Origin of the sequence: Embleya sp. NPDC059213, from assembly GCF_042754445.1 — a bacterium.
Taxonomy (GTDB): Bacteria; Actinomycetota; Actinomycetes; order Streptomycetales; family Streptomycetaceae; genus Embleya.
The window spans coordinates 1-42,652 of sequence record NZ_JBHZAV010000080.1; the positions used below are offsets into that span (position 1 = coordinate 1).

At 71.2% G+C, this 42,652-nt stretch carries 34 protein-coding genes and 1 pseudogene; 17 read left to right on the forward strand and 18 right to left on the reverse strand.

Going from position 1 to position 42,652, the window contains the following annotated elements; all coding sequences use genetic code 11:
- The first annotated feature begins 279 nt into the window (after positions 1 to 279).
- From ACFXMF_RS26750 to ACFXMF_RS26780, 7 genes are all read left to right on the forward strand, one after another.
- Positions 280 to 1,971 (forward strand): WxL protein peptidoglycan domain-containing protein, encoded by a 1,692-nt coding sequence (locus ACFXMF_RS26750; RefSeq protein WP_360321027.1) that lies wholly within the window; start codon positions 280 to 282, stop codon positions 1,969 to 1,971.
- Between the two features lie 32 nt (positions 1,972 to 2,003).
- Complete coding sequence (locus ACFXMF_RS26755) at positions 2,004 to 3,176, forward strand: hypothetical protein (protein WP_360321024.1); 1,173 nt, start codon at positions 2,004 to 2,006, stop codon at positions 3,174 to 3,176.
- Positions 3,173 to 3,949, forward strand: a complete 777-nt coding sequence (locus tag ACFXMF_RS26760) for a hypothetical protein (RefSeq protein WP_379991386.1) — start codon at positions 3,173 to 3,175, stop codon at positions 3,947 to 3,949. The genes ACFXMF_RS26755 and ACFXMF_RS26760 overlap by 4 nt, the downstream gene beginning before the upstream one ends.
- 49 nt (positions 3,950 to 3,998) lie before the next feature.
- A complete protein-coding gene (locus ACFXMF_RS26765) occupies positions 3,999 to 5,297 on the forward strand; it encodes a hypothetical protein (protein ID WP_360321018.1) in 1,299 nt (432 codons plus the stop codon).
- A gap of 175 nt (positions 5,298 to 5,472) precedes the next feature.
- The gene (locus ACFXMF_RS26770) at positions 5,473 to 6,312 is read left to right on the forward strand and encodes a hypothetical protein (RefSeq protein WP_360321015.1); all 840 of its coding nucleotides are present in this window, start codon (positions 5,473 to 5,475) and stop codon (positions 6,310 to 6,312) included.
- A 133-nt stretch (positions 6,313 to 6,445) separates the two neighbouring features.
- Positions 6,446 to 7,117, forward strand: a complete 672-nt coding sequence (locus ACFXMF_RS26775; protein WP_020556678.1) for a response regulator transcription factor — start codon at positions 6,446 to 6,448, stop codon at positions 7,115 to 7,117.
- 80 nt (positions 7,118 to 7,197) lie between these two features.
- Positions 7,198 to 8,463: an ATP-binding protein gene (locus ACFXMF_RS26780; protein WP_360321012.1), complete on the forward strand. Its 1,266-nt coding sequence runs from the start codon at positions 7,198 to 7,200 to the stop codon at positions 8,461 to 8,463.
- A gap of 17 nt (positions 8,464 to 8,480) precedes the next feature.
- Here the strand turns inward: ACFXMF_RS26780 and ACFXMF_RS26785 are convergent, their stop codons facing one another.
- Together ACFXMF_RS26785 and ACFXMF_RS26790 are read right to left on the reverse strand one after the other, a co-directional pair.
- Positions 8,481 to 9,062, reverse strand: a complete 582-nt coding sequence (locus ACFXMF_RS26785) for a GtrA family protein (RefSeq protein WP_379991387.1) — start codon at positions 9,060 to 9,062, stop codon at positions 8,481 to 8,483.
- Entirely contained in the window at positions 9,059 to 9,556 is a 498-nt protein-coding gene (locus ACFXMF_RS26790) for a GtrA family protein (RefSeq protein WP_360321006.1), read from the reverse strand. Before ACFXMF_RS26790 ends, ACFXMF_RS26785 begins: the two co-directional genes overlap by 4 nt.
- A 229-nt stretch (positions 9,557 to 9,785) precedes the next feature.
- On the opposite strand from ACFXMF_RS26790, the gene ACFXMF_RS26795 reads away from it, so the two are divergent.
- Positions 9,786 to 10,925 carry a 5-(carboxyamino)imidazole ribonucleotide synthase gene (locus ACFXMF_RS26795; RefSeq protein ID WP_360321003.1) on the forward strand — a complete coding sequence of 380 codons (1,140 nt, stop codon included), beginning with the start codon at positions 9,786 to 9,788 and terminating at the stop codon, positions 10,923 to 10,925.
- Positions 10,922 to 11,425: a 5-(carboxyamino)imidazole ribonucleotide mutase gene (purE, locus tag ACFXMF_RS26800; RefSeq protein ID WP_360321000.1), complete on the forward strand. Its 504-nt coding sequence runs from the start codon at positions 10,922 to 10,924 to the stop codon at positions 11,423 to 11,425. The genes ACFXMF_RS26795 and purE overlap by 4 nt, the downstream gene beginning before the upstream one ends.
- 48 nt (positions 11,426 to 11,473) lie before the next feature.
- Here purE and ACFXMF_RS26805 read toward each other — a convergent pair whose 3' ends face one another.
- Both ACFXMF_RS26805 and ACFXMF_RS26810 read right to left on the reverse strand, forming a co-directional pair.
- Complete coding sequence (locus ACFXMF_RS26805; protein ID WP_360320997.1) at positions 11,474 to 11,899, reverse strand: CoA-binding protein; 426 nt, start codon at positions 11,897 to 11,899, stop codon at positions 11,474 to 11,476.
- Between the two features lie 106 nt (positions 11,900 to 12,005).
- Positions 12,006 to 13,325 carry a UDP-glucose/GDP-mannose dehydrogenase family protein gene (locus ACFXMF_RS26810; protein WP_360320994.1) on the reverse strand — a complete coding sequence of 440 codons (1,320 nt, stop codon included), beginning with the start codon at positions 13,323 to 13,325 and terminating at the stop codon, positions 12,006 to 12,008.
- A 254-nt stretch (positions 13,326 to 13,579) separates the two neighbouring features.
- Between ACFXMF_RS26810 and ACFXMF_RS26815 the strand changes: the two genes are divergently transcribed.
- Positions 13,580 to 14,740 (forward strand): acyl-CoA dehydrogenase, encoded by a 1,161-nt coding sequence (locus ACFXMF_RS26815; protein ID WP_360320991.1) that lies wholly within the window; start codon positions 13,580 to 13,582, stop codon positions 14,738 to 14,740.
- Between the two features lie 102 nt (positions 14,741 to 14,842).
- Here ACFXMF_RS26815 and ACFXMF_RS26820 read toward each other — a convergent pair whose 3' ends face one another.
- Both ACFXMF_RS26820 and ACFXMF_RS26825 read right to left on the reverse strand, forming a co-directional pair.
- Complete coding sequence (locus tag ACFXMF_RS26820; protein ID WP_360320988.1) at positions 14,843 to 15,088, reverse strand: hypothetical protein; 246 nt, start codon at positions 15,086 to 15,088, stop codon at positions 14,843 to 14,845.
- The gene (locus ACFXMF_RS26825) at positions 15,085 to 15,375 is read right to left on the reverse strand and encodes a hypothetical protein (RefSeq protein WP_360320985.1); all 291 of its coding nucleotides are present in this window, start codon (positions 15,373 to 15,375) and stop codon (positions 15,085 to 15,087) included. Before ACFXMF_RS26825 ends, ACFXMF_RS26820 begins: the two co-directional genes overlap by 4 nt.
- A 333-nt stretch (positions 15,376 to 15,708) precedes the next feature.
- On the opposite strand from ACFXMF_RS26825, the gene ACFXMF_RS26830 reads away from it, so the two are divergent.
- Positions 15,709 to 16,161 carry a DUF6299 family protein gene (locus ACFXMF_RS26830; protein WP_379991678.1) on the forward strand — a complete coding sequence of 151 codons (453 nt, stop codon included), beginning with the start codon at positions 15,709 to 15,711 and terminating at the stop codon, positions 16,159 to 16,161.
- Positions 16,162 to 16,199: 38 nt separating this feature from the next.
- Here ACFXMF_RS26830 and ACFXMF_RS26835 read toward each other — a convergent pair whose 3' ends face one another.
- From ACFXMF_RS26835 to ACFXMF_RS26855, 5 genes are all read right to left on the reverse strand, one after another.
- Positions 16,200 to 17,705 (reverse strand): FtsW/RodA/SpoVE family cell cycle protein, encoded by a 1,506-nt coding sequence (locus ACFXMF_RS26835; protein ID WP_379991679.1) that lies wholly within the window; start codon positions 17,703 to 17,705, stop codon positions 16,200 to 16,202.
- A 71-nt stretch (positions 17,706 to 17,776) separates the two neighbouring features.
- Positions 17,777 to 20,635, reverse strand: coding sequence for a tetratricopeptide repeat protein (locus ACFXMF_RS26840; protein WP_379991680.1), 2,859 nt, complete (start codon positions 20,633 to 20,635; stop codon positions 17,777 to 17,779).
- A gap of 9 nt (positions 20,636 to 20,644) precedes the next feature.
- The gene (locus ACFXMF_RS26845) at positions 20,645 to 22,480 is read right to left on the reverse strand and encodes an HSP90 family protein (protein ID WP_360320973.1); all 1,836 of its coding nucleotides are present in this window, start codon (positions 22,478 to 22,480) and stop codon (positions 20,645 to 20,647) included.
- Between the two features lie 122 nt (positions 22,481 to 22,602).
- On the reverse strand, positions 22,603 to 23,982 hold the full coding sequence (locus ACFXMF_RS26850; RefSeq protein WP_379991681.1) for an LCP family protein: 1,380 nt from the start codon (positions 23,980 to 23,982) through the stop codon (positions 22,603 to 22,605).
- A 78-nt stretch (positions 23,983 to 24,060) separates the two neighbouring features.
- Positions 24,061 to 25,584, reverse strand: a complete 1,524-nt coding sequence (locus ACFXMF_RS26855; protein WP_360320967.1) for an LCP family protein — start codon at positions 25,582 to 25,584, stop codon at positions 24,061 to 24,063.
- A gap of 261 nt (positions 25,585 to 25,845) precedes the next feature.
- On the opposite strand from ACFXMF_RS26855, the gene ACFXMF_RS26860 reads away from it, so the two are divergent.
- The 3 genes from ACFXMF_RS26860 to ACFXMF_RS26870 all read left to right on the forward strand — a co-directional run bounded on the left by ACFXMF_RS26860 (position 25,846) and on the right by ACFXMF_RS26870 (position 29,292).
- Positions 25,846 to 26,919, forward strand: a complete 1,074-nt coding sequence (locus tag ACFXMF_RS26860; RefSeq protein ID WP_360320964.1) for a glycosyltransferase family 2 protein — start codon at positions 25,846 to 25,848, stop codon at positions 26,917 to 26,919.
- A gap of 224 nt (positions 26,920 to 27,143) precedes the next feature.
- Positions 27,144 to 28,676 carry a hypothetical protein gene (locus tag ACFXMF_RS26865; protein WP_360320961.1) on the forward strand — a complete coding sequence of 511 codons (1,533 nt, stop codon included), beginning with the start codon at positions 27,144 to 27,146 and terminating at the stop codon, positions 28,674 to 28,676.
- A 22-nt stretch (positions 28,677 to 28,698) separates the two neighbouring features.
- On the forward strand, positions 28,699 to 29,292 hold the full coding sequence (locus ACFXMF_RS26870) for an acyltransferase (RefSeq protein ID WP_360321042.1): 594 nt from the start codon (positions 28,699 to 28,701) through the stop codon (positions 29,290 to 29,292).
- A gap of 183 nt (positions 29,293 to 29,475) precedes the next feature.
- On the opposite strand, the gene ACFXMF_RS26875 is transcribed toward ACFXMF_RS26870, so the two are convergent.
- The 6 genes from ACFXMF_RS26875 to ACFXMF_RS26900 all read right to left on the reverse strand — a co-directional run bounded on the left by ACFXMF_RS26875 (position 29,476) and on the right by ACFXMF_RS26900 (position 38,295).
- Positions 29,476 to 29,976, reverse strand: coding sequence for a GNAT family N-acetyltransferase (locus tag ACFXMF_RS26875; RefSeq protein WP_379992078.1), 501 nt, complete (start codon positions 29,974 to 29,976; stop codon positions 29,476 to 29,478).
- Positions 29,977 to 30,219: 243 nt separating this feature from the next.
- Entirely contained in the window at positions 30,220 to 32,004 is a 1,785-nt protein-coding gene (locus tag ACFXMF_RS26880) for an LCP family protein (protein WP_379992079.1), read from the reverse strand.
- Between the two features lie 402 nt (positions 32,005 to 32,406).
- Entirely contained in the window at positions 32,407 to 33,909 is a 1,503-nt protein-coding gene (locus ACFXMF_RS26885) for an LCP family protein (protein WP_360320952.1), read from the reverse strand.
- A 154-nt stretch (positions 33,910 to 34,063) separates the two neighbouring features.
- Positions 34,064 to 35,815 carry an LCP family protein gene (locus tag ACFXMF_RS26890; protein WP_360320949.1) on the reverse strand — a complete coding sequence of 584 codons (1,752 nt, stop codon included), beginning with the start codon at positions 35,813 to 35,815 and terminating at the stop codon, positions 34,064 to 34,066.
- 258 nt (positions 35,816 to 36,073) lie between these two features.
- Complete coding sequence (locus tag ACFXMF_RS26895) at positions 36,074 to 37,453, reverse strand: LCP family protein (RefSeq protein ID WP_360320946.1); 1,380 nt, start codon at positions 37,451 to 37,453, stop codon at positions 36,074 to 36,076.
- 89 nt (positions 37,454 to 37,542) lie between these two features.
- Positions 37,543 to 38,295: a TIGR03089 family protein gene (locus tag ACFXMF_RS26900; protein WP_360320943.1), complete on the reverse strand. Its 753-nt coding sequence runs from the start codon at positions 38,293 to 38,295 to the stop codon at positions 37,543 to 37,545.
- A gap of 122 nt (positions 38,296 to 38,417) precedes the next feature.
- Here ACFXMF_RS26900 and ACFXMF_RS26905 point away from each other — a divergent pair, with 122 nt between their 5' ends.
- Complete coding sequence (locus ACFXMF_RS26905; RefSeq protein ID WP_379992444.1) at positions 38,418 to 39,560, forward strand: peptidoglycan recognition protein; 1,143 nt, start codon at positions 38,418 to 38,420, stop codon at positions 39,558 to 39,560.
- 22 nt (positions 39,561 to 39,582) lie between these two features.
- Here the strand turns inward: ACFXMF_RS26905 and ACFXMF_RS26910 are convergent, their stop codons facing one another.
- Positions 39,583 to 40,590 (reverse strand): glycosyltransferase, encoded by a 1,008-nt coding sequence (locus ACFXMF_RS26910; RefSeq protein WP_379992443.1) that lies wholly within the window; start codon positions 40,588 to 40,590, stop codon positions 39,583 to 39,585.
- 217 nt (positions 40,591 to 40,807) lie between these two features.
- Here ACFXMF_RS26910 and ACFXMF_RS26915 point away from each other — a divergent pair, with 217 nt between their 5' ends.
- Both ACFXMF_RS26915 and ACFXMF_RS26920 read left to right on the forward strand, forming a co-directional pair.
- A complete protein-coding gene (locus tag ACFXMF_RS26915; RefSeq protein WP_379992441.1) occupies positions 40,808 to 41,737 on the forward strand; it encodes a DNA-3-methyladenine glycosylase family protein in 930 nt (309 codons plus the stop codon).
- Positions 41,738 to 41,914: 177 nt separating this feature from the next.
- Positions 41,915 to 42,358 (forward strand): annotated as a pseudogene (locus ACFXMF_RS26920) (SRPBCC family protein); the annotation flags it as partial.
- Positions 42,359 to 42,652: the final 294 nt, after the last annotated feature.

A 42,652-nucleotide genomic window follows, 5' to 3' on the forward strand; every position in this document is an offset into this window, starting at 1 on the left:
GCCCCCCGCCTAACTCTTGGGGGCGCAACCCCCCCCAGGCCCTCCCCCGGGGGGGCCGGTGCCCCCCGCACACCCCCGCGGGGGCCAGGGTCCGCCGGAGCGGGCCGCTGCGGATCGACGCAGAGCGGAGGGTGGGGCGGGCAGCCGGCCCGTCCCGCCCACACCGCAGGCGGGTGATCCGCATCCGTTCCACCCAGACACACAGCGCGGGCCCTTCGGATCCGCTCCCGAAACCGGCCCTTTCGATCCGCAGCACACAGACCAGTTCTGGAGACACCGATGACGGGCACCCCGGCCCCCCCGAGCCGCCGGCAAGGCGGACGCAACCGATCCCTGGCCACCCTGTTCGCGGTGCTGGCCACGCTGTTCGCATCCTTGACGCTGGTCGCACCGACCCCCGCGTCGGCCGCGGGCAACGGCGAATGGTCGGTCGATCCGTTCGTGCCGGACGGCACCAGCCAGAACGCCCGTCGCTACTTCTTCCTCGAAGGCGCCGCCGGCACCACCGTTCCCGACGTGGTGACCGTGCACAACACGAGCCCGGCGCCGCTGACCATGAAGCTGTTCGGCGCGGACGCGTACAACACGCCGCGCGACGGCGGTTTCGCACTGCGCACCGTCACCGACAAACAGAAGGACGTCGGTACCTGGATCCAGGTGGCGCCGGAGAACCAGACGCTGACCCTGCAACCGGGGGAGAAGCGCCAGGTCCCGTTCAACATCGTCATCCCGCCGAACGCGACCCCCGGTGACCACCCCGGCGCCATCGTCGCGCTCAACACCGCGATCGAGGGCACTCAGCAGCAGGGCCAGATCAAGGTCAACATCCAGCGGCAGATCGGCGCCCGGGTCTACCTGCGGGTGCAGGGCGACGCGCTGCCCGCGATGGACATCCAAAAGGTCGAGGTCAAGCGGGACGCGGGCTTCCACGAGTTCTTCGGTTCGAGCAAGGCGAAGGTCACCTACCGGATCATCAACCGGGGCAACGTGATCCTGCGGCCCAAGTTCGAGCTCAAGGCCGAGGGCCTGTTCGGGCGCAAGCTGATGAGCAAGGTCGACGAGGGCACCGAGATCCTGCCGGGCTCGGCCGTGGAGAAGGTCGTCGAGTGGAAGGACGCCCCGCGACTCGACCACGTCACCGTCAAGGTGAACGGTGTCGTCGCGGACCAGAACATCAAGGACGACGCGAGCGCTTCGTACACGGCCGTGCCGTGGCCGAGCCTGCTCACCCTGGCCGCCCTCCTGCTGGTCGCCGGCATCGGTTGGGGCGTGTGGCGCAACGGACGCAAGGGCAAGGGCGGCGACCCGGCCAAGCCCGCCGGCCCGGTGGGTCCGACCGACGACACGACGGTGCTGCCGCCGGTCCCGGCCGCGCCCGCGCCGGCCGGCGCCGAGCACGCCCAGGCCGCCGGTGAATCCGCGCCCGTCGCGGAGCCGGCGCCGGCCGAACCCGCGAAGGCGGCGGTGTCGGCGGAGACTTCCGGTGCGGCTGCGGATGCCGAGGCGGCCGAGAAGGCCGAGGTCGAGACGCCGGCCGAGGACACGTCCAAGGACGCGGAGTCGGGGGACAAGGGCGAGCGGGCCGAGACGGCCGACAAGTCCGCCGAGACCGAGGAGAAGCCGGCCGAGGTGGCGGCGAGCGACGACAAGCAGGCCGACGCCGAGGCGACTCCCGTGGCGGATAAGCCCGTTGCGGAGACACCCGCCGACGCGAGCGCCGCACCGGAGACGGCGGCAACCGAACCGGCCGAGCCCGAAGCCGCATCCGCCACACCGGCCGCCGAGCAGCCGGCCGCCGCGGTCCCGGCCGCCGACGCCGAGCCCGAGCCCGACGCCGAGCCCGCGGTCCCGGCCGCCGCTCCCGCCAAGAAGGCCGCCAAGCGCCCGAAGGGCAAGCAGCCCCCGGCCCGCCCGCGCGCCGACGCGCCGGCCGCCGAGGACTCCGCCGATTCCGCGGGGGTCGGCCGTTGATCGTGGTCGACCGGGTTCGTCACGTGGTTCGGGTGGGCCGTGCCCGCGGTACCGCCCTCGCGCTGATCGCCGTGCTGCTCCTGGGGCTGGTCGCCCTGGGCGGCACGGCGCCCGCGCGTGCGGCGGACCCGGCGCCGGCCGGACCGAGCGCGTCGATCGACCCGGGCAAGGTCGCGGCCGGGGACAAGGTCTCGGTCGTCGGTGGCGACTGGACTCCCGGCTCGCTGGTCCAGGCGAGCATCTGCGGTGAGAACGGCCTGCGCGGCACGGTCAACTGCGCGGCGGCCAGTGCCGCGAGCGGGACCGTGGACGCCGCCGGCAATGTCACGATCACCCTGACCGCAGCCATCCCGCCGTCCCCGTGCCCGTGCGTGGTCCGGATCGCGGTGATCATGAACGGCCCGCCGAAGGACGCGAGCGTGCCGCTGGAGATCGACGGCGCGCCCTACGCTCCGCTGCCGGTGACCGTCAAGACACCCGGCCGACTGGTCTTCATCGACAGCGCCATGGTCGGCGAGGACTCGATCTTCACCTGGTTCGGCTCGCCGGTGCAGCGCCGGTTCCGGATCGAGGTCGGGAACATGGGCCAACAGCCCATCGTCAACCCGACCTTCCGGATCGGCTTCTACGAAGGTGTCTACGCCCCGACCTGGGAGAACTACGAGTCGCACGTCACCATCCCGCCGGGCAAGCGCACCACCATCTCGCTCCCGGTGGAACTGAACCCCCGTCAACACGGCACCTTCAGTTGGCGCGTGACGTACGACAACCAGATCGTGGACGAACAGGCCCTGGAGGTCGGCCGTCCGTGGGGCGTCTACATCTTCGGCGCGCTCCTGGTGATCGTGGTGCCGGTGGCGGCCTGGCGGTTGTTCCTGCGCATCGTCGAACTCATCGGCGAACAGCGGGCCCGCCGGGCCGGCGAGCGCGAGCGCGAAGTCGGCCTGGCCGAGCCGCCGTCCCGGTTGACCAGGGACGACAAGAACCGAAAGTCCGCCGAGGACAAGGCGGATGACGGCGAGTCGGATTCCCGGACCGCGAACAGACGCCCGCCGCAGTCCTCGGCCGCACCGGTGGACCTGAGCAAGCGCCCGGTGCGTTCGATGGTCGAGACGATGGTGATCGGCGGTCCGCTGTACGCGGGTTCCGAGCCCGGCGAGGACGACCACCCGCGTGCCGGCGAGTCCGGGGGAGGCGATCGATGACCACCCGACCCCGCCGGGGCCTCGGCGCGCTGATCGCCGGCACCGCTGTGATCGGCACCGTGCTCGCGTTCTATTACGGGCCGGGCGGCGGCGAGTTCGGCCCCTCGCACACCAACGTCACCGACCAGGCCGGCCCGAGCGGCGGCGGTACCTACCGGCCCGCGCCCACCACCGGTACCGGTGATCCCGGCTCCGCCGCGCCGAGCGACGGTTCGACCGTTTCGAACCCGCCCGGATCGGGTGGGAGCGCCGGCGACGGATCGGTGTCCGGCGCGGGAGAACTCGACTGGGACACCAGGATCGACCAACCTCGGCCCCCGGACCGGGTGGACGGCAACATCAACCCGGGTGTCCTGGCCGTCAGTACCCCGAACACCGGACAGAGCCGGCTGACCGTGGATCGCACCAGCGGCACCGCCAAGGGTGCGCTGAATCCGATGCTGGTCCAGGACTTTCGCGGGTCGCGCAACGGGTGGACCCTCACCGGCGCGATGTCCGACTTCCGGGCGGAGGACGGAACCCGGATCGAGGCGCACAACCTCGTCTGGGATCCGTACTGCACGCCGCACCCGGGACGCGGCCCGTATCCCAGCTCGGCCAGGCCCGGAAACCGGGCCGAGTCGAGCCGTACGGCGACCCTGTGCTCGACATCGTCGTCACCGAGCGTCACGGGGGGTGAATTCGATGTCGGCGCAGAGCTGACCCTGCGGCTGCCCGACCGGAACACCTCCGCCGAGAGCTACTCGGCGACCTTGACGCTCACGCTGAGCTGACCAACACGACGGGGTGAGTCCCGCCCCGACGAAGGGAGCGCACAACCTGATGAAGCGCCAAATCACGCGTACCGCGATGGCGGGGGCCGCAGCCCTGGCCATCGCCTCCGGCGGCATGCTCGGCCTCTCCGGAACTGCGGTCGCCGCCGAGGTGGTCGTGCCGGACACCTGCAAGCTGCCGATCCTCGCCGGCGGCAAGGACGTCACGAACGACCAGAAGATCGAACTCGTGATGCCCACGACCGCGATCAAGCCCGGCAACGTCGCGACGGTCGGCGTCAAGATGGGCCCGACCGGGCAGAAGGCACCGGCCAAGCTCAACAACGACTTCACCTTCTCGATGACCTTCGAGGTCGGCGGAGGCGGCGGCACCACCAAGGAGGTGAAGCTCGAAGGCGGTGGGAAGCTGGTCGCCGAGAAGGACGGCGACGTCGCCCTCCCGCAGTTCGACGGCAAGATCGCCATTCCGGCCGACCTCAAGAGCGACATCACGCTCAAGCCGAAGGAGTGGACGACAACCGTAAAGATCGCCGGTTCGCAGGTCACGGTGTGCAAGCCCACCGGGACGGCACCGGAGCTGGGCACGCTCAAGATCAGCGAGGACGGCGGCGGCGACCCGCCGGCCGGCGCCCCGAACGGCAAGGACGTCTCGGTCGACTACACCTGTGACATCTTCCTCGGCACCGAGAAGTTCGGGGATCCGCTGCCGCTGAAGACGACCATCAAGGTGATCGTGCCCAGCGTCGCCAAGCCGAACGAAAAGGTCGCGGTCCAGGCGAAGTTCAAGGACGACATCCTCGGCACGGCGCCCTCGATCACGCCGCCGGAAGGGGTCGAGGCCACCGTTGTCCCGACCCTGACCATCGACACCACGGGCGGTGACAAGAAGCCGTTCGACGTCACGCTGGCGGCCAAGAAGGTCAGCATCAAGCCGGGCGACCAGATCAAGGCGGCCGGTCCCCTCGCGGGCGAGTTCACCGTCGGCGCGGCGGGCGACTACGGGTTCACCCCGGGCGCGTTCAACCTCGGCCTGGAGATCCCGGGCGAGCAGGTGGTCAAGGTCAACCTCAAGTGCAAGGCCGACAAGACCGCCGTCTCGGCCACCCTCAAGGCGAAGGGCGACGGCGGCACGACCGGCGGCGTCACCCAGACCCCCACGGGCAATGTGGGCAGCGACGGTGGCAGCAGCACCACCAGCACCGGCGGAGCCACCGGCGACCTCGCGCACACCGGCGCCTCCGGCGGCGGCATGACCGCGTTCGCGATGGCGGCCGGCACCGCCGTGCTCGGTGCGATCGCGCTGATGTTGTTCGTGCCCTACCGTCGGCGGATCCGCAACCAGGTCTGACCTTCGGAGCACACCCGGCGGCAACTCGGCGCCGTAGCGGCCACGATGGCCGAACCGAGCTGATCCGAAATCGAAGGGTCCCCTTGCCGGTCCTCACCCGGCCGGGGGACCCTTCGGCTGTATCCCGCCACCCATGAGAAGGAACGCGACTCCGATGGTTGTCTGGGCTCCACGCATGGCGAGTGCCGCCCTCGCTCTGGGTTGCACGGTCGGTTCGGCGCTCGCGCTCGCCCCGCCCGCCGGCGCGGCGGAACCGTTGATCGTGCAGGTGCACTGCGTCATCCCGCTGGATCAGCCCGCCGTGGACGGTCCGCAGCAGATCTCGCTGGAGGCACCGAGCGATCCGGTCCGCCCCGGCGACAAGGTGAAGATCAAGGTCACCCTCGGCGGCAGCCCCGCGACCAGCCCACTGCCGTTCCCGGGCACCCCGTTGACCCCGTCGATCCAACTCGTCCTGTCCGGCGGCGCGAGCGGTGAACTCACGCTCCAGGGGCCCAGGATGCGCGTCGACATCCCGGGCACGCCCGCACAGATCGTGGTGCCGCCCTACGAGGGCGAGATCACCGTGCCGCTCGACGCCAGGGGCGACATCAGGATCGCGCCGGGCAAGATGGTCACCAGTACCGCGATCTTCGGCGACCAGATCACCACGTGTTTCCCGACCGCTCCCGCGCCGCCCGCCGCGACGCTCAAGGTCGATGCGGCGGGGAAGGCCCCGGAGGGGCCGCAGGGCACCGCGGCGAGCCCCGGCGCCGGACAACCCCCGGCATCGGGCGCGACGTCCGCAGAGACCGCGTCACAGCGCGCGGAGAGCCCGGCCGCGAGCCCGGGCGGGGTCGCCGAGGGAGCGGGCAAGCCGAGCGGGGTCGACATCGGGACGCTGAGCAGGGGCGAGGACGACGGGGACATCTCCGGCGGGACGATCGCGCTGATCGTGATCGGCGCGCTGATCCTGGTGATGGCCGCGGCCACGATGTTGTACTCGTGGCGTCGACACGAGGACGACGAGTGGTGAGCGCGCCGGTCCCGGTGCCCCGGTCGTTCGCAGTCCCTCGATCAGGGAAAAAATCCCGCCGATTCCCGGCCCCCGCAGCTCTGTCGGGCGGAGCTCGTCAACCTCGCGCCGATGGCTCAGTAACATCAAGGTCATGACCCGCGTACTGCTCGCCGAGGACGACGCATCCATCTCCGAACCGCTCGCGCGTGCGTTGCGCCGAGAGGGCTACGAGGTCGAGGTGCGCGAGGACGGTCCAAGCGCTCTCGAGTGCGCCGCGCAGAGCGGGGTGGACCTGCTCGTTCTCGACCTCGGTCTGCCCGGGATGGACGGCCTGGAGGTGTGCCGGCGGCTGCGTGCCGAGGGGCACGGCTTTCCGGTTCTGGTCCTGACCGCGCGCGCCGACGAAGTGGACACGGTGGTCGGCCTCGACGCCGGCGCCGACGACTACGTCACCAAGCCCTTCCGGCTCGCCGAACTGCTCGCGCGCGTGCGGGCGCTGCTTCGCCGCGGCGCCGCCGATGTCGGTCAGGGGGTGCACGGCGTGCGGATCGACGTCGACTCGCACCGCGCCTGGATCGGCGAGGAGGAGCTTCAGCTCACCGCCAAGGAGTTCGACCTGCTCCGGGTGCTGGTGCGCGACGCCGGCCGGGTGGTCACCCGCGACCAGCTCATGCGCGAAGTGTGGGACACCACGTGGTGGAGTTCCACCAAGACACTGGACATGCACATCTCGTGGCTGCGCAAGAAGCTCGGTGACGACGCGGGCAATCCCCGCTACATCACCACGGTGCGCGGTGTGGGCTTCCGCTTCGAGAAGAGCTGACCTCGGGCCGGGCCGACTTCGCGGGAGCCGATCTCGGAGCCGATCTCCGAGCCGACCTCGGAAAGCTGACGGGACCAACCTTGCGTCGCAGGCTCATCAACACCACGCTCGGCGTGGTCCTGGTCGTCGTGGCCGTACTCGGCGTGCCGCTGGCGTTCGTGGAGACCCACGCGATCGAGAACAGCGCGGGCGACAGCCTCAAGGCCGAGGCCGCGCGCATCCTGGAGGTCGTCGAGCTGCGCCTGGCCTCCGGCGAACGCTCGAACGCGGAACTGCTGCACCGGCAGATCGAACCGCATCGCTACGCGATCGTGCGGCTGCAGGGGGAGCCCCCACTGGTGATCGGCGACAAGCCGAGCGGCCGGGTCTTCGAGAAGGAGATGCCCGGCGAGATGGGCGACTCGGTCACCGTCGGCGAACCGCGCGAGCGGGTCACCGGCAAGATCCGCGAATCCCTTCTGCTGATCCTCGGCGTCGCGCTGCTCGCCGTCGCCGCGGCCGCCGCCCTCGCGGTGTGGCAGGCCCGCCGGCTCGCCCGCCCGCTGACCGACCTGGCCGAGACCGCCGAACGCCTCGGCTCGGGCGACCCGCGCCCCCGACACCGCCGGTACGGCGTGCCCGAGCTGGATCGGGTCGCCGAGGTGCTGGACCAGAGCGCCGAGCGGATCGCGCGGATGCTCACCGCCGAGCGCCGGCTCGCCGCGGACGCCTCCCACCAGCTCCGCACTCCGCTCACCGCGCTGTCCATGCGGCTGGAGGAGATCATCGCGACCGAGGACCCGGAGATCGTCAAGGAGGAGGCCGCGATCGCGCTGTCCCAGGTCGAGCGGCTCACCGACGTGGTGCAGCGGCTGTTGACCAGCAGTCGGCGCGGCAGCGGCGGGCGCGATCCGCGCAACATGTCCGCGGTCACCGTCCGGGTGGACGACGTGATCCAGCAGCAGATCGACGAATGGCGACCCAACTTCCGCGAGGCCGGACGCAGTATCCGAGTCGAGGGGGAGCGCGGGCTGACCGCCGTGGCCACCCCGGGCGCGCTGTCCCAGGTGCTTGCCACGCTGGTCGAGAACACCCTCATGCACGGTGCCGGCGGGGTGAACATCCGTACCCGGACGACCGGCACGTCGGTGGTGGTCGAGGTCGAGGACGAGGGCACCGGCGTGCCCGACGAGCTGGGTGCGCGGGTGTTCGAGCGGGCGGTCAGCGGCCACAACTCGACCGGCCTGGGCCTCGCGGTCGCCCGCGACCTGGCCGAGGCGGACGGCGGCCGACTGGAACTGCTCCAGCAGCGCCCGCCGGTGTTCGCGGTGTTCCTGGCGGCACATCCGGAGGAACCGCCCGGCTGAGCGGGCGGGGCGAGCGCTCAGGCCCGGGACGTTTCGCTTTCGTCCTCGACCAGGCGGGCGGCCTCGGTGTCCAGGTGGGCTGCGCCGGAGGCTATCGGCTCGTCGGGTTCGGCGTCCTCGCCGACCGGCGGTGCGACGACCCGGACCGGCTTGCGGTCGACCTCGTGGGTGCCGGTGAAGACCCAGGTGCGGTAGGACCAGAAGCGGAACAGCGTGCCCAGGGGCAGCCCGACGGCGTACTTGGCGACGTTGTCCGCGAGCAGCGAGGGGTGGCCGAGCCAGTAGTGCGAGATGGCCACGGTGCCCGCCTCGATCGCCATCCCGACCCCGCTGAACGCCATGAACAGCACGAACTCGCGTCGACTGTCCTCGGACGTCCGGTGTCGGAAGGCCCAATAGCGGTTGCCGAGATAGTTCACCATGATCGCGAGCGCGGTCGAGATCACCGACGAGCGCACCGAGGCCAGGCCCAGGTGGTTACGGCAGATGTTGAACACGATCACGTTGACGACCACGCCGAATCCGCCGACGGCGCCGAACTTCAGCGTCTCGTGCAGCAGGTGTCCGACTCGGTCGTACCAATTCCGGAGCGCCTTCACGACATGCCACCTTCGACGACCGGGAGGGTGCCGGGTCGTTTGTGCTTGAACACCCACGTACGGAATGCCCAGAAGCGGAACAGCGTGCCGAGAGCCATGCCGACGATGTTCGCCGAGATGTTGTCGGCGAGCTTGCTCTCGTAGCCCATCAGGTTGTGCGAGACGAACACGCTCGACGCCTGGATGCCCGCGGCGATGGCGCTGAACACGAAGAAGAGGGTGTACTCGCGACCGACGCCGGTGCGGTCCCGATGCCGGTAGGTCCAGTACCGGTTGCCGATGTAGGCCACGATGGTCGCCGGGATCGAGGAGACGATCTTCGCCGCGACCCCGCCCATGCCGAGCGAGAGGCCGAGGTTGAAGACGAGCACGTCCACCGCGTAGGCGAGTCCGCCCGCGACCAGGAACCGGGTGACCTCCGAACGCAGGCGCGCCATCCGGCCGGGCGGCGGTCCGACGGACGGGTCGGTGGGGGCGCCGACAGGCGAAGGCACGGACGCTCCTTGGGCACCACGGGGGCTACGGGCATGACCACTCACCCGACGAGGGTAGCCGTCGTGGCTGCTCGGCATCGGTGCACGGTCTCCCTCCTGTTGCAGACTCTTTACCGGAACATCTCCCGTCCCGTGTGGCACACGTCGTTTCGGCGGGCCCGGCTCGTCCGAAGCCTGCCCGCGATCCCCGCCGCCACGACCGCGTGTCTCGGGTCGGTACCCTTCCCCCGTGACGTTCCCAGTCGTCGGCATGGTCGGCGGCGGCCAGCTCGCCCGCATGACGCACCAGGCCGCAATCCCGCTCGGCGCCCGCTTTCGCGTGTTCGCCGCATCCCCGTCCGAATCCGCGGCCCAGGTCGTGGGCGACGTCGTGCTCGGCAGCGAGGACGATCTCGCCGACCTGCGCCGCTTCGCGCAGGGCTGTGACGTGGTCACCTTCGACCACGAACAGGTCCCCACCGCGCTGCTGGAGGCCCTGGAAGCCGACGGCGTCGCCGTGCGGCCGAGCCCGCGGGCCCTCGTGCACGCCCAGGACAAGGGCGTGATGCGGGCCAGGCTGGCCGAGATCGGCGTCCCGTGCCCGCGCAATCGGATCGTGACCGATCCGGCGGACGTGACGGCGTTCGCGGCCGAGGTCGGCGGCTGGCCGGTGGTGCTCAAGACCACCCGCGGCGGCTACGACGGCAAGGGCGTGTGGATCGTGCGCGGCGAGGCGGAGGCCGCCGTGCCGTTCGCGGCCGGGGTGCCGGTGCTCGCCGAGGAGAAGGTCGACTTCACCCGCGAACTGGCGGCCTGCGTGGTGCGCTCGCCGCACGGGCAGGCGGTGGCCTATCCGGTGGTCGAGTCGATCCAGGTGGACGGCGTGTGTCGCGAGGTGATCGCACCCGCGCCGAACCTGACCGAGGAGCTCGCGGTCCGCGCGCAGCGGATCGCGCTGTCGATCGCGGGCGAGCTGGATGTCACCGGGCACCTCGCGGTCGAACTGTTCGAGACGCCCGACGGCCGGATCCTGGTCAACGAGCTGGCCATGCGCCCGCACAACAGCGGGCACTGGAGCATCGACGGCGCGGTCACCTCGCAGTTCGAGAACCACCTGCGCGCGGTGCTCGACCTGCCGCTGGGCGACCCGCGCGCGCGGGCGCCGTGGACCGTGATGGTCAACGTGCTCGGCGGCGACTATCCCGACATGTACCGTCCGTACCTGCACGTGATGGCCCGCGACCCCGGGGTCAAGGTGCACATGTACGGCAAGGACGTGAAGCCCGGTCGCAAGGTCGGGCACGTGACCGTGTGCGGCGACGATCTGGACGACGTGCGCGAGCGCGCCCGGCACGCCGCCGACTATCTCCGAGGGGACATCACCGAATGAGCACGCAGCCCGTCGTCGGCATCGTCATGGGATCCGACTCGGACTGGCCGGTGATGGAACTCGCCGCGCAGGTCATGGACGAATTCGGGATCGCCTACGAGGCCGACGTGGTCTCCGCGCACCGGATGCCGCAGGAGATGATCGAGTACGGCACGAACGCGGCCGAACGTGGGCTCAAGGCGATCATCGCGGGCGCGGGTGGCGCCGCGCACCTGCCCGGGATGCTGGCCTCGGTCACCCCGCTGCCGGTGATCGGCGTACCGGTGCCGCTGAAGTACCTGGACGGCATGGACTCGTTGTTGTCGATCGTGCAGATGCCGGCCGGCGTGCCGGTGGCCACCGTCTCGATCGGCGGCGCGCGCAACGCCGGGCTGCTCGCGGTGCGGATGCTGGCGGCGCACGATCCGGTGCTGCTCGAACGCATGACCGCGTTCCAGGTCGAGCTGAAGGCGCAGGCGACCGAGAAGGGGCGCAAGCTGCGCGAGCGAATCGGTTCCTAGCGTGTCCGGGCGGGGCCCGATCGGGTGCTCGGGCCCCGGCCGCCGGGCTCAGGCCCGGCCCGCGCCCGTCATGGTGATGCGCTGGAGCTCCACCGCCGAACAGCGGTCCATCACCATGTCCAGGCCCGCGTCCCGGACCCGCTGGTAGGCCCGCTCGTCGATCACGTCCAACTGGAACCAGACCGCCATCGCGCCGATCTTCACCGCCTGGTCGGCGATCTCGCCTGCCTGGTCCGAGTTGACGAACACGTCGACCACGTCCACCGGGAACGGGATCTCGGCGAGCGTGGCGTAGCCCGGCTCGCCGTGCACGGTCTCGGCCTTGGGGTGCACGGGCACGACGCGCTTTCCCCACTGGCGGAGGAACGCGGCTACTCCATACGCGGCGCGGTGGGAGTTGGTGCTGAGGCCCACCACCGCCCAGGTGTTCGTGTCGAGGATCCGTCGGATGGTGGGCTCGTCGCCGTACGGCATGCTGATGACCTCGCAGTCTTGTCTCGCTGCTCGCGGTGCCCCCCGAGCGACGGACGGCGCGACGCCCGTCGGCCGGGTGAGTGTGCCCCCGGGGCGGGCCGGCTACTCAGGGGCGACCGAGTGCCCGGTACGTCCATCCTGCGCCGCGCCAGCGCACCGGGTCGAGGGCGTTGCGCCCGTCGAGTACGCGCCGTTCCGCGACGATCTCGCCCAGTACGGCCGGGTCCATCTCGCGAAACTCCGGCCACTCGGTCAGGTGCAGCACCACGTGCGCGCCGCGGGCCGCGTCGAAGGCGGTGTCCGCGTAGGTCAGGCCCGGGTACATCTTTCGCGCGTTGTCCATCGCCTTGGGGTCGTACACGGTCACCTCGCCGCCCTGGAGTTGCACCTGGGCGGCGACGTTGAGCGCGGGCGAGTCGCGGATGTCGTCCGAGTTCGGCTTGAAGGCGGCCCCGAAGACGGCGACCCGGCGGCCCAGGAAGCTGCCGTCGCACTGTTCGCGGGCCAGGTCGACCATCCGGAACCGGCGGCGCATGTTGATCGCGTCCACCTCGCGCAGGAAGGTGAGCGCCTGATCGGCGCCCAGTTCACCCGCTCGGGCCATGAACGCGCGGATGTCCTTGGGCAGGCAGCCACCGCCGAAGCCGAGGCCGGCCTTGAGGAAGCGGCCGTTGATCCGCGGGTCGAAGGCGAGCGCCTGGGACAACTGCTCGACGTCGGCGCCGGCCGCCTCGCAGACCTCGGCCATCGCGTTGATGAACGAGATCTTGGTGGCCAGGAACGAGTTGGCGGCGGTCTTGACCAGCTCGGAGGTGGCGAAGTCGGTCACCACGAGCGGGACACCCTCGGCGAGCAGGGTCGCGTAGACCTCGCGCAGGGCGTCCTCGGCCCGCTGCGAGCGCACGCCGATCACCAGCCGGTCCGGGTGCAGGGTGTCCTGGACGGCGAAGCCCTCGCGCAGGAACTCGGGATTCCAGGCCAGCTCGGCCTCGGCGCCCACCGGTGCCAGCTCGGCGATCCGGGTGGTCAGCCGTTCGGCGGTGCCGACCGGGACGGTGGACTTGCCGACGACCAGGCACGGGCGGCGCAGCAGCGGGGCGAGCGCGTCCACGGCCGCGTCCACGTAGGACACGTCGGCGGCGAACTCGCCCTTGCGCTGCGGCGTGTTCACGCACACGAAGTGCACGTCGCCGAACTCGGCCAGCTCGGCGATGTCGGTGGTGAAGCGAAGCCGTCCCGATGCCACGTGCGGGGCCATCAGCTCTTCGAGTTCGGGCTCCCAGAACGGCGTCCGGCCGCTCGCGAGGGTGGCCACCTTGTCGGGATCCACGTCCATCCCGAGGACCTCGAAGCCCAGCTCGGCCATGCACGCCGCGTGCGTGGCGCCCAGGTAGCCGGTACCGATGACCGTGATGCGGGGTGCCACGTACGTCACCTGACTTCTTCGTCGTAGGGCGGGATACAGCCGGATACGGCCTCATGGATCGTATCCGGCCCCGTTGTGGCGCCGTCGGGGAACCGCGACCGTGCCGCCCCGGGCTCGAATCGGGGCCCGGCTGAATTAGGGTGGATGCCAGTGCTGGTTACTGAGCGGTAATAAAATGCGTCAGCCTTACAGCTACGTACCCTGCACGTGTCAACTCTTCATGCGTCAACTCTTGAGCCGAGAGGCAGGCACCCGTGGCCGGACGAAAAGACTTCGACCTCTTCCGCGTCTCCGAGGAGCACGACATGCTCCGCGAGTCGGTTCGCGCCCTCGCGGAGGCGAAGATCGCCCCGTTCGCCGCCGAGGTCGACGAGCAGTCCCGCTTCCCACAGGAAGCGCTGGACGCGCTCGGCGCCAACGATCTCCATGCGGTGCACATCCCGGAGGAGTACGGCGGCGCGGGCGCCGACGCACTGGCCACCGTGATCGTGATCGAGGAGATAGCCCGGGTGTGCGCGTCCTCGTCGCTGATCCCGGCGGTGAACAAGCTCGGCACCATGCCCTTGATCCTGTCCGGCTCCGAGGACCTCAAGCGGCGCTACCTGGGCGCGGTCGCGCGTGGTGACGGGATGTTCTCGTACTGCCTGTCCGAGCCCGAGGCCGGTTCGGACGCCGCCGCGATGAAGACCCGCGCGGTGCGCGACGGCGACTCGTGGGTGCTCAACGGCGTCAAGCGCTGGATCACCAACGCGGGCGTGTCCGAGTTCTACACGGTGATGGCCGTGACCGACCCGGACAAGCGCAGCAAGGGCATCTCGGCCTTCGTGGTGGAGATGTCGGACGAGGGTGTCTCGTTCGGTGCGCCGGAGAAGAAGCTCGGCATCAAGGGCTCGCCGACGCGCGAGGTCTACCTCGACAACGTACGGATCCCGGCCGACCGGATCATCGGCGCGGAGGGCACCGGCTTCGCCACGGCGATGAAGACGCTCGACCACACGCGCGTGACCATCGCGGCGCAGGCGCTGGGCATAGCCCAGGGCGCGCTCGACTACGCGAAGGGCTACGTGCGGGAGCGCAAGCAGTTCGGCAAGCCGATCGCCGACTTCCAGGGCATCCAGTTCATGCTCGCGGACATGGCGATGAAGCTGGAGGCGGCCCGGCAGCTCACCTACGCGGCGGCGGCCAAGTCCGAGCGCGGCGACGCGGACCTGACCTTCCACGGCGCCGCGGCCAAGTGCTTCGCCTCCGACGCGGCGATGGAGATCACCGTCGACGCGGTGCAACTCCTCGGCGGCTACGGCTACACGCGCGACTACCCGCTGGAGCGGATGATGCGCGACGCCAAGATCACCCAGATCTACGAGGGAACGAATCAAGTCCAGCGGATCGTGATGGCGAGGAACCTGCCGAAGTAGCGACGCCGAGCGCATGGCGATCCCCCGGCCGGGGCGTTTCGGCCGGGGGATCGCCACGCGCGGAAGGCCACGGGTCGATGCCGTCGGACCCGGTGTTCGAGGTCAGGGGGCGGGGACGAGCTTGACCACGGTCACCGTGACGACGGTGGCGCTGACGATGTAGCGGATGAACGCGACGCCGGACACGGTTGTCTCGCGGCGGTCCCGGTCGCCGCCCACGGCCGAGCCGTGCGCGTAGGGGGCGGACGCCATGGCGGTCATGCCGGAGTCGAAGCGTTTGCGGCGCTCCGGTGACAGATGTGTGCGTTCGACTTCGGCGTCCGGGGCGTAGGCGATGCGGTAGCTCATCCGGTGCTCCGGTACGCGTCGTCCAACTCGTCGGCGTACGTCATTCCGGTCATGTCGCCGGTCTTCAGTCGTTCGACCAAGGCATCCTCGTCCGGGTCGTGTGCTTCGGGCGTGCGCAATGCCCAACTGGCCATCAGGCCGAAGAGTTCGTCCGCCGAGGCGGACTCGATCTCCCGCACGAAGTCGGCGCGATCCGTCTCCGGGAGGGCCTCGCGGATGTCGGCGATCGTGCCGGGCAAGGCGACCTCTCGGCCCGCTATGTGTGTCCTGAATACGTGCTGGGCCATGACGCCTCCTTGTCCGCGCGGTCCGGTTGCCATCCACCAGTGTGCCCCGGGGACGCGGTCGGTCGTGTCGGTTCCCGAGGGATGGGCGGCCGAGTGCATGCGCGGAGTCCTTCGGTCGTGGGCCGGGCCGGATTCGATGCGGTCGGCCGGGGCGGGGAGGTGGGTTCGCCGGTCGCGGGGAGCGGCTTCCGGGGCGGGAGCGTGGGCCGGGAAGTCGGGCCTGCTCGTGAGTCGGGCTGGATCTCGTGGTGCCTTGACGACGACGGCTGTTGCGGGTTCGCTCGGTCGTACGCTCGGGCGCAACCTTTGGGGTCCCGGGTCGTTGGCGACGGCATGATGATCACTGTCGGCCGTGCGGCCGCTGCCCTGTCCGCCGGCATTGCCGGTCTGCTGCTCGCTCTCGCTCCCGTCGCTGCTCGGGCGGCCGAGAGCGTACACGTCGGGGGCGACCGGGTTTTGCTCGATTCGACCGTGTGGGTGGCGGCCGATGGCACGATCACCCTCTCCGGTACCTACCAGTGCTCCGCGGGCCATGCCGGGGTCGTGCTGGTCGGCGGCGGTGTCGGCCAGGCCGGCCACCACACCGCGGTCGGCGGCAGCATCGCCACCTGCGACGGTCGGGCCCACGCCTGGCGCAACAGCGAGAAGTCCGCCATCGGCTTCGTCCCCGGCGCCGCGCACGGTGATGCCACGCTGCTCGAACTCGAGGACGGCGAGGGCGTGGTCCCGGTGCTGCCCGCCATCCTCGCGGTCGACGACCACGACGTGGTGATCCAGCGGGCCTAGGATCCGCGTTCACTCCCCCTTCGGGCTCCTCGCCGCGCTCACGCCGCGGCGCCCGAAGGGGGTCGAACGGCTTGGGTGCCGGCCGAGGTGTCCCGTTCCGGGCCGTCCGCGGGTGCGCGGGGGGCGGGTTCGGTCCGGGCGCTGTGCCGACCGCCGCCCCTGCTGTTCTGCGTCGGGGAGATCTCGCCCGCGGCCACCGCCGACAGGGGGCGGCGGGCCGCGTGGCTGATCACGATCAGGACCGCGACCAGCCCCCAGTTGGTGATCACCGACGAGCCGCCCTGGGCCAGGAACGGCATCGTCATGCCGGTCAGCGGGATCAGGCCGATGACGCCGCCGGCGACCACGAAGACCTGGAGCGCCATGACGACCGCCAGCCCCGCGGCGAGCAGCTTGCCGAACGGGTCGCGCGCCGCCAACGCGGTGCGCAGGCCGCGTTCGATCAGCAGCGCGTACACCATGAAGATCGCCATCATCCCGGCCAGGCCCAGTTCCTCGCCGACCGAGGTCAGGATGAAGTCGCTGTTGGCGGCGAAGCCGATCTCACCGGGGTGGCCCTGGTTGAGGCCGGTGCCGAGCATGCCGCCACTGCCGAACCCGAAGAGCGCCTGGGCGGCCTGGTCGGAGTCGGTGAGGCCGGGCTTGGGCAGGTCGTAGTAGTACATCGGGTCGAGCCAGGCGTGTACCCGGCTCTTGACGTGCGGTTCCACCGAACCGACCAGCACCGCGCCGGTCGCCGACAGGACGAGCCCGAACACCAGCCAACTCGTGCGCTCGGTCGCGATGTAGAGGAGTACGACGAACACCCCGAAGAACAGCAGCGAGGTGCCCAGGTCCCGCTCGAACACCAGGATCAGCAGGCTCAGCAACCACGCGGCCAGGATCGGCCCCAGGTCGCGACCCCGCGGCAGCGGCAACCCCAGCACCGTCCGGCCGGCCAGCGCGAGCGCGTCGCGTTTGGCCATCAGATAACCCGCGAAGAAGACGGTGAGCACGATCTTGGTGAACTCGCCGGGCTGCAACGAGAACGGGCCGAGCGCGACCCAGATCTTGGCCCCGTTCACCGCCGGGAACGGGATCGGCGACACGAGCAGCACCAGCGACAGGGCCATCGCGGTGTAGGTGTAGCGCTGGAGCACACGGTGATCCCGGAGCAGCACGACGATGCCGAGGAACAGCGCGATGCCCATCGCCGACCACACGAGCTGGGTCGACGCGGTCTGCAACGCCTTCTTCTGGCCGCGTACCGGATCGAGCCCGATGCGGTAGATCAGCACCATGCCGATGCCGTTCAACAACGTGGCCAGCGGCAGCAGGAGCGGGTCGGCGTACGGCGCGAACCGGCGGATCGCCAGGTGCCCGAGCAGGGCCGGCGCACCGATGCCCAGGCTGTAGCCCACCATGCCCGCGGGTAACGAACCGTCGCCCGCCAGCCCGACGTTGGCATAGGCCAGTACGGTCACCAGCACCGCGAAGCCGAGCATCGTCAGCTCGGTGCCGCGCCGATTCGGTATGGGCCCCGCGTCCGCCGGCCGATCCGTCATCTCTCGTGCTCCCATCGGCCGACCGTGATCGTTCCGAGGAAAGACGAGGGCGTCGGCGGCGCCGGTTCCGCTCAGTCCTTCCGGTTCTTCGCCACCTCGTAACGCAGGTCGGTGAGTTCGCCGACGTCGGCCACCTCGTTCGCCGCGCACACCTTCAGCGCCGCCTCCAGTCGAGCCACCGCCGCCGGCCGCTGCTCCAGGCCGAACGCCTCTATTCGCGCGCCCAGTTGCACCGCGTCCAGATACCCGTCGCGCTCCTGCGGCAACAGCGGCACATACGCCGCCGCGGCCCGGTCGGCCGCGGTCAACGCCGGGTGCAGCCGGTCGGCGCGCGCCAGCAGGTGGGCGAGCTGGTGCTGCGTGCCGGCCGTCTCGATCGCGACCATCGCCGCCGCGTCGTCGTCCGCATCCGCGGACACATCCGCGCCCGCGCCCGGCTCGACCCCCGCCAGCTCCCGCAGCGCCTCGCCGAACAGCGCCAGGGCCCGGTCCACCCCCGACGGGTCCTCCCGATCGGTGCTGCCCGCGATGCTCCACGCCTTCGCCCGCAGCGCCCGCACCGTCTCGCGCACGTCGCCCTCCGCGCGCAGGAGTTCGATCGCCCGGCCGAACGCGGCCTGTGCCTGCGCGGCCATCCCCGCGTCGTCCAGCGCGTGTGCCGCCGCCACTGCGATCTCCGCCTGGGTCGCCCGATCGGCGACCTTCGTGGCGGCCTCGGCGGCCATCGACAGGTGCCTGGCCGCGTCCCGGGCATCGCCCAGCCGGCGCAGGCACATGCCCAGTGCCCAACGTTCGTGCATCGCGTGTTCGGGGCCGTGGTGCGCCTCGATGTCCGGCAGCAACTCCTCCAGGATCGCCGCGGCCTCCGCGTCCCGACCCAGGCCGAACAGCATGCCCACGGCGCCCCTGCGGCAGGCCGCCGCCATCTCCGCGTCACCCTCGCCGTCGAACACGTGCGCGGCCTCCAACGCGAACGGCAGCGCGTCCTCCGGCCGTTCCTGCGCGCCGACCGCGTTGGCCAGCATGGTCAGCGCGTGGCCGACCGGGAACTGCGGCTCGTCGTAGAACGCCGCCGTCTCCAGCGCGGCGCGCATGTCCGCCTCGGCCGCCGCCGGGTCGCCCGCCTGCATCCGCACCTGGCTGCGCAGGAACAGCGGTCGGCAGGCCGACCAGGGCCGTTCCGCCTCCCGGCACAGTGTGATGGCCGCACTCAGATCGACTTCGGCGTCAATCGTGCGCTCCTCCTGGAGCGCCTGCTCCGCACGCAGATGCAGCGCCGCCGCCCGGCGGTGCGCCAGTCCGTGGTCCCGACCCAGGTCGTGCAGTTCGGTCAGGACCGCCTGCACGTCGTCGGACCCGGTGGTCAGCGCCACGATCGCGCGATGGTGCAACACCAGTGCCAGCGGCGCGGCGTCGTCCGGCAGGAACTTCTCGGCCTCGGCCCGAGCCGCGTCGAACAGTCCGATCGCGTCGGCCTCCTCGGCCCGGAACCGGGCCATCGCGATCCGCACCTCGGCGCCCACCGCCCGCCCCGGCGCGTCCGCCGCCCGATAGCCGGCCGCGGCCCGGGTCAGCGCCGCGATGCCCGCCGCGAACTCGCCCTCGTCGACCAGGTCGACGCCCTCGTCCTCGGTGATCGCGGCGAGCGCGAACGCGTCCACGTCCTGCCCCAGAGCACCCGCCGCCGCCGCGTAGTCCCGCCAGGCCGCACCCGAACGTGGATGCCCCGCGGTGTCCGACTCCCGTGCACGAAGCAGCAGTTCCGAAACATCGTGGGTGGCCGAAACCGTCGCTGCGGACGGCGCGGCCGGCGCCGACGCGGCCACCCGCGCCGAACGCAGGCCCAAGGGCAGCGACTTCGCCACCGGCGCCGCCGCCAACCGGCGCCGCACCCGCGAACTCACCGCGTCGTTCCCGTTGCGCGCGTCGAAGCGCGCCGCGATCTCGAACAACTCGCGCTCGACCGTGTCGCGCAGCGCGCCCGCCGAGGTGTCCTCGAAGACCACCAACCCCGGCCCGCCGATCGCGACCAGTCGGCGCAGCAACACCGCGACGCCGGCCAGGAAATCGGCGTGGTCGGAGGGGTCGCTCTGCGGACGCTCCAGCCAGGCCCGATGCTCGGCGAGGATCTCGATCCCGCGGCCCTCGTTGCCGGTCAGCGCACAGAACTCGATGTGCTCGGCGACCGCCGCGTAGGTGCTCACCTTGCCGCGCACCGACCGGTAGCCGCGCAGGTGGTGCGCCCGGGCCCGATCCGGGTCGCCCTCGCGCACGAGCGGCAACATCGACGCGGCCAGCGAGACCTGTGGCTCCTCGGCGCAGGTCAACGCGCCGTCCAGGGTGGGCGCGAGCAGTTCCAGCGCGTCCGCGTCCCGGCCCCGGGCGATCAACCAGCGGGCCTGCTCGCGCCGTTCGCACGCGTCGCAGTCGGCGAGCCGATCACGATCGGCGGCCAGCCACGCCTCGAACGCCTCGCCGCTCTCCGCGTCGGCGCCGATGTGTCGGGCCAGGTAGAACCGGCTCTGCTGAACCGGCCGCAGGCTGTGCCCGGCGGTGCGGTAGCGGCGTTCCATGTCGGCCAGGTAGCCGCGGATCGCCGGCAGCGGCACCTCGGGCACCGCGAGCAGCGAGCTGGTGATCCACTTGAGATCCCAGAACAGGTGATGGGTCAACTGCTCGTCGAAGCCCTCGGGGTGCTCGTCCCACAACTTGAGCAGGCGGGAGAGCGGGACCGGCGTGCGCGGCGACTCGCCGCCGTAGTTGTACGCGGTGATCAGCCGCAGCAGCGCCCAGGCGAGGTTCTCGTCGCTGCCCATCCGCTCGGCGACCACGACCAGTTCCTCGGCGCGGGCGGTACGCGCCTTTCCGTACGGCAGTTCCTCGTTCGCGTCCAGGGCAGCGAAGAACCCGGCGTCGTCACGGATGTCCATCAAGGGTTCCTATTCGGCGGGGTTCGGCTGGTGGACGGCCCGCTCCAGCAGGCCGAGGAAGGATCGGCCGAGCAGGCCGGTCTCGGCCGAGGTGAGCGGTCGGTGGCTGAGCAACAGAGCCTGGCCGTACAGTCCTTCGACCGCGGCCCGGGCCAGTTCGGGATCATCGAGGCCGGCGATCCGGCGGACCAGCGGGTTGAGGTGGTTGAGCACGAGCTGCGCCCGCGGGCCCTGCCCGCGCAGCGAGCCCAGGATGCCCGACCACAGGTCGTCGCCGCGGCCGGCCGCGTCCTGCTCGGCCTCGGCCCGCCCCCGCTCGCCGCGCGCGTCCCGCCCGTCCAGCAGCAACGCGGGCACGGTGACCGGCTGGAACGTGCGCAGCGACACGTCGCACGAGAGCGGGTCCAGCGCGGCGCGCGCGTGCGCGAGGAAGCTCGCCGCGGCCAGTTCGGCGGTCGGGTCGACCGAGTCCAGGTGCGCGGTGACGGTGTCCGGGTCGAGTTCGGTGACGGTGGTGCCCGGGCGGATGTCGGCGAGCCGGTGGACCAGGTCCAGGTCGTAGGTGTAGCCGCCGTTGACCACGCCCAGCCCGGCCGCCGCCGCGATCGGCGCGACCTGGCGGTATTCCTCCACCGTCGGCGTCACGTGCACGACCGGATGCCGGCGGGCGAACTCGTCCAGCGCGATCCGTCCGTCGGTGGTCTCGAACGGCAACCACGGCAGCACCAGCCGCAACAACTCGTCGTCGTGCCGGGCCAGTGCCTTCACACCCAGGTGATGCACGCTCAGGAACCGCGCCAGCCGCGGCTGGTCGTGCGCGGCCAACTCGGCCAGCCAGTCCCGGATATGCCCGCCGAGCGCGTCCCGCACCCCGGCCAGCGACTCGTCGTCGTACAGGCTCTCCCGCGACGCGGTGGGCCGCAGCGTGTCGGTGTCCACGACGCAGCGCACAAAGAACGCCCAGTCGGGCAGCAGCCCGTCGGCGTTCTCGGTGAGCAACATGCCCTTGAGATGCACCCGATGCTTGCCGCGCATCGCCGGACTGACCGCCTCCGGCAGCACGAACGCCGCGCCGCGCACCCCCGCGAGCGGCACGTCCAGGTCGATCACGTCCAGCGGGGTGAAACCCAGTCGGCTCTCGCAATACGCGGTGAGCGCGGCCCGGCGACGCTCCGGTGTCGGGTACGGGCGGTCCCAGACCGCCGGCGTGTCGGTGATCGGCGTGTGCTCGCCGGCGGCCACGACGGTGACCGGATACGGCAGCAACGCGCCGAAGTCACGGGCGAGTTCGACCACCCGATCGGCGGCGAACCAGGACTCGCTGCCCCGACGCGGGGTCAGGAACACCGTGGTGCCCGGCTCTTCGCGTTCCTCGTGGGCCAGGGTGCGCACCGTGTAGCGGCCGTCCGAACCGGCCTTCCACTCCACCGGCGGCGCGTCCGGCGCCTGGGCCGAGCGGGTGACCACGGTGATCTCGTCGGCGACCACGAAGCAGGCGAGCAGGCCGATGCCGAACTGGCCGAGGTAGTCGCGCCGGGCGCTCTCCAGCGCGTCCCGCTTGGAACTGCGCCCGATGGTGGCCAGGAAGCGGTGCACGTCGGCCTCGGTCAACCCGACGCCGGTGTCCGTGACCCGAAGTCCGCCGTCCTCCACCGTGATGGTGATCGCCGCCGGGGCCTGCGCGTCCGCGGCCCGCCGCGCGGTGACCGCGTCGACGCCGTTCTGCAGCAGCTCGCGCAGGTATACCCGGGGGCTGGAGTAGAGGTGGTGCGACAACAGGTCGACCAGACCGCGCAGATCGACCTGGAAGGTGTGGTCAGCGGCGGTTATCGCGGCATCGTTCATGCGGACTTCGTCACCTCGGGGCAGGATCGCCGGCCGACATCCCGGCCGAGTGCTGATGGTACGAAACGGCGGGGACAGGCGGCGAATCATCGAGCCGACCGCCGGTCCCCGCCGAGCCGGGTTCAGCGCTTGGGCGCGTCCACCGTCCGCCCGTCGCGCAGCGCCTGGAACAGCGCCTTGGAGCCCTTGTCGTCCCACAACACGGTGGAGCCGACGCCCTGAACGTTGTATCCGGGATTCGAGATCGGCACCGTGGTGGTGACCCCGTCGCCCCCGGACAGGCTGCCCATGTCCTTGAACAGGTCGTACAGATCGAACAGGCCGGTGTCGTCGTCCACGGTCACCGCGCTCAGCGAGGCGTCGGCCACCGGGAAGGCGCTGAACGGGTTGAGCAGCACGCCGGCCGACTTGGCCTTCTTCGCCAGCGCGCTGAGGAACTGCTGCTGGTTCTCCATCCGGGCCAGGTCCGAGCGCGCCGGGTCGTAGTAGCGGGAGCGGACGAAGGCCAGCGACTCGGCGCCGTCCAGCGTCTGGCAGCCGGCCTCCAGGTTCGCGCCGGACTTCTTGTCCTTGATCGGCCCCTTGAGGCAGATGTCCACGCCGTCCATCGCGTTGACGATGTTGTTGAACCCGCCGAAGCCGATCTCCGCGTAGTGGTCGAGTCGCAGACCGGTGGCCATCTCCACGGTGCGGGCCAGCAGCGGGGCGCCGCCGGAGTCGAAGGCCGCGTTGAGCTTGTCCTTGTGCGCCTTCACCGTCTTGCCGTTCTTGCTGAACGCCGGGATGTCCACGTAGGAGTCACGCGGGAGGCTGATCAGCGCGGTGCCGCCCTTGCCCTTGTGCAGCAGCATCATCGAGTCGGTGCGCTTGCCCTGGGCCTTGCCGGTGTGCAGCTTCTTGCGGTCGGTGGCGTCCAGGCCCTCGCGGCTGTCCGAGCCGACGATCAGCCACGTGGTGCCCGCGGACGAGGCGGGTCGCCCCTTGTAGTTGTCCAGGACGTCCTCGTGTTGGATCTTCGAGTCGGCCCAGAAGTAGGTCACCGTGCCGAAGACCAGCACCAGCGCGACGAAGACGCCGACCCCGATGAGGATGCGCTTCTTCCAGTTGACCGGACCGCGCGGACGCCGCGGCCGGCCGGCGGGGCCACCGGGACCCCCCGGGCCGGGCGGCTCGCCGGGACCGCCGGGTCCCTCGGGACCGCTGGGACCGCGTTGCGGCGGTGGCCCCGCCGGCGCGCCGTGCGCGTCGGCGATCGGCGGCTGCGGCGGATAGGCGTCCGCGCCGGGCGGCCGCTGTACCGGCGGCACGCCGTGCGGCGAGTGGCTCGGGGGAGCCGGCGGATACCCACCGGGCGGCTGCGCCGGATAGGCGTTCGGCGCCTGTGGCGGATACCCGCCCGGTGCCTGCTGCGGGTAGCCGCCGGGGCGGCTCGGAATCGTTCCCGGGGGAGGTTGCTGCGGCTGCTGGTCGCCGTCCGCCCATCCCGGCGGCCAATTGTTCATGGGACCGAAGCTTTCACTCGATCAGCCCCGAGGCAACCGAATGTCGACCTCATCGACCATCTGTTCCACAGTTGATGCTCACTTCTTACATGAGACCTCGTCGCCGGATTTGGCGGAGTATGCCGGATTCGGCGTGACGCCGACGGACGGCTGCTCGGCGGACGCCCCACCGACGCGCACCGGAGTCGCCCCCGCGTACGACGAACCCGCGATCACCTCGATCGTGCGGCCCAGGCCGGTGACCGGCTCCAGGGTCGCGCCCGGCAACGCGGCCTGCACGGTCTTGACCGAGCGGTTCCACTTGGGGTCGTACCGGATGATCGTGCGCACGCCGTCGGTCGAGGTCGAGGTCCGCGGCGGGCCGGCCATCGCGAAGCCGAGGCCCTTGAGCTCCTCGTGCGCGCGTGTGCCCAGGCCCGTGCTCGGCGCGCCGTTGTACACCTGCAGCGAGATGTCGCCGGGCGCCACCTCGACCGATACCGGGGAGGGCGCGGGCGCGTTGGTCGGGCCCGGCGTGTTCGTCTTGTCCGGCGACGGCGCGATCAGGTCCTTGTCCTCGCGGATCGCCTTGAACAGGCCCGCCGCCTTCACGTCGTCCCACAACACCGTCGAGCCCCAGTCCGGGACCTGGTGGTCGATGCTCTTGAGCGGCACCTGGGCGTAGGTGACCCCGGAGTTGGACAGGTTCCGCAGCTTGCTGCCCAGATCCAGGAAGGACTGCGGGCTCATGCCCTCGTCCACCTTGATCGAGCCGAGCACCGCGTCCAGCACGTTCTTGAGCTTGATCGGGTTGGTCAGCGTGCCGGAGGAAGTCGCCTTGGCGAGCACCTGCGTCATGAACTTCTGCTGGCGCTGGGTACGGCCGATGTCGCCGGTCGGATCACTGGCGATGTACCGGGCGCGGACGAACTGCAGGGCCTTGACGCCGTCCAGTTTGCTGGTGCCCGCAGGCAGGTCGAGGCCGGACTTGGGGTCGCGCAGCGGCTTGGGCGTGCACATCTCGATGCCGCCGAGGGTGTCCACGACGGAGACGAAGGAGACGAAGTTGACCTCGATGTAGTGGTCGATCCGGATCCCGGTCGCCTTCTCCACGGTGGCCACCGTCAACGGCGGGCCACCGAGCGTGTACGCGGCGTTGATCTTGCCTCTGGAGGGACCGCGTTGCTCGCCCGTGGTCTTGTCCTTGTGCGCCGGGAACTCCACGTAACTGTCCCGGGGCAGGCTGGTGATGGTCGCGCGGTCCCGCTTGCCGTTGAGGTGGACGATCATCACCGTGTCGGTGCAGTCGCAGGATTCGCCGCCGGCGTGCAGCCTCTGGAGGGTGTCCTTGGAGATGCCGGCACGGTTGTCCGAGCCCACGATCAGGAAGTTGAGGTCGCTGCCGGATCCGGTGTCCGGGCGGTTGTCCAGGCCCTTGAACGGCTGTATCCGCTGGATCTTCCCGTCGAAGTGCTTGACCCAGGCCCAGCCGATGCCGCTGGTCGCCAGGATCGCCGCCGCCAGCACGCCGGTGATCAACACGAACCAATTGCGGCCGACATTGCGGCCGTTCCGGTCGCCGTTCGCGATTCTCGCCGAGGGTCGTCCGCCGGTGGTCGCCATGGGGTGCGGTTTCCCTCCTCGCGGACCGATCTCGTCCCGCCGTCGGCTGCGCACCCTCCCGGCGCGCGTCGTGCGGATGTTCATCCGTACCCGTGTACACCCGAAGGACGCCTGTACGGCCGACCACGGTTGCGGTGCTGCGCGTCGAACCACCGTAAAGCGGGATCGAGCGGGAACGGCCGCGGCACGCCGAGGGGTCCGGGTGCTCTCCCGCTCGGTCGATGTCGGTCGTCGGGGTCGTTCGCAGTACGCTCCGAAGCGATGAATCCCACTGCCGACGAGCCCGCCACCCACGAACCTCCGGTTCGCCGAGCGGAGCCGCTTCCCGAAAAACCGCCCGTCTCCGTGATCATGCCGGTGCTCAACGAGTCCCGACACCTCGAAGAGGCCGTCGGTCGTGTGCTCGCCCAGGACTACCCCGGCGAGATCGAAGTGGTGATCGCGCTCGGACCGTCCACGGACGACACCGACGAGATCGCCGCCCGGCTGGTCGCCAACGATTCCCGAGTGCGTACCGTCCCCAATCCCACCGGTCGTACCCCCAGCGCGCTCAACGCGGCGATCCGCGCGTCGCGGCACCCCGTGATCGTGCGGGTGGACGGCCACGGCATCCTGCCCGCCCGGTACATCTCCACCGCCGTCCGGCTGCTCGCGGAGACCGGTGCGGCCAACGTCGGCGGGCTGATGCACGCCGAGGGCACCACCCCGTACGAGGAGGCCGTCGCGCGCGCGATGACCTCCAAGTTGGGCGTCGGCAACGCGCGTTTCCACACCGGCGGCGGCGCGGGGCCCTCCGACACCGTCTACCTCGGCGTGTTCCGGCGCGAGGTGTTGGAGGAGTTGGGCGGCTACAACGAGGAGTTCGAGCGGGCCCAGGACTGGGAGCTGAACTACCGGATCCGCGAAGCCGGTTACCTGATCTGGTTCTCGCCCGAGCTGGAGGTCTCCTACCGGCCTCGGCCGACCACCAAGGCGCTGGCCAAGCAGTACTTCAACTACGGCCGGTGGCGTCGGGTCGTCTCCCGGCACCACCAGGGCTCGGTGAACCTGCGCTACCTGGCTCCGCCGGCCGCGCTCGCGGCGGTGGCCGCCGGTACCGTGGTGGGCCTGTCCGGACGCAAGGTCGGCTGGCTGGTGCCGGGCGGGTACGCGGCGGGCATCCTGGCCGGCGCCGCGTGGGAGGGCCGCGACCTGAGCCCGGGCGCGCTGGTTCGGCTGCCGGGCGTGCTCGCCACGATGCACGGATCCTGGGGCGCGGGCTTCCTGACCAGTCCCAAGAGCCTGGCCGATCGGGTCGAGGCGGGGACCGCGCAGGCCGAGGAGGAACTCGGCTAGTCCGCCTGTGCAGTGCCGTGTCGGCCCGAGTCGCCAGTGTGTGCGACTCGGGCCGACGTGCGTGTACGGGGGTGTCGCGGGCCGCCCGCTCGGCCCGACGCGCCGTCTTCCCGGCCGGAAACCGGGTGCTTTCGGTAAAGCCAAGTAACGTGGCCGCCCTGGTCACCGCTCGTCCCCGGTGACAGTCTGTGAACAGTCGGCACGGCCTTTGGGAGACGACGGCGATGAGCGAGAGTGACTCGGCTGTGGCCGCGGGAGTGGCGATCCCGGACGCCCGGCAGGCTGCGGAGGATGGCGGTTTCACCCCGCCGGAGCGGTTGCGGCGGCTCGTCGTCACCCACACGGAGGTGGGTGAGGAGTATCCGAACGACCCGGTCGAGGGTGCCTACGTATTGCGGGTCACCCCCGCCGAGACCGTCGCGGTGACCACCTCGGTCGAGGTCACCGAGACCGGCGTGGTGCGCTCCCTGCGGGTGCCGGTCGACCCGGAACGCACCGCCCGGCTGGCCGCCGCGCGGGCCGCGGTCGAGGCGCTCGACGGCGGCGGAGTACTCAAGGGGCTGCGGCGGATCATGGCCCAGCGCGATCTGGAGGCGGTCCGGCGCACCCACCGCGCGGAGGCCGAACGGGACGCGGAGGCGTGGGCGCGGCGCTGTGCGCAGGCGTACGAGCCGTACGTGCGCGCGTTCGCGGCCGACGCCGAGCCGGTGCCCACGTCCTCGCCGGTGCTGGGGATCGGCCCGACCAACACCGCCGGGCAGGGGCACGCGTGGGCCCGCGCGGTCGAGCGACACCTGCCGGGGGTGCGGGCCGAGTCGTCCGCGCTCAGTTCGGCGAACACCCTCGGTCATCCCAGTGACCAGGCGATCGCCACCGACGACTGGCTGTCCACCCGCTGGCAGCTGGGGCGGCTGGCCCGGGTGCTGGATCGCTACACGCACGTGTTGGCGGAGGGCGGGATGCCCGCGTTCGGCCGGCTCGGCGGCTCGTGGGTGGACACCGACCTGGCCGAACTGCGGGCGGCCGGGATCGCGCTCGGGCTGGTGTTGTACGGCTCGGAGGCACGCGATCCGGCGGCGCATCGGGCCCGGGTGGAGTTCTCGCCGTTCGACCCGCGTTACGAACTGACCCACGCGTTGCAGGGCAAGGTGGACCGGTTGTTGCCGATCCTGCGCGGCCTGGACGTACCGACCTTCGTGGCCACGCCCGACCTGATCGCGGACGTGCCGGACGCGGTGTGGCTGCCGGCCGCGCTCGATCCTTCGACCTGGCGGACCGAAAAGCCGGTGCTGGCTCGCGAACGCCCGGTCGTGGTGCACGTGATGACCAGTCCGTTCCTGCACGGCACCGCGCGGATCGAACCGACCCTGTACCGACTGCACGAGATCGGTCTGATCGAGTACCGCCGCATCCTGAATCGACCGGCCGCCGAACTCCCGGCGCTGTTCGCCGATGCCGACATCGTGCTCGACCAGTTCGCGTGTGGTTCCTATGGCCTGACGTCGTGTCAGGCGCTGGCGGCGGGTCGGCTGACGATCTGTTACCTGCACGAGTCGGCGACCGAACACCTGCCGGCCGACCTGCCGATCCGCGGCGCGGACCCGAACTCGCTGGCCGAGGTGCTGGAGGAGGTGGTCGCAGAACCGGCGGCGGCCCGCGAACTGGCCGCGCGCGGCCCGGCGTACGTCGCCGAGCATCACGACGGGCGGCGCTCGGCCCGCGTCCTCGCCGATTTCCTGGGCGTGGCGGCCGAGTGAGCACTAGCGTTCGGGGGTGGCTATCGACCCGAGCGCGGATGTGGACGAGTCGGCGATCATCGGCGAGGGCACCCGAGTGTGGCACCTCGCCCAGATCAGGGAGGATGCGGTCCTCGGCGCGAACTGCGTGATCGGCCGGGGCGCCTACATCGGGCCCGCGGTCCGGATCGGCGCGAACGTCAAGGTGCAAAACCATGCGCTGGTCTACGAACCGGCGGTCCTGGAGGACGGCGTCTTCATCGGCCCGGCGGTCGTGCTGACCAACGACATGTACCCGCGTGCGGTCACTCCCGAGGGCCTGCTCAAGGGCGAACAGGACTGGGACGCCCAGGGCGTGACGGTCCGCCGGGGAGCCGCGGTGGGCGCCCGCAGCGTGATCGTCGCGGGCGTCACGATCGGCCGATGGGCCCTGATCGCGGCCGGCGCGGTGGTCCACCGCGACGTTCCCGACCACGCCCTGATGGCCGGCGTCCCGGCCCGCCGCGTCAAGTGGGTGGGTCGCGCCGGCGTCCCCCTGACCCCGGCCGGTGACAGCACCTGGCGCTGCCCGAAAACCGCCGAAATCTACACGGAACACAACGGCGAACTGACCCTGACGTCACCGGCGAACGGCTAGTCCCGCAGGTTCCGCGAGCAACTCCCTACGCCACGAGCAACTCCACGACATGCGCCGTGCGCCGAAACGACCGGGCAGTACCGGCGACCGGGGCCGTGCGTCGCGCCGAGCACGCGCGCCGGGTTCCGGGGATCCGTCCCCGGAGGTGCGCCGACCGGCTCCGTAGTGGCCGGCGGTTGTGGCTCAGTCCAGGGGGAGGGTGGCTTCGACGGTGTCGCCGTTCGGGGTGGGGGTCGTACGCGGACGGAGGTCGGCGCCGGCCGTGGCGAGGAGGCGTCGGGCGGCGGTGTTGGCTTCGGTGGTGGTGGCCACGATGCGGGTGGCGCCCTGGGATTTCGCCTCGGTGCGCAGGAGCGCGAGGACGGCGTGGCCGACGCCTCGGCCGCGGTGGGAGCGGCCGATCCACAGGCCGGTTTCCAGGGCGTCGTCCGGGGCCTCGGGCGCGGGTTGCAGGCGGGCCGCGCCGACCACGTGGCCGGCGACCAGGATCGCGTAGGTGGTGGGGGTGGCGGCCCATTCGTGATGGAAGGCCAGGAAGGCGGCGCGGCGGTCGGCGGTCCAGCCGGGTGGGCCGGGTACGGGAGGCATCACCTCCGTCGGATCGGCGTCGGCCACCGCGGCGTCCAGGAGGGCGGTCAGCAAGTCTTCGTCCAGGCGGCGCAGTTGCACCCGTGCGTTGTCCACACCGGGAGCCTGTCCGGCTTCGGCGACCGCCGTCAAACGCATTGGCGCGCGCCGTGCCCTCGGCACCCGGACGGCGCCCCGGGTGCCGCGCCCGTCGTCACCGCGACGGCGCCCACCCGGCCGGCCGCGCGGCGCCCACTCCCGCGCGAGCGCCCGCCCCGGCCCGGGTGCCGTCCCGTGATCGCCAACGGCCGCCCGCCCCCTCCTCGTTCGGAAGGGACGGGCGGCCGTGGTGGGCGGTGGCTACTTGTTCTTCTTCGGTGCGCAGACGTTCTTGTCCGCCGTCTCCAGGTCGATGTTCTTCGGGGGGTCGGTCGGTGGGGTCCCCGCCGCCGGCGGTGGCGTGGTGGGGAAGTCCTTGCCGATCAGGACCTCGAAGCGGGTCAGCGTCGTGGAGGTGCTCTCGACCAGCGCGCCGTCGCCCAGTCCGGTCGCGGCGGCCAGTGCCTTCGCGGCGTCCAGGCGGCCCTTGGGATAGGTGATCGTGCTCGTCGGGTGGATCTTGCCGTCCCTGGCGTTGCCCGACGGGACCGCGACGAACTTGCGTCCGACCAGGTCCGCCGCGACCTCGTTGGCGCGCTTGTTGACGCCGCTGCCGTTGCGGACGTCGACCTTGACCGTGGCCGGGTCGATCTTCGGCACGTCGGGGGTCGGCGACGTCGCCGGCTGCTCGGTCGCGGGCTTGTCGTCCTTGGTGACGGGCGTGTCGTTGCGCAACATCGCCATCAGGTTGTTCGCCTCGGGCTGCTTGGGCTGCACCTTCGACTTGGCCATCGGCGGGTATTCCTCGATCGGCAGCGTGGTGAACGCCATCCGCTTCTCGGGGACCTTCTTCAACTGGTTGCCCAGCGAGATCAGCTTGTCCACGCCGCCGAGGCCGTTGTCCACCGTCAGCGACTCCACCGCGATGTTGGCGAGCTTGAACATGCCTTCGACGTTGGTCAGCGACGCGCTGTTCTTCAGCTTGCGGGTGAGCGCCATCAGGAACGCCTTCTGCGCCTTGATCCGGGCCAGGTCGCTGCCGTCGCCGAAGGCGTGCCGCGCGCGCAGGAACTTCAGGGCCGTCTCGCCGCTGAGGTTCTGGTCGCCCGCGTCCAGCTTGAGGTCGGTGCCGCCCTGCTGGTTGGGCAGCACCGGGTCGTTGATCGGCTCCGAGATGCACATGTCCACGCCGTCGACCGCGTCGGTCATCTTCTTCACGCCGGTGAAGTCGATCATGATGTAGTGGTCCACCTGGACCCCGAGCATCTTGTCGACCGTGGACACCGTGCACGGCGGACCGCCGTTGGCCAGGCTCTCGTTGAACGACTGCGGGCCGTTGGACGCCGGGTAGGTCTTGCCGTCCACGACGCACTTGGGTATCTGCACCATGGTGTCGCGCGGGATGCTGACCAGGGTCGCGTTGCTGCGGTCGGCCGAGACGTGCATCAGGATCGTGACGTCGGCCAAGCCCTCGGTGTGCTCGGCCGCGCCGTACTTCTTGCCGAGGCCCTTACGGCTGTCGTTGCCGATCAGCACGATGTTCAGCGGCTTGCGCCCGAACGCGTCCTCCTCGGTCTTGGGGACACCCTCGCTGCCCGCGTTCTTCGCGGTGGTGGTTATTTTGCTGTCGAGGTACTTGATGTACCCGTACGCGCTGCCGGCCAGGACCACGATGATGCCGACCACCGAGATGGCGATCCACTTGAGCCGCCGCTTGACCTTGCTCTTCGGCGGTCCCTCGCCGCGCGCGCCGCTGCGGGTCGCCGCGCGTCCGGCGGGGGCGTTGCCCGCGCGTTCGCGGCGCCGGGGTGGGTCCTCGTCGGCTTCCCGACCGGACGCCGCCGCCACCGCGGACGGGCGCCGGCCCTCGGGATTCGCCGCCCGCGAGCGCGGCCGCGCGGCACCGGAGTCGTCCTTGCCGGGAGCACCGGCGGACCCGCTGCCGGCACCGGCACCGGCGGCACCGGGGCCGCCCGGCGCCCGCAGCTCGAAGCTGCCGGTGTCCGGGTTCATCACCCACATGTCCGCGACGTCCGCGTCGTCCATGCCGCCCAGGGGATCGTTGTCCCCGGGCGCGCCACGGTGCGGCCCGTTCCCTCTGTTCACGCCGAGATTCCCTCCGGCTGTATCCGCCGCACTGCCCCCCCGGCTGTGCTCGGTCCCTCAAGGGCGACACCGGGGTCCCGGAGGCATCCGTACGGAACCCGACGGTGATACGTGATGGTCGGTTTGGAAGCAGCCACCATAACCGGCGAGATCTCGCCATGGTCACAGAGACTGCGAAGTCCTGACACTCGGATCGTCGGAAAAGGGATAAAACCCTTCATCGATCGTTCCTGATTCGGTATCGGTCGATCGTTGTTCGATCGATGGGGGTCACGGGCGGACGCATTTGTGTGCTTCCCACCGCGACCCCCTCGAACGTGTCTGCGAACGTGCCTGTGAGCTCTATTGCTTCTTGCGCGGCGAGGCGCACTTGGTGTTGTCGGCCGTCTCCAGGTTCAGGTCGGCGGCCTTGGGCGGTTCCGGCGTACGGCCGGGGCCACCGGTGGCCGAACTCGTCGGGTCGCCGGTGCCCGGATCCGGGAGATCCGCCCCGATCAACAGCTTGATCGTGGTGTCGCCGGGCCTGGCCACCTCCAGGGCGGTCTCCGGCACGCCCAGCGCGGTCGCGATCGCCTTGGCCTGATCCCGACTGCCGTCGGGGTAGGTGATCCGGCTGTTGGCGTGTTCCCGGCCGTCCGGCATCGTGGTACCCGAAGTGGCCTTGAAACCCAGCCGCTTGAGGGTCTCCACCGTCGGGGTGATGCGCTTCTTCGCGGTCCCGGTGTCCACCGTCACCCTGATCCGGGCCGCGTCGCCGGGCGCGATCGTGGCCGGCGGCGGAGGCGGCGTCGTGGTCACCGGCGCGGGCGGCGGATCGGTCGTGCCGTCGCCCTTGGTCAACGGCCGGTCGGCCCGGACGGTGGCCCACAGGTCGTCCGCCGCGGGCCGCCTGGGCTGGACCTGGTCCGGGGCCGGACGGTAGGTCTCGGTCGGCAGCGTGGTGAACGCCATCCGCTTCTCCGGCACCTTCTTGATCTCGTCGGCCAGATCGATCAGCCTGTCCACGCCGGCCAGGTCGTTGTCGACCGTGAGCGCGCTCACCGCGCTGTTCGCGATCTTGAACAGGCCGTCCACGTTGCTCAGTTTCGCGTTGCTCTTGAGTTCGCGCGCCAGCGACATCAGGAAGACCTTCTGCGCCTCGATCCGGGCCAGGTCGCTGCCGTCTCCGAACGCGTGCCGGGCGCGCAGGAATTGCAGCGCGTTGTCGCCGCTCAGGGTGTTCGGGCCGGCCGGGAGTTCCAGTCCGGTACCGCCTTGCGAGTTGCCCAGGACGGGGTCGTGGATCGGCGAGTCGAGGCAGATCGGCACCCCGCCGACCGCTTCGGTCAGATCACGGACACCCTTGAAATCGACCTCGATGTAGTGGTCGATCCGGACCTGGAGCATGCGGTCCACGGTGGCGACCGTGCAGGACGCGCCGATGCTGCGGAAGCTGTCGTTGAACTGGCCGAACCGGGCCTCGGTGACCTTCTTGTCCTTGCCCTTGCCGATCTCGCAGCGCGGGATGTCGACCATCGTGTCGCGCGGGATGTTCACCAGTGTGGCGTTGGAGCGGTCGGCGGACAGGTGCATCAGGATCGCCACGTCGGCGAGCCCCTCGTGCCCCTCCGCGCCGTAGCGCCGCCCCTCGCCGATCCGGCTGTCGTTGCCGATCAGCAGGATGTTCATCGGACTTCGGCCCTGCTCGTCCTTCGCCGCCGCCGGTGGTCGGTTGTTCTTGTCGGCGGTGATCTGGCTGTGGTGCAGCTTCCCGTTCAGGTACCGGATGTACCCGTACGCGCTGCCGGCCAGGATCACCAGGATGCCGACCACGGAGATCGCGATCCATTTGAGGCGCTTCTTCACGGTGCTCTTTCTGCGCGTGCCCCGCCGGTCGGGTGCCGCAGCCTCCCCGACCTCCGTATCCGCGTCCGTGCCCATGTGACGAATCCCCTCCGGCAACGTGCCGGGTCACCGCCGATCCGCGGCGACCCGGCTCCCCTGTGCGGTATCGATGCAATCAGCCCGCGCACACGTCCTGTTCCGCCGTTCGTCCCGATACGGTGACGATCGCGCCCGTGTCCGCGGCCGACGTCGGCTCGGCCGACGAGGTGCCGCCGCTGGTGGATGTGGGGTCGGCCGTGGAAGCCGACGAGCCCGGGGCTCCGGTGCCCGCGGGTGAGCGGGTGCCGGTCCCCTTCCCGGTGCCGCCGGTACCCGGCGCGGTCGGCGTGACCGTGACCCGGTTGCCGTCCTCGTCGATGGTGGTGCGGGTGGACGGCTTCGGCGTCGCCGACTGCTCGATCCGCACCTCGCCGTTGTTCTCGAACCCGTTGTCGTCCTTGCCGGTCACGGCCGCGCCGACCGCGATCCGGTCCAGCCGGATCGCGTCGAACAGCCGGTCGGCCTGGGGCTGGACCAGTTCGTCCCGGTCGCGGTCGAGCCGATACGGCTGCCGCGGCACGGTCAGGAACGCGAACTTGTCGTTCGGAATCCCCTTGACGCTGTCGGACAGGTCCATCAGATCCCTAAGCGAGCTCAGTCCCGGGTCGGCGGTGATCGACCGGGTTCCGGCGTCGAGGAGGTCGTACAACTTCCACGGCTGGGTCAGCATGTCGCCGACCTTGACCTTCTTAACGAGCGCGGCCAGAAAACGCTGCTGGCGAGTCATCCGCTGGGTGTCGCTGCCGTCGTCGACGTTCTTGCGGGCGCGGACGTAGCCGAGCGCCTGCTCGCCGTCGAGTCGGTGCTTGCCCGCGGGCAGGTCGAGCTTGGCGGCGGTGTCCCGCATCGGCCGACTCAGGCACACCTCGACGCCGTCCACCGCGTTGACCATCTCCTTGAAGCCGGAGAAGTCGATCACGATGTGGTGATCCACGCGGACCTTGGTCATCTGTTCGATGGTCTTGATCGTGCAGGCCGCGCCGCCGATCTCGAACGCGTGGTTGAACTGGTCGCGGTACGCCCGCGACTTGCTGCCGTCCTGGCGCACGCACGAGGGGATGTCGACCATCAGGTCGCGCGGAATGCTGACCGCGACCGAGCTCTTCCGGTCGGCGGCCAGGTGCAACAGGATCGTGGTGTCCGAGCGCTTGGTGCCCTCGCCGATGTCGCCGTACTGCTTGTTGTCGCCGCTGCGGTCGTCCGAGCCCATCAGCAGGATGTTCGTCGCGTCGTGCGCGACGACCTGCGGGCGTTCCTGCTCCGGGCCCAGCTTGGCGGTCAGGTCCTCGGTGGTGATGTTGCCGTCGAGCTTGCGGTAGATCGCGTAGACCGCGATGCTGCCGGCCACCAGGCACAGCGCCACGGTGACCGTGACGCCGATCAGGACCCGCTTGTACACCCGCCTGCGTCGATCCCGCCGGGAGAGTCGGTCCGGCGCCCCGGCCTCGCCGGCGGCGGCCATCGCGGCGACGGCGGCGGCGAGCGGCTCCTCGGTGGCGGCCGCGGCGGGCGTCGCCTCGGCGGGCGCACTCGGCTCGGCCTGCGCGTTCGGCGCGCCCGACTCGGTGGCGGCGGGCGCACCACTGGGCTCGACTCGTGCGCCAGGCTCGGCCGGCGTGTCCGCCTCGACCGGCGCCGGCTCGGTTCGCGTGCCCGCCTCGGCCGGCTCGCCGACCGCCGGCGCACTCGACTCGGCCTGCGCGCCCGGCTCGTCCGCCGTGCTCGGCGGAGTCGATATCTCGGGTTCGGTCGAAGCCTCGGGCGCCGTTTCCGGGCTCGTGTCCCGACCGGGTTCGGCCTGCTTGCCGGCCCGTTCGCTGTCACTCACGTCGTGTCTGCTTCTTTCCCCAGGGCGCCCAACGCCGATCAAGAGCGACGAACCGCGCGTGGAGCGGCCGTTGCTAGTGATAGACGTGCTGCCGGTTCCCCGAGTTGCGTGCGCCCTTCCCCCTGTGACGCAGGTCACTGGTTGAAGAAGCCGCACGTCACACCGGAGCGGCCCGCGTATCGGCGAGCACGCTACCGTGCGCCACCGTATCCGGCGCCGTGCAGGTGGGCGTCTGCGGACGAATGGGGTGATGGAGCGTCAGTTCGCCTTGCAGATGTCCTGATCCGCGTTGCGGGTGTCGGCCCGGACCGGTGCCTTCGCCGAATCGGACGGCGTGCCGGTGCCGGTGGCGCCGGCGACGTGCACCCCGGCCGCCGGGGCGGCTCCGCCCGGTCGCCGGCCGTGCCCGGCGGACGCGCCGGGCGCGGCCTCGACCGACGGCGCCTCACCCGGCCTGCCCGCCGCCGCGTCCGGTCTGCGCCGACCGTCCAAGGGCTCGTCGTGGTTGATCGCGTCGAACAGGTGCCGGGCGTCCGGCTGGATCAGGGCGACCCGGTTGTTGTCCTCGGGCGGGTTGTACACCGGGACGTGGGCGAAGGTGATGTCCCGGGTCTCCAAGTCCCGCATCCCGCGCGCGAGGTCGACCAAGGCCGACACCGAGTCCAGGCCCTCGTCGGCCCGGATCGACTTGGTCAGCGCGTCGGCCAGGGCGAACAGCCGGGACGGGCTGGAGAGCGTGTCGCCGCTGCGGATCTGCTTGGCGAGCGAGGCCACGAAAGCCTGTTGCCGCTTGATCCGACCCAGATCGCTGCCGTCCCCGCCGAGCCCGACGTCGTGCCGCAGTCGGACGTAGTCCAGTGCCTCCCGGCCGTGCACCTTGCGTCGGCCGGCGGACAACGAGATGTTGCCCTCGTGGTCCTGCACGTTCCTGGGCAGGCAGATCTCCACGCCGCCCACCGCGTCGACCATGCCCTTGAAGCCGGAGAAGTCCACGATGATGTGGTGGTCCACGCGCATGTCGGTGATCTTCTCGACGGTGTTGCGCGTACACGCGGCGCCGCCGAGTTCGAAGGCCGCATTGAACATCACCCCGCGCTGCTCGGCGGAGCGCGCGCCGTCCCGGGTCACGCACGAGGGGACGGTGACCAGCAGGTCGCGCGGGATGCTCATGACCACCGCGTGCTCGCGGTCCGAGGACAGGTGCACGAACAACGTGGTGTCCGAGCGCTCGCCGTTGTCCCCGCCGCCGCCCAGGGCGCGATTCTCGCCCGCCCGTGAGTCCGAGCCGATGATCAGCAGATTCAGCGGCTTGCCCTTGCCGTTGCCGCCCACCTCCGGGCGGTCGGCGTTGAGCTTGCCGTCCACCGCGTCGGTCTCGAGGTTGCCGTTGAGCCGCTGGTACGCGACGTAGGCGGCGGATACGCCGGTGAGCAGGATCAGCGAGATGCCGACGCCGATCGGCAGGAACACCTTGCGCCGCCGGTTGCGCTTCTTGCGGGCGCGGCGCGCGGCGGCCCGGCCGGCGCCGGATTCGACCGGTGCGGCCGCCCCGGGCTCGGGGGTCGGGGGCGGCGCCTCGGGCGCGGCGGCGGGCTCGGCCGCGTCCTCGGACCGGTACAGGTGATCCCACGCATCCATGAACCCCACGCCTCCCCGCCTGCTGAGGGACCGCCGGGCACGGCACTACGGGCGGTCTGGGCCACGAAAGCGCAGCTCGACCCGTCTTGTCATGCCTGCTCGGCGGAACGGGTGACGGCACGCGTGACCCGCTCGGCCTCGATCCGCCGCTCCAGCAGGGATTCATCCAGGTGACGGCATACGACGACCGGTACGGACGCGGCCAGCGGCGCGAGAACGCCCGCCCGCAATCCACCCGTTCGGGCGAAGCTCAAAGAGGTGAGCAGGCGATCGCCGGGGACCAGCCGCCACTCGCGCGCGGCGGCCTCGCCCGCTTCGGCCAGCTCGCCGGCCGTCCACTCGCGGCCGGCCTCGACCAACGCGGCGGCACCCGCGGGCACCGGACCCTCGGCGACGAACCGATCGCCGTGCCCGGCCACTTCGGCCGCGTAGTCCAGGAAGCCGGCCGGCGGCGTGGGAAAGCGTCCGCCCATCGGCCGCAGCGCCAAGGCGACCCGCTCGCCCGGGCAGGTCGCGGCGCGGTCGAGGGTGTCCGGGCCGGACACCACCACGTCGGCGTCGGCGGGATCCCCGTCGAAGCTCACCACCAGGCCCAGCGACCAGGCCGCGAGCAGCCACACCTGGGTCTGCCAGTGCACGGGCAACAGCAACGAGACGCGCGCGCCCGGCTCCACCGCGAGGTCGTCGCGCAGCAGGTTCGCGGTCTTGGCGACCCAGTTGTCGAACGTCGCGACGGAGAGCTCGACTCGCTCGCCGGTGGCGTCGTCGTAGAAGGTGGTGAACGGCCGCGCGGAGTCGGCGGCGAGCGTGGTGCGCAACTGATCGACCGGGGTGCTGGGCATGAGATCAGCCTACCCAGCTCGATGAATCGATGGCGCAAATGGGTGCAATTGTCATATTTGGTACGGCATTCAGTGCCATGCGGGAACCGGTAGAGCTCGACCCACGACGGAGGGGCCTGCCCGTGTACACCAGAATCGCGTTGTCGATCGCCGCGCTCGCCGTACCCGCGGTGCTCGCCGGAGCGCCCGCGCAGGCCGACTCCCGGCCACCCGGCACCCCCGGTTCGACCGTGACCCTCCCGCTGACCGGGATCGAACAGGAACCGGACGCCGCCGCGCCGAGCGTGGGCCGGACCGAGGTGTTGACGGCCGAACGCGCCACCCCCGCTTACTCGTTGCTCGGCGTCACCTGGGCCGACCCGGGCGCGGGCGAGCGGGTCGCGGTACACGTGCGCACGCGCACCGGCGGCGTGTGGAGCCCGTGGCACGAACTGCACGCCGGCGGCCACGGCACCGGCGACGCCGAGGGCGGCGGGCGCGGCGGCACCGAGCCGTTCTGGGCGGGCCGATCCAACGGCGTCCAGGTGCGCGTCGGCGTCCTGACCGGCGCACCGCCCGAGGACCTGCGGGCCGAACTGGTCGACCCCGGCGACTCGATCCTGGACCGGATGCCGGCCCGCCCGACCCTGCCCGACCTCACCGACGGCCGCACGGTCAAGGGCCACGCCGACAAACCGGCGATCGTGGCCCGCAGCGACTGGGGCGCCGACGAATCGCTGCGGGACGCGAAGTTCAAGTACACGAACACGGTTCGGGCCGCCTTCGTGCACCACACCGCCGACGGCAACGACTTCCCGTGCAGCGACTCGGCCAAGGTGCTCCGGTCGATCTACCGCTACCACGTGAAGACCAACGGCTGGGCCGACGTGGGCTACAACTTCCTGGTGGACAAGTGCGGCACGATCTTCGAGGGGCGCGCCGGCGGCACCGACAAACCGGTCCTGGGCGCCCACACCCTCGGGTTCAACACCGACAGCACGGGCGTCGCCGCCATGGGCACCTACACCACCACCGCGCCGCCCGCACCGATGCTGATCTCCATCTCCCGGGTGCTGGCCTGGAAACTCGGCCTGCACGACCGCGACCCCAAGGGCAAGGTCACCCTGACCTCGTCGGACAGCGGCAGCCGCTACCCCAAGGGCAGCACCCACTCGTTCGACGTGATCTCCGGCCACCGGGACGCGTTCAACACCGAGTGCCCCGGTCAGGCGCTCTACGACCAACTGCCCGCGATCCGCACCGACGTGGCGCTGCGCGTGGGCTGAACGCGGCTTCGGGGCCGGCCGCTCAGGCCCGCTTGCCGACGATCTCCCCGAGCCGCTCCACCAGCGGCGCCACCACCGCCTCGGGGACGAACCGCTCGCGCGCGAGCGCGACCGTCGCGGCGCGCAACCGGGCCACCTCGGCCGGGTGTTGGGCCAACCGGCGCAGCGCGTCGGCCAACGCGTCCGAATCGCCCGCCGGCACGAACAACCCGGCCGGCCCGAACAGTCGGCGCTGCGGCGCGGTGTCCGAGGTGAGCACCGCGCACCCCGCCGCAGCGCCCTGGAAGACCTTGTTCGGCACCAGCCGCAACGCCTTGGCGCCGGTGCCGAACACACCCAGGCACACGTCGTGCGCCGCGACCAGATGCGGCAGTTCGGCCTCCGGCACCCAGGTCCGCCAGGTCACCCGCGGCGCGTCCGGGCCGACCAGGTCCCGAGTGCGCTGCGCCTGTAGGCCCCGACCGATCATCGTCACCGCGATCGGATAGCCCTCCAGCCGACTCAGCGCGGCACCGATCACCGGCGCACCCTGCACCGGCGAGTACAACCCGAACGAGATCACCCGCAGATCCTCGCCGGGCCGGAAGTCCGCCTCGACCGACACCGGGCCCGGATCGGCGCCCGGGCGACCCGCGTCGAACCACGCCGGTGCCGCCCCGATCGGCACCACCACCGCCCGATCGCGATGCCCCGGGGTGAGCACCCGACGATGCTCCTCGGTGTCCACGAGCACCAGTCGGGCCGCCGCGATCGCGGCCTGCTCGATCCGGTCGACCTTGCGCAGCTCGGCCTGCGCCGCCTGGCCGAGCCGATCGGCCACGTCGTCCACGCTCTCCAGGTGGTCGAGCACGAGCGGGATGCCGGGAAACAACCGGCGGGCGATCTGGATGTCGAGCCGGCCCTGATAGCCGACGATCACCACGTCCGGCCGCGGCGCGCGGCGGGCCTTGGCGACCAGCTCGGCGATGCACCGCGCGTGCCGGATCCGCTGGCGGGGGATCCCCGGATGGGCCGACGGTGGTGGGACCATCGGCCCGGCATCCATGTGTCCGAGGGGAACGTTGCAGGTCACCACCTCGATACCGTGGCGCCGCAAGCCCTCGATGAGGATTCCCACCCGGGGGTGGACGGTCGTGTCATACGTGCCGAACGCCATCACCCGCATAGGTGAAGTCTGCTCTGCGCACATCGGGGCAAAACCGGGAAGGTACCGTGGCGGTCCGAACCCGGATCGCGAGGAGAGCCCGTTGCACCCCAGTGCCCTCCATCGTGTGTGGCGTCCCGGTTTCCCGCTCGACCTCCGGCTCACCGTAGGTCAACTGCGCCGCGGCCACAGCGACCCCACCCACCACGCGGGCACCGACGGCTCGGTGTGGCGGACCTCGCGCACCCCGAACGGACCGTGCACGCTGCGGCTGATCGACCGTCCCGCGACCGGCGAGATCGAGGCGAGCGCGTGGGGACCGGGCGCCGAATGGCAACTCGACGCGCTGCCGGCCCTGCTCGGCGCCGAGGACGACCCGGACGCCTTCGTCGCCCGGCACACGATCGTCCGGGACGCCGAACGCCGGTTCGCGGGCCTGCGGATGCCGCGCACGACGCTGGTCGTGACCGCGTTGGTGCCCTCGATCCTGGAGCAGAAGGTCACCACGATCGAGGCGCGCCGGGCCTATCGGCTGCTGCTGGGCAAGTACGGCGAGGCGGCGCCGGGGCCCGCGCCGACGGGCCTGCGGGTGGTGCCCGATGCCCGTACCTGGGCGATGATCCCGTCCTGGGACTGGGCGCGGGCCGGCGTGGACGGGCGCCGTTCGCGCACCGTGATCGAGGCGGTCCGGGTGGCCGGCCGGCTGGAGGCGACCACGGGCGTGGCCCACCCCGAGGCGGCGCGGCTGCTGCGACTGGTGCCCGGGATCGGGATCTGGACGGCCGCCGAGACGATGCAGCGTTCGCACGGCGACGCGGACGCGTTGTCGGTGGGCGACCTGCATCTGCCCAAGACGATCGGCTTCGCGCTGGCCGGACACGCGGTCGACGACGCCGGGATGCTCGAATTGCTGGCCGGCTACCCGGGACACCGGCATCGGGCCGCGTTGTTGATCCGCATGTCGGGGGTGAAGGTGCCGCGCCGTGCGCCGCGGTATGCGCCGCGGGGGCACTTCGTCGGAAAGGCGTTGTGACGGCGGTGTCGTGACCGGGGGTGCGGGGTGTGGCGCGCGGGGTGCGGTGCCGGCGGCGCCTGGCCCGAAGGACACCACGTTTGCCCCCGGGGGCCTCGGGCAGCCGTTTGGGTGAAGGACTTGGCTGTTGTTGCATCGCAGCCCGGAACCGACACCGAGAACGAGGAGGAAGTGCTCGTGACGACCGTCCAGCACTCGATCGACGTGGACGTGCCGGTCCGCACCGCGTACAACCAGTGGACCCAGTTCCGCGAGTTCCCGAGCTTCATGAGCGGGGTCGAGCGGATCGACCAGATCGATCCGACACATACCCACTGGGTCACCCGAATCGCCGGTGTGTCCCGGGAGTTCGACGCCGAGATCACCGAACAGCGGCCCGACGAGCGGGTCGCGTGGAAGACCGTGGACGGCCCGCACCAGGCGGGTGTGGTGACCTTCCATCGGCTCGACGACGTGCACACCAGGGTGATGCTCCAGATGGAGTTCGACCCCGACGGCCTGGTCGAGACGGTGGGGGACAAGCTCGGCTTCGTGCGTGGTAGGACCAAGGGCGACCTCGAACACTTCAAGGTGTTCGTGGAGGAACGCGGGCACGAGACCGGTGCCTGGCGCGGCGAGGTAGAGCCCCCCGGCAGCCCCGGCTCCGGCCGGCCGCAGAACGCGCCTCCGCCCTATGACAGCCCCGGTATGTCGCCGACTCCCGGTCGTACCGGAGCGCCCGGCGGCGGACACATCCCGCCGCCGCGCCCGCAGGCACCGCCGAGCGTCGGCGGGACCTGGGCGGGTGGCCACTGACGCGGCGCGACGCCCCCGGACATCGGCCGGACATCGCTGACGACCCGACGTCGGCAGCGGTGGGAGCCCGCCGAATCCGGGCCGGCAGCGCCAAGCGGCAGAGACCGTGCACGAAAGGGC

Coding starts and splice junctions, on each gene's coding strand:
- ACFXMF_RS26750 (WP_360321027.1), top strand. CDS start 280: ATGACGGGCACCCCGGCCCCCCCGAGCCGCCGGCAAGGCGGACGCAAC.
- ACFXMF_RS26760 (WP_379991386.1), top strand. CDS start 3,173: ATGACCACCCGACCCCGCCGGGGCCTCGGCGCGCTGATCGCCGGCACC.
- ACFXMF_RS26765 (WP_360321018.1), top strand. CDS start 3,999: ATGAAGCGCCAAATCACGCGTACCGCGATGGCGGGGGCCGCAGCCCTG.
- ACFXMF_RS26770 (WP_360321015.1), top strand. CDS start 5,473: ATGGCGAGTGCCGCCCTCGCTCTGGGTTGCACGGTCGGTTCGGCGCTC.
- ACFXMF_RS26775 (WP_020556678.1), top strand. CDS start 6,446: ATGACCCGCGTACTGCTCGCCGAGGACGACGCATCCATCTCCGAACCG.
- purE (WP_360321000.1), top strand. CDS start 10,922: ATGAGCACGCAGCCCGTCGTCGGCATCGTCATGGGATCCGACTCGGAC.
- ACFXMF_RS26805 (WP_360320997.1), bottom strand. CDS start 11,899: ATGCCGTACGGCGACGAGCCCACCATCCGACGGATCCTCGACACGAAC.
- ACFXMF_RS26820 (WP_360320988.1), bottom strand. CDS start 15,088: ATGAGCTACCGCATCGCCTACGCCCCGGACGCCGAAGTCGAACGCACA.
- ACFXMF_RS26825 (WP_360320985.1), bottom strand. CDS start 15,375: ATGGCCCAGCACGTATTCAGGACACACATAGCGGGCCGAGAGGTCGCC.
- ACFXMF_RS26830 (WP_379991678.1), top strand. CDS start 15,709: ATGATGATCACTGTCGGCCGTGCGGCCGCTGCCCTGTCCGCCGGCATT.
- ACFXMF_RS26835 (WP_379991679.1), bottom strand. CDS start 17,705: ATGACGGATCGGCCGGCGGACGCGGGGCCCATACCGAATCGGCGCGGC.
- ACFXMF_RS26840 (WP_379991680.1), bottom strand. CDS start 20,635: ATGGACATCCGTGACGACGCCGGGTTCTTCGCTGCCCTGGACGCGAAC.
- ACFXMF_RS26845 (WP_360320973.1), bottom strand. CDS start 22,480: ATGAACGATGCCGCGATAACCGCCGCTGACCACACCTTCCAGGTCGAT.
- ACFXMF_RS26850 (WP_379991681.1), bottom strand. CDS start 23,982: ATGAACAATTGGCCGCCGGGATGGGCGGACGGCGACCAGCAGCCGCAG.
- ACFXMF_RS26855 (WP_360320967.1), bottom strand. CDS start 25,584: ATGGCGACCACCGGCGGACGACCCTCGGCGAGAATCGCGAACGGCGAC.
- ACFXMF_RS26860 (WP_360320964.1), top strand. CDS start 25,846: ATGAATCCCACTGCCGACGAGCCCGCCACCCACGAACCTCCGGTTCGC.
- ACFXMF_RS26865 (WP_360320961.1), top strand. CDS start 27,144: ATGAGCGAGAGTGACTCGGCTGTGGCCGCGGGAGTGGCGATCCCGGAC.
- ACFXMF_RS26880 (WP_379992079.1), bottom strand. CDS start 32,004: ATGGACGACGCGGACGTCGCGGACATGTGGGTGATGAACCCGGACACC.
- ACFXMF_RS26895 (WP_360320946.1), bottom strand. CDS start 37,453: ATGGATGCGTGGGATCACCTGTACCGGTCCGAGGACGCGGCCGAGCCC.
- ACFXMF_RS26900 (WP_360320943.1), bottom strand. CDS start 38,295: ATGCCCAGCACCCCGGTCGATCAGTTGCGCACCACGCTCGCCGCCGAC.
- ACFXMF_RS26910 (WP_379992443.1), bottom strand. CDS start 40,590: ATGGTCCCACCACCGTCGGCCCATCCGGGGATCCCCCGCCAGCGGATC.